The organism is Streptomyces glomeratus, assembly GCF_021462825.1.
Taxonomy (GTDB): Bacteria; Actinomycetota; Actinomycetes; order Streptomycetales; family Streptomycetaceae; genus Streptomyces; species Streptomyces glomeratus.
In genome coordinates this window covers 57,672-115,342 of record NZ_JAKEEB010000019.1, presented here as the reverse complement: position 1 = coordinate 115,342, position 57,671 = coordinate 57,672, and the positions used below count along the sequence as shown (strand labels likewise).

Annotated in this window: 43 protein-coding genes, 1 tRNA gene, 1 other RNA gene and 1 pseudogene (2 of these 46 cut by a window edge); 11 read left to right on the top strand and 35 right to left on the bottom strand. The window is 72.2% G+C overall.

Annotated features, from left to right (window positions below; genetic code table 11):
• Positions 1 to 639 carry the 5' portion of an o-succinylbenzoate synthase gene (menC, locus tag LZ604_RS22105; RefSeq protein WP_234517158.1) on the bottom strand. It extends 474 nt beyond the left edge of the window, so 639 of the gene's 1,113 nt are visible here — the first part of the coding sequence; the start codon lies at positions 637 to 639; the stop codon falls past the left edge of the window.
• A complete protein-coding gene (locus LZ604_RS22100) occupies positions 636 to 1,547 on the bottom strand; it encodes a chorismate synthase (protein ID WP_234517157.1) in 912 nt (303 codons plus the stop codon). Before LZ604_RS22100 ends, menC begins: the two co-directional genes overlap by 4 nt.
• A 278-nt stretch (positions 1,548 to 1,825) precedes the next feature.
• On the opposite strand from LZ604_RS22100, the gene LZ604_RS22095 reads away from it, so the two are divergent.
• Positions 1,826 to 3,238, top strand: a complete 1,413-nt coding sequence (locus LZ604_RS22095) for a PucR family transcriptional regulator (RefSeq protein WP_234517156.1) — start codon at positions 1,826 to 1,828, stop codon at positions 3,236 to 3,238.
• 28 nt (positions 3,239 to 3,266) lie between these two features.
• Here the strand turns inward: LZ604_RS22095 and dapE are convergent, their stop codons facing one another.
• The 5 genes from dapE to LZ604_RS22070 all read right to left on the bottom strand — a co-directional run bounded on the left by dapE (position 3,267) and on the right by LZ604_RS22070 (position 10,364).
• Positions 3,267 to 4,400, bottom strand: coding sequence for a succinyl-diaminopimelate desuccinylase (gene dapE, locus LZ604_RS22090; protein WP_234517155.1), 1,134 nt, complete (start codon positions 4,398 to 4,400; stop codon positions 3,267 to 3,269).
• The gene (locus LZ604_RS22085; protein WP_234517177.1) at positions 4,397 to 5,875 is read right to left on the bottom strand and encodes an amino acid permease; all 1,479 of its coding nucleotides are present in this window, start codon (positions 5,873 to 5,875) and stop codon (positions 4,397 to 4,399) included. Before LZ604_RS22085 ends, dapE begins: the two co-directional genes overlap by 4 nt.
• A gap of 144 nt (positions 5,876 to 6,019) precedes the next feature.
• Positions 6,020 to 6,661 carry an IclR family transcriptional regulator gene (locus LZ604_RS22080; protein WP_234517154.1) on the bottom strand — a complete coding sequence of 214 codons (642 nt, stop codon included), beginning with the start codon at positions 6,659 to 6,661 and terminating at the stop codon, positions 6,020 to 6,022.
• Positions 6,662 to 6,969: 308 nt separating this feature from the next.
• Positions 6,970 to 8,772 (bottom strand): DEAD/DEAH box helicase, encoded by a 1,803-nt coding sequence (locus tag LZ604_RS22075; RefSeq protein ID WP_234517153.1) that lies wholly within the window; start codon positions 8,770 to 8,772, stop codon positions 6,970 to 6,972.
• Between the two features lie 149 nt (positions 8,773 to 8,921).
• Positions 8,922 to 10,364 (bottom strand): MFS transporter, encoded by a 1,443-nt coding sequence (locus LZ604_RS22070; protein WP_234517152.1) that lies wholly within the window; start codon positions 10,362 to 10,364, stop codon positions 8,922 to 8,924.
• Positions 10,365 to 10,574: 210 nt separating this feature from the next.
• Between LZ604_RS22070 and LZ604_RS22065 the strand changes: the two genes are divergently transcribed.
• Positions 10,575 to 10,646 (top strand) — tRNA-Cys (locus LZ604_RS22065).
• Between the two features lie 119 nt (positions 10,647 to 10,765).
• Here the strand turns inward: LZ604_RS22065 and LZ604_RS22060 are convergent.
• From LZ604_RS22060 to LZ604_RS22030, 7 genes and pseudogenes are all read right to left on the bottom strand, one after another.
• Positions 10,766 to 11,386, bottom strand: a pseudogene (locus LZ604_RS22060) (SUKH-4 family immunity protein); the annotation flags it as partial.
• Between the two features lie 287 nt (positions 11,387 to 11,673).
• The gene (locus LZ604_RS22055; protein ID WP_234517151.1) at positions 11,674 to 13,980 is read right to left on the bottom strand and encodes a xanthine dehydrogenase family protein molybdopterin-binding subunit; all 2,307 of its coding nucleotides are present in this window, start codon (positions 13,978 to 13,980) and stop codon (positions 11,674 to 11,676) included.
• On the bottom strand, positions 13,977 to 15,434 hold the full coding sequence (locus tag LZ604_RS22050) for a 2Fe-2S iron-sulfur cluster-binding protein (protein WP_234517150.1): 1,458 nt from the start codon (positions 15,432 to 15,434) through the stop codon (positions 13,977 to 13,979). The genes LZ604_RS22055 and LZ604_RS22050 overlap by 4 nt, the downstream gene beginning before the upstream one ends.
• Entirely contained in the window at positions 15,431 to 16,324 is an 894-nt protein-coding gene (locus tag LZ604_RS22045) for an FAD binding domain-containing protein (RefSeq protein ID WP_234517149.1), read from the bottom strand. Before LZ604_RS22045 ends, LZ604_RS22050 begins: the two co-directional genes overlap by 4 nt.
• Positions 16,325 to 16,603: 279 nt before the next feature.
• Positions 16,604 to 18,265: a beta-N-acetylhexosaminidase gene (locus tag LZ604_RS22040; RefSeq protein WP_234517148.1), complete on the bottom strand. Its 1,662-nt coding sequence runs from the start codon at positions 18,263 to 18,265 to the stop codon at positions 16,604 to 16,606.
• A 237-nt stretch (positions 18,266 to 18,502) separates the two neighbouring features.
• Positions 18,503 to 18,784: a DUF3039 domain-containing protein gene (locus LZ604_RS22035; RefSeq protein WP_030651613.1), complete on the bottom strand. Its 282-nt coding sequence runs from the start codon at positions 18,782 to 18,784 to the stop codon at positions 18,503 to 18,505.
• A gap of 28 nt (positions 18,785 to 18,812) precedes the next feature.
• Positions 18,813 to 19,385 carry a YqgE/AlgH family protein gene (locus tag LZ604_RS22030; RefSeq protein ID WP_234517147.1) on the bottom strand — a complete coding sequence of 191 codons (573 nt, stop codon included), beginning with the start codon at positions 19,383 to 19,385 and terminating at the stop codon, positions 18,813 to 18,815.
• A 250-nt stretch (positions 19,386 to 19,635) separates the two neighbouring features.
• Between LZ604_RS22030 and murA the strand changes: the two genes are divergently transcribed.
• Complete coding sequence (murA, locus tag LZ604_RS22025) at positions 19,636 to 20,976, top strand: UDP-N-acetylglucosamine 1-carboxyvinyltransferase (protein ID WP_234517146.1); 1,341 nt, start codon at positions 19,636 to 19,638, stop codon at positions 20,974 to 20,976.
• Between the two features lie 312 nt (positions 20,977 to 21,288).
• Here the strand turns inward: murA and LZ604_RS22020 are convergent, their stop codons facing one another.
• The 10 genes from LZ604_RS22020 to LZ604_RS21975 form a co-directional block, all read right to left on the bottom strand.
• Positions 21,289 to 21,570, bottom strand: coding sequence for an HU family DNA-binding protein (locus LZ604_RS22020; protein ID WP_007498188.1), 282 nt, complete (start codon positions 21,568 to 21,570; stop codon positions 21,289 to 21,291).
• A 387-nt stretch (positions 21,571 to 21,957) separates the two neighbouring features.
• The gene (locus LZ604_RS22015; RefSeq protein ID WP_234517145.1) at positions 21,958 to 23,379 is read right to left on the bottom strand and encodes an NAD-dependent malic enzyme; all 1,422 of its coding nucleotides are present in this window, start codon (positions 23,377 to 23,379) and stop codon (positions 21,958 to 21,960) included.
• 895 nt (positions 23,380 to 24,274) lie between these two features.
• The gene (locus LZ604_RS22010) at positions 24,275 to 26,584 is read right to left on the bottom strand and encodes a HelD family protein (RefSeq protein WP_234517144.1); all 2,310 of its coding nucleotides are present in this window, start codon (positions 26,582 to 26,584) and stop codon (positions 24,275 to 24,277) included.
• Positions 26,585 to 26,735: 151 nt separating this feature from the next.
• A complete protein-coding gene (locus LZ604_RS22005) occupies positions 26,736 to 27,560 on the bottom strand; it encodes an anti-sigma factor family protein (protein WP_234517143.1) in 825 nt (274 codons plus the stop codon).
• On the bottom strand, positions 27,557 to 28,093 hold the full coding sequence (locus tag LZ604_RS22000; RefSeq protein WP_234517176.1) for a sigma-70 family RNA polymerase sigma factor: 537 nt from the start codon (positions 28,091 to 28,093) through the stop codon (positions 27,557 to 27,559). The genes LZ604_RS22005 and LZ604_RS22000 overlap by 4 nt, the downstream gene beginning before the upstream one ends.
• Positions 28,094 to 28,491: 398 nt before the next feature.
• Positions 28,492 to 29,079, bottom strand: a complete 588-nt coding sequence (locus tag LZ604_RS21995) for a CGNR zinc finger domain-containing protein (protein WP_234517142.1) — start codon at positions 29,077 to 29,079, stop codon at positions 28,492 to 28,494.
• A 219-nt stretch (positions 29,080 to 29,298) separates the two neighbouring features.
• A complete protein-coding gene (locus tag LZ604_RS21990; protein ID WP_234517141.1) occupies positions 29,299 to 29,943 on the bottom strand; it encodes a DUF4328 domain-containing protein in 645 nt (214 codons plus the stop codon).
• Between the two features lie 52 nt (positions 29,944 to 29,995).
• Complete coding sequence (locus LZ604_RS21985) at positions 29,996 to 31,147, bottom strand: uroporphyrinogen-III synthase (RefSeq protein WP_234517140.1); 1,152 nt, start codon at positions 31,145 to 31,147, stop codon at positions 29,996 to 29,998.
• Positions 31,148 to 31,264: 117 nt separating this feature from the next.
• Positions 31,265 to 32,647, bottom strand: coding sequence for a nitrate/nitrite transporter (locus LZ604_RS21980; protein ID WP_234517139.1), 1,383 nt, complete (start codon positions 32,645 to 32,647; stop codon positions 31,265 to 31,267).
• A 308-nt stretch (positions 32,648 to 32,955) separates the two neighbouring features.
• Positions 32,956 to 34,023: a LacI family DNA-binding transcriptional regulator gene (locus LZ604_RS21975; RefSeq protein ID WP_308283618.1), complete on the bottom strand. Its 1,068-nt coding sequence runs from the start codon at positions 34,021 to 34,023 to the stop codon at positions 32,956 to 32,958.
• A gap of 359 nt (positions 34,024 to 34,382) precedes the next feature.
• On the opposite strand from LZ604_RS21975, the gene LZ604_RS21970 reads away from it, so the two are divergent.
• From LZ604_RS21970 to LZ604_RS21955, 4 genes are read left to right on the top strand one after another with little or no spacing between them, the layout of a single operon-like run.
• Complete coding sequence (locus LZ604_RS21970) at positions 34,383 to 35,681, top strand: ABC transporter substrate-binding protein (protein ID WP_234517138.1); 1,299 nt, start codon at positions 34,383 to 34,385, stop codon at positions 35,679 to 35,681.
• A gap of 11 nt (positions 35,682 to 35,692) precedes the next feature.
• The gene (locus LZ604_RS21965) at positions 35,693 to 36,760 is read left to right on the top strand and encodes a carbohydrate ABC transporter permease (protein ID WP_308283617.1); all 1,068 of its coding nucleotides are present in this window, start codon (positions 35,693 to 35,695) and stop codon (positions 36,758 to 36,760) included.
• Complete coding sequence (locus LZ604_RS21960; RefSeq protein WP_234517137.1) at positions 36,757 to 37,590, top strand: carbohydrate ABC transporter permease; 834 nt, start codon at positions 36,757 to 36,759, stop codon at positions 37,588 to 37,590. Before LZ604_RS21965 ends, LZ604_RS21960 begins: the two co-directional genes overlap by 4 nt.
• A gap of 51 nt (positions 37,591 to 37,641) precedes the next feature.
• Positions 37,642 to 39,315, top strand: coding sequence for a glycoside hydrolase family 13 protein (locus LZ604_RS21955; RefSeq protein ID WP_234517136.1), 1,674 nt, complete (start codon positions 37,642 to 37,644; stop codon positions 39,313 to 39,315).
• Between the two features lie 87 nt (positions 39,316 to 39,402).
• Here LZ604_RS21955 and LZ604_RS21950 read toward each other — a convergent pair whose 3' ends face one another.
• The gene (locus LZ604_RS21950) at positions 39,403 to 40,368 is read right to left on the bottom strand and encodes a LysR family transcriptional regulator (RefSeq protein WP_234517135.1); all 966 of its coding nucleotides are present in this window, start codon (positions 40,366 to 40,368) and stop codon (positions 39,403 to 39,405) included.
• Between the two features lie 83 nt (positions 40,369 to 40,451).
• Between LZ604_RS21950 and LZ604_RS21945 the strand changes: the two genes are divergently transcribed.
• Positions 40,452 to 41,735, top strand: a complete 1,284-nt coding sequence (locus LZ604_RS21945) for an MFS transporter (protein ID WP_234517134.1) — start codon at positions 40,452 to 40,454, stop codon at positions 41,733 to 41,735.
• A 90-nt stretch (positions 41,736 to 41,825) separates the two neighbouring features.
• Here the strand turns inward: LZ604_RS21945 and LZ604_RS21940 are convergent, their stop codons facing one another.
• From LZ604_RS21940 to ftsE, 6 genes are all read right to left on the bottom strand, one after another.
• Positions 41,826 to 42,812 (bottom strand): extracellular catalytic domain type 1 short-chain-length polyhydroxyalkanoate depolymerase, encoded by a 987-nt coding sequence (locus tag LZ604_RS21940; RefSeq protein WP_234517133.1) that lies wholly within the window; start codon positions 42,810 to 42,812, stop codon positions 41,826 to 41,828.
• A 185-nt stretch (positions 42,813 to 42,997) separates the two neighbouring features.
• Positions 42,998 to 43,366: a transfer-messenger RNA gene (gene ssrA / locus LZ604_RS21935) on the bottom strand.
• A gap of 175 nt (positions 43,367 to 43,541) precedes the next feature.
• Positions 43,542 to 44,021 (bottom strand): SsrA-binding protein SmpB, encoded by a 480-nt coding sequence (smpB, locus tag LZ604_RS21930; protein ID WP_234517132.1) that lies wholly within the window; start codon positions 44,019 to 44,021, stop codon positions 43,542 to 43,544.
• 91 nt (positions 44,022 to 44,112) lie between these two features.
• Positions 44,113 to 45,276, bottom strand: a complete 1,164-nt coding sequence (locus tag LZ604_RS21925) for a S41 family peptidase (protein ID WP_234517131.1) — start codon at positions 45,274 to 45,276, stop codon at positions 44,113 to 44,115.
• Between the two features lie 67 nt (positions 45,277 to 45,343).
• Complete coding sequence (gene ftsX / locus LZ604_RS21920; RefSeq protein ID WP_234517130.1) at positions 45,344 to 46,264, bottom strand: permease-like cell division protein FtsX; 921 nt, start codon at positions 46,262 to 46,264, stop codon at positions 45,344 to 45,346.
• Between the two features lie 28 nt (positions 46,265 to 46,292).
• Positions 46,293 to 46,982 carry a cell division ATP-binding protein FtsE gene (ftsE, locus tag LZ604_RS21915; RefSeq protein WP_234517129.1) on the bottom strand — a complete coding sequence of 230 codons (690 nt, stop codon included), beginning with the start codon at positions 46,980 to 46,982 and terminating at the stop codon, positions 46,293 to 46,295.
• Positions 46,983 to 47,213: 231 nt separating this feature from the next.
• On the opposite strand from ftsE, the gene LZ604_RS21910 reads away from it, so the two are divergent.
• Positions 47,214 to 47,405 (top strand): hypothetical protein, encoded by a 192-nt coding sequence (locus LZ604_RS21910; RefSeq protein ID WP_234517128.1) that lies wholly within the window; start codon positions 47,214 to 47,216, stop codon positions 47,403 to 47,405.
• Between the two features lie 257 nt (positions 47,406 to 47,662).
• Here the strand turns inward: LZ604_RS21910 and LZ604_RS21905 are convergent, their stop codons facing one another.
• The 4 genes from LZ604_RS21905 to LZ604_RS21890 form a co-directional block, all read right to left on the bottom strand.
• Entirely contained in the window at positions 47,663 to 48,304 is a 642-nt protein-coding gene (locus LZ604_RS21905) for a hypothetical protein (RefSeq protein WP_234517127.1), read from the bottom strand.
• Positions 48,305 to 48,638: 334 nt separating this feature from the next.
• Complete coding sequence (gene prfB / locus LZ604_RS21900) at positions 48,639 to 49,745, bottom strand: peptide chain release factor 2 (protein WP_234517126.1); 1,107 nt, start codon at positions 49,743 to 49,745, stop codon at positions 48,639 to 48,641.
• Between the two features lie 315 nt (positions 49,746 to 50,060).
• Positions 50,061 to 51,293 (bottom strand): serine/threonine-protein kinase, encoded by a 1,233-nt coding sequence (locus tag LZ604_RS21895; RefSeq protein ID WP_234517125.1) that lies wholly within the window; start codon positions 51,291 to 51,293, stop codon positions 50,061 to 50,063.
• A 223-nt stretch (positions 51,294 to 51,516) separates the two neighbouring features.
• On the bottom strand, positions 51,517 to 53,193 hold the full coding sequence (locus LZ604_RS21890; protein ID WP_234517173.1) for a serine/threonine-protein kinase: 1,677 nt from the start codon (positions 53,191 to 53,193) through the stop codon (positions 51,517 to 51,519).
• Positions 53,194 to 53,630: 437 nt separating this feature from the next.
• Between LZ604_RS21890 and LZ604_RS21885 the strand changes: the two genes are divergently transcribed.
• Positions 53,631 to 57,251 (top strand): FHA domain-containing protein, encoded by a 3,621-nt coding sequence (locus LZ604_RS21885; protein WP_234517124.1) that lies wholly within the window; start codon positions 53,631 to 53,633, stop codon positions 57,249 to 57,251.
• 159 nt (positions 57,252 to 57,410) lie between these two features.
• Positions 57,411 to 57,671 carry the 5' end (the start) of an ABC transporter substrate-binding protein gene (locus LZ604_RS21880; protein WP_234517123.1) on the top strand. It continues 1,128 nt past the right edge of the window, so the window shows 261 of its 1,389 coding nt (coding positions 1-261); the start codon lies at positions 57,411 to 57,413; the stop codon falls past the right edge of the window.

Sequence of the window (57,671 nt, the reverse complement as noted above, 5' to 3'; positions counted from 1 at the left end):
GATGAGCAGCAGCCCGAACTCGTCCAGCTTCCCGAGGTGTTCGGCGTCGGCGAGTGTGTACGCCGTGTTCGCGTCGACCTGGAGCGGCAGCTCGTCCCCGAAGCGCTCGCGGACGGCCCGTACGGGCCTCACGTCCCAGCCGGGCTCGATCTTCAGCTTGATCCGGACATAGCCCTCGGCGAGATACCGCTCGACGTCGTCCAGCAGTTCGGGGAGCGAGTCCCTGATGCCGACGGACACCCCGGCCGGCACCCGGTCCCGTACGGCCCCCAGGTAGGCGGCCAGGGGCATGCCGTGCGCGCGCAGCTCCGCGTCCAGGACCGCCGTCTCCAGGGCCGCCTTGGCCAGCTCGTGCCCCTTGATCTTCGCCATGGCCGGGGCGAGCGCGGCCGTGGTGAGGTGCGGCAGCGCGGCGGCACGCGGCAGCAGGAAGTCGCGCAGGACGATCTCGGCGCCCGCCACGAACTCGGAGCAGTACAGGGGCTCGGGGTCGGCCGCGAACTCCGACCAGCCCTCGGCGGCGTCGGTGACGACGTGGAGCAGGAAGGTGTCCTTCGTGGTCATGGTCCCGAACGAGGTGCGGAACGGGGTGACCAGGGGGATCGCCACATGGACGATCTCGACGCGTTCGAGCTTCATGCCGGGGAGTCCTCCTCGCGGGTGAGCGTGTACCAGCCGTCCCGGGACATGCCCGTCGCCGTGCGCCCCTCGGCGAAGGCCGCCACGAACACCTCGCGAACGGCGTGCCGCCAGCTCAGGGCGAGGGCCGGGTCGGTGGCGCGCAGGGCGACGATGTCGTCGGGCACACGGCACCACACACGGCGTCCGTCGGGAGAGCGGAGGGCGAGCGGGCCGCCGTCCGGGGCCACGTGGGTCCCCCCTCCTCGTGGGGGTCCCCCCGCTCGAGCGAAGCCGGGAGTGGGGGACGGGTCGAGAGCTGCGGGGGCGGTGACGGGGGCGGCGGTACGGTCGGCGGTCTCGTCCGGCTCCCGGGGCGCCGCCAGGTCCCAGGTCACCGTCAGCCGGTCGCTCTCGTCGCCGTCGTTCACGCCGTCGGTCATCGGACCGTAGAAGTCGACGAGGTACTCGCTGCCGGTCGCGCCCAGCTTCACCAGGTTGAAACGGGCGTTGCGGCCGACCAGCGGGTCGAAGGTCCAGCGCAGGGTGCGGGCCCCGCGTTCCAGGAGCCAGGCGCGCTGGGCCTGCTTCACCGCATAGCCGAGGCCGCGGTCGGCGGCCGCCACGAGGGAGTAGGCGCACGCGTCGGCGGGCCGTCCGAACACGGCGACCGAGGCCCCGGCCAGCCGGTCGCCGGCGAACGCGGCGTGCACGGCCCCGCCCGCGTGCACGAGGCTGTGCAGCACCTCCGCCGGGTAGGGCGGGGTGCTCCGCGGCGTCCGCCACACATCGCTGAAGAAGTCGGCCACGGCCGCGAGGCCCGCCACATCGTCCACGGTCCGCAGTTGGACGCCGGCGCCGCGCGCCGCTGCGTCGGCGAGCCGCGCCGCCCGCTCACGGGCCGCCGACTGTTCCGGTGCTGCTGTCATGAGTCGAGTCTGGCCAGCCCGTGGCACACCCCACGTTGTGCAGGAGGCCAAACCCTGCCTAGGTTCCTGATGAGATTCTCCAATCGACCCGAACCGCAATCGATCCGAGCGAGGGGCCCACGGACGCCTGCACCCTCGGCGACCTGCTGGATGTCGTCGGCGAGCCCTCCGTCCGGCTGCTCGCCGCGCCGGCCGGCCTCGGCGCGCCCGTCACCGAGGCGCTGCTGTACGACGCCGGCGCTCTGCCGCCCCGGGCGCCGGGAGCGCTGCTGCTGGCGGTGGGCGTGCGGGCCCCGGCCGCCGGGCCGCTGACCAGGGCCGCCGCGGAGGCCGGGATGACGGGCGTCGTCGTACGCGGCCCGGACGGGCCGGTCGCCGAGGCGCAGTCGGCGGGGGTGGCGCTGCTGTCCGTGGACGAGGACGCGGCCTGGCATCAGGTGCATCTGCTGCTGGCGTCCGCGATCGGGGCGCGCCCGGCCGCCGCGGGCGGCGGGGACACGCGAGGGGAGCTGTTCGCGCTGGCCGACGCGGTGGCGGCGGCGGTCGGCGGGGCCACCGCGATCGAGGACCCCCGGCAGCGCATCCTCGCGTACTCGACCGTGCCGGGGCAGGCGACCGACGAGGACCGCCGCCAGGGGATCCTCGGACTGCGGGTGCCGGGCAGCCCGGAGAACACCGAGCAGTACCGGACGGTCTTCGCGGCCCCGGGCCCGGTGCGGCTGCCGGCGCTCGCGGACGCCCTGCCGCGGCTCGCCGTGGCCGTGCGGGCCGGCGGAGAGACGCTGGGCTCGCTCTGGGTCGTGGACGACGGACGGCTCGCGCCCGACGCCGAGGAGGCGCTGGCGCAGGGCGCATCCACGGCGGCGCTGCTTCTGCTGCGGGCGCGTGCGGCGCAGGAACTGGCCCGGCACCAGGACGGCGACCTGCTGCGCCGTCTGCTGGAGGGCACCGCCGACCCGGACGCCGCCGCGCTCCGGCTCGGCCTGGAGGCGGTGCGGGTGGCCGCGTTCGCCCTGGACTCGACGGTCCCCGCCCCGGACGGCGAGCAGACCGCGCTGCGGCTGCTGGACCTCGTACGGCTCCAGTGCGAGGCCCGCTACGGGCGGCACGCGTGTGTGCTCGTCGACGGGGTGGTCTACGCGCTGCTGCCCGCGCCCGGCCTGCCGGGGCCCGCGACGGCGGGCGCGCGGCGCACCCATGAGCAGCGCCATCTGCGGCTGGCCGAGGACATCGTGCGGCGGGCCGGTCAGGCACTGCGGGTGCCGGTCCGGGCGGGACTCGGCGAGGTCGTGCCCTCCCTCGCCGGGGTGCCGTCGTCCCGGGACGACGCGGACCTCGTCCTGCGGGTGCTCGGGCCGGAGCTTCCGGTGGCGTCGGCGGCCGGGGTACGGCCCCGGCTCACCCTGATGCGGCTGTCCGAAGTGCTCCGCGAGCGGCGGGAGCTGGCCATGGGTGCCTGGCAGGAGGTCCTCGCCCACGACGCCGAACACGGCACCGACTACGCGCGCACCCTGCTCGCCTGGTTCGAGTCCGGCTGCGACATGGCGGGCGCGGCGAAGCTGCTCGCGGTGCATCCGAACACCTGCCGCTACCGCCTCAGACAGGCCCAGCAGCACGTCGGGATCGCCCTGGACGATCCCGACGAACGGCTGGTGCTGTGGCTGCAGCTGAGGACACTGGCGCAGCTCTAGTGCCCGGCAAACATTGCCTGTCGGGGCACTACGTCCTGTCGTCGAAGACCGGGGCGGGCGTCGGCGCGGTGAGCCAGTCCCCGAGCCGGGTCTCGCACTCCCGCAGCTGCGCCACGGGCACGTACTCCCCCGCCGTGTGCGCCAACGCCGGGTCCCCTGGTCCGTAGTTGACCGCGGGCGTGCCGAGCCCGGCGAAGCGGGCGACGTCCGTCCAGCCGAGTTTGGGGCGGGGCGTGACGGCGAGGGCACGGACGAGCGAGGCGACCGCTTCCCGGCCGAGACCGGGCAGGGCGCCCGGGACGGCCTCGGTGACGTCGACGGCGTACTCCGGGAACAGGCTCCGGATGTACGCCTCCGCCTCCGCGGGCGAACGGCTGGGGGCGAACCGGTGATTGACCGTGACGACACACTCGTCGGGTACGACGTTGCCGGCGACCCCGGCCCGTACGGCGACGGCGCTCAGGCTCTCCCGGTACTCCAGCCCGTCGATGACGACGCGCTCCGCGGTGTGGTCGGCGAGCCGTTGCAGCACGCGGGCCGCCCGGTGGGCGGCGTTGACGCCCTTCCACGGCCGTGCCGTGTGCGCCCGCTCGCCGCGGACCGTGATGTCGGCGGTAAGGACCCCCTGGCACCCCGCCTCGATCCCGGCGTCCGAGGGCTCCATCAGAATCGCGAGGCCGGCCTCGAGCAGGTCGGGCCGCTCCGCGGCGATTCGGCGCAGACCGTTGCGGTCGCCCTCCACCTCCTCGCACTCGTAGAAGACGTAGGTGATGTCGCGCACCGGCGCCGTGACGGTGGCGGCGAGGCGCAGGGCCACGGCGACGCCGCCCTTCATATCGCAGGCACCGAGGCCGTGAACGCGGTCGCCGTCCGTCGTCGACGGCAGGTTCCCCGCGGCGGGCACGGTGTCCAGGTGGCCGGCGACGACGACCCGTTCGTGGCGGTCGGTGCGGGTCCCACCCGCCCGGGAGCCGGCGGGAGCCCGGGGGACGGTTCGTGCGACGACGGAGTTGCCGACGCGTTCGACGGCGAGGTGCGCACAGCCCTGGAGTGCCGCTTCGACGGCGTCCGCGATCCGTGCCTCGTCCCCGCTCTCGGAGGGGATGTCGACGAGGTCCCGGGTGAGGGTGGCGACGTCCGCGGTGAGGTCGAGGGAGATCATGCGCCCTCCTGGGGTCCGGCCCCGTGGTCGAGCTTGGAGTGGCGGATCCCGTACAGCCCGTAGACCGCCAGGCCGGCCGCCATCCAGGCGGCGAACGCGATCCAGGTGTCCGCACCGAGGCTGAACAGCATGTAGACGCAGAAGCCCATGCCGAGGACCGGGGTCACCGGGGAGAAGGGCACCCGGAAGGAGCGCGGTGCGTCCGGGTTGCGGTGGCGCAGCAGGACGACGGCCAGGTTCACCAGCATGAAGGCGAACAGCGTGCCGATGCTGGTGGCGTCGGCGAGGCTGCCCAGCGGAACGAGGGCGGCGAGCACGGCGATGAACGCCGAGACGATCACCGTGTTGGCGCGGGGGACTCCCGTGGTGGGGTGGACCTTGGAGAACAGCGGCGGCACCAGGCCGTCCCGGGACATGGCGAACAGGATGCGGATCTGTCCGTACTGCACGGTGAGCACCACGCTGGTGGTGGCGACGACCGCGCCGACCGACAGGAGCACCGGCCAGAGGTTGCCGCCGCCGACGGACCGCACGAGCACCTCGCTGAGCGTGGCCTCCGTCCCCGCGAACTGCCGCCACGGCATGGCACCGAGCGCGGCGACCGCGACGAGCACGTACAGCGCGGTGACCAGGACGAGGGAGAGGATGATCGCGCGGGGCAGGTCGCGCTGGGGGTTGCGCGCCTCCTCACCGGCGGTCGAGGCCGCGTCGAACCCGATGTAGGAGAAGAACAGCGAGGCCGCGCCCGCGCTCATCCCGGCGGTGCCCAGCGGGAAGAGCGGCTGGAAGTTGCCCGCGCGGAACGCGGTGAAGGCGACCGCGCAGAACATCACGAGAGCCGCGATCTTCACGGTGACCATGACGGTGTTGGCGACGGCGCTCTCCTTGGCCCCGCGCAGCAGCACGGCCATGGCGAGGACGACGATGAGGGCCGCCGGGACGTTGAGGGTGCCCCCGGCGCCGGGCGGGGCGCTGAGCGCATCGGGCAGGGTGACGCCCACGGTGAGCCGGAGCAGTTCGTTGACGTACTGGCCCCAGCCGACGGCCACCGCCGCGACGGACACCCCGTACTCCAGGATCAGACACCAGCCGCACACCCAGGCGATCAGCTCGCCCATCGTGGCGTAGGCGTAGCTGTAGGAGGAGCCGGAGCCGGGGATCATGCCGGCCAGTTCGGCGTACGACAGCGCGGAGAAGAGGGCGGTCACTCCGGCGAGCACGAAGGACACGACGATCGCGGGGCCGGCCTGGGGAACGGCCTGGCCCAGGACGACGAAGATGCCGGTGCCGAGGGTTGCGCCCACGCTGAGCAGCGTGAGCTGGCCGACGCCCATGGTCCGCCGCAGCGGGCTGCCGCCGGCCTCGGCGACGAGTGCTCCGACCGCCTGCCGCCTGGTCAACCGCCGTCCGGAACCGCCCTGCCGGCCGGCTCCCGGCCGTGTCCGTACTGTTTCCACCGCGCTTGCTCCCTCCATCACCTGGGCTGGTATGGCCCCTGATGATGCGGAGGCGAGAGCGCGCTGCGATGAGAGGATCGGCCAGAGGGGAGGGTGGGCGTTTGGCCGGTCGGCTAATGCCAGGGGACGGCCGGACGCACCGGGGTCCGGGCCACGCGGCGGTCAGCGCAGCGCTTCGGCGACCTCCCGGGCGGCCTCGAGGACCCGCGGCCCCACCCGCTCCGGCACCGAGTCCGACAGCATGACGACCCCCACGCTGCCCTCGACGCCGTTCACTCCCAGCAGCGGTGCGGCCGCCCCGCACGCACCCGTCTCCAGCTCTCCGTGGGTGAGGGTGTAGCCGGGCTCGGCGATCGGCTGCTGACGGGCGGCGAGTATGGCCCGGCCTGCGGCTCCCCGGTCGAGCGGATGGCGGAACCCGGCACGGTACGCCACGTGGTAGTCGGTCCACGAGGGCTCGACCACGGCGACGGCCAGCGCTTCCGCGCCGTCGACGAGCGTGAGGTGCGCGGTCGCTCCTATGTCCTCGGCGAGCGCCCGCAGTGCGGGCAGCGCGGCCTCCCGCACCAGCGGATGCACCTGACGGCCCAGACGCAGCACGCCGAGCCCGACCCGGGCGCGGCCGCCCAGATCGCGGCGGACGAGGGAGTGCTGTTCGAGCGTGGCCAGCAACCGGTACACCACGGTCCGGTTGACGCCCAGTTTGTTGGACAGCTCGGTGACCGTCAGCCCGTGGTCCGTGTCGGCGAGCAGTTTGAGGACCCTGAGGCCCCGGTCCAGCGTCTGAGAGGTCTCCGCGGTCACGACGCCCACTCCTTAGTGGTGAGGACAGCGGCCCCCTCACGGCGGATGCGGCACCGAGTCCCGTCGGCGACGCGCTTCAGAGGCCGCCGTTCGGCCGGCGGCCCGGGGCGGCTCCCGGGCACGGTCGCTTTCACGGCTGCGCTCCGCGGCGGCGCTGCCACGGGGCGTGTGCGTAGCGGGACAGTAGCGATCCGGTTCGCTGAGCGGAAGGCTCCGTCCAGAATCCGGTCAACGGCCGGTACACATCGGTCGCTTTTACGGCGATATGTGCGCGAGTCACGGCGACATGTGCGCGTCCCGCGCCGGCGTCACCGCATCCGCGTCGCCCACTCCTGGACCTTGGCGATCCGCTGCCGCAGCTGGCCCGCGGTGCACTCGGCGCTCGGCGGGCCGCCGCACACCCGGCGCAGCTCGGTGTGGATCACGCCGTGCGGCTTGCCGCTCTGGTGGGCGTACGCGCCGACCATCGTGTTCAGCTGCTTGCGCAGTTCCAGCAGTTCCTTGTGGGTGACCACGGGCCGCCGGTCGGCGGGCAGTTCGAGCAGATCGGCCTCGCTGTCCGGCTTCTTGCGGCTGTGCGCGATCTGCCGCGCCTGCCGCTTCTGCAGCAGCAACTGCACCTGCTCCGGCTCCAGAAGACCCGGGATGCCGAGGTAGTCCTGCTCCTCCTCGCTGCCCGGGTGGGCCTGCATGCCGAACTCGGCGCCGTTGTACATGACCCGGTCGAAGACGGCGTCGGACTCCAGCGCCTCGAAGGGCAGCATGTCCTGCTCGCCGGTGTCCTCGTCCTGCTCCCGGTTGGCCTCCTCCATCTCCTTCTCGGACTCGGCGTACGGGTCCTCCTCGCTGTCCTTCTTCGGCTTGTCGAGGACGTGGTCCCGTTCCCGCTCCATCTCGTTGGCGAAGGTGAGGAGGTCGGGGACCGTCGGCAGGAACACGGAGGCGGTCTCGCCGCGGCGCCGGGACCGTACGAAACGGCCGACGGCCTGGGCGAAGAAGAGCGGGGTGGAGATGGTGGTCGCATACACCCCGACGGCGAGCCGCGGCACGTCGACGCCCTCGGAGACCATACGGACCGCGACCATCCAGCGGTCGTCGTTGCCGCTGAACTCGTCGATGCGGTCGGAGGCGCCCGCGTCGTCGGACAGCACGAGGGTCGCCTTGTGCCCGGTGATGTCACGGATGAGTTTGGCGTAGGCGCGGGCCGCCTCCTGGTCGGAGGCGATGACGAGGGCCCCGGCGTCCGGGATGGCCTTGCGGACCTCGGTCAGCCGCTGGTCGGCGGCACGCAGCACACTCTGCATCCAGTCGCCGCGCGGATCGAGGGCGGTGCGCCAGGCCTGGCTGACGGCGTCCTTGGTCATGGGCTCGCCGAGCCGGGCGGCGATCTCGTCGCCCGCCTTGGTGCGCCAGCGCATATTGCCGCTGTAGGAGAGGAAGATGACCGGCCGCACGACCCCGTCGGCGAGCGCGGACCCGTATCCGTAGGTGTAGTCGGCGGCGGACCGCCGGATCCCGTCGTTCCCCTCCTCGTACGTCACGAACGGGATGGGGTTGGTGTCGGACCGGAACGGCGTACCGGTGAGGGCGAGTCGGCGTGTCGCGGGCTCGAACGCCTCCAGGCACGCCTCGCCCCAGGACTTGGAGTCGCCGGCGTGGTGGATCTCGTCCAGGATGACAAGGGTCTTGCGCTGCTCGACGCGGTTGCGGTGCAGCATGGGCCGTACGCCGACGCCCGCGTAGGTGACCGCGACCCCTTGGTACTCCCGGCCGAGCGGTCCGGCGCTGTACTCGGGGTCGAGCTTGATCCCGACCCGCGCGGCCGCCTCCGCCCACTGCTTCTTCAGATGCTCGGTCGGCGCGACCACGGTCACCTGCTGCACGACGTGGTGGTGCAGCAGCCAGGACGCGAGCGTCAGCGCGAAGGTCGTCTTGCCGGCGCCGGGCGTGGCGACGGCGAGGAAGTCACGCGGCTGCTCCCGGATGTACTTCTCCATCGCCCCCTGCTGCCAGGCACGCAGCTTGCTGGCGGTGCCCCAGGGAGCGCGGCCGGGGAAGGCGGGAGACAGGTGGTGCGAGTACGAGGAACTGCTGGCGGCGGTGGTAGTCACGGTCTCCGGTTCGCTGGGGCTCGGATGGCTCGGCCAGGTATGACAACCGGGCCACCCTACCGGTGAGCTCGCCCGCCACTCGGGTCAACACCGCCACATCCGGCCCGGGTGCGACACGGCTCACAGATCACCGGGCCGCGCCCCGCGCGTCACCGCTCGCGCAGCCGGGTGGTCACCCACGCCCCCGCCAGCGCCACCGCCGCCATCGGCAGGAACACCGCGGCGAAGGCGGCCGGATGGGAGCCTTCGGCGGTCGCGCCGAGGGCCGTGGGCGCGGCGACCGTGCCACCGCCGAGCGCGGCGAACGCGGCACCGCCCGCGGCGAGCAGGACGACGTTCGCCAGGCCGTCGGAGATCTGCAGGGCGGCCGAGTTGGCACCCGCCTCCTCGGGGGCCGACAGCTTCAGGAGCAGGACGCTGGTCGAGGAGATCACCAGGCCCATGCCGAAGCAGCCGAACCCCCAGGCGACGGCGAGGATCCACACGGGCACCGCGTGCACCAGCACACTGGGCGCGGTCGCTATCGCGGCGGCGACCACGATCATGCCGAGGGTCATCAGCCGGTTCCGGTACGGTTCGAGGCGCGGCCTGGACTGGAGATACGAGCCGAGCGCCCAGCTCCCGCCGCCCGCCGCGAGGGAGGAGCCGGCCAGCGTCGGCGACAGGCCCCGCTGGGTGACGAGCATGAGCGGGACGAAGCTCTCCGCCGAGACGAAGGCGCCCGCCGCCACTCCTCTCAGCAGCACCACGGACGGCAGCCCGCGCGCCGCCCGGTAGGTGCCGCGGGGCAGCAGCCGCAGCACCGCCGGGACCAGCAGCGCGGCACCCACGACGCCGGGCGCGAGGGAGGCCCAGCGCACGTCCTGGGCGGCGTACTGAAGAAGCCCGGCGCCGATCGAGATACCGAGGGCGAGGCGGATACGGCGGGTGTCGAAGGGTGCGGCGACGGCCTCCTCGGCGGGGCCGCCCGCCCGGCGCCGTATCTGCGGCAGGGCGAGGGCGAGCGGGAACACCACCAGCGCCGGGATGCCGATGAACACCCAGCGCCAGCCGAGGTGCTCGGTCACCACGCCCGCGGCCAGCGGGCCGACCACCGACGGGACCACCCAGCCCGCCGCGAACGCCGCCAGGATCGCCGGCCGCAGGCGTTCGGGGTAGGCACGGCTGACGACGACGTACAGGGCGACGATCACCAGGCCGCCGCCGAGCCCCTGCACGGCCCTGCCCAGAATGAACAGCCACATCGCCCCGGCCGTCCCGGACAGCAGCAACCCGGCGGCGAAAGCGGCGATGCCGCAGGTCAGCGAGGCGAGGGGGCCGCTGCGGTCCGACCACTGGCCCGCGAGAACCATGCCGAACAGGCTGGTGGTGAAGTACCCGGAGAACGCGAAGGCGTACAGGGACAGCCCGTCCAGTTCCCGTGCCGCGACCGGCATCGCGGTGCCGACGGCCGTCGCCTCGAAGGCGATGACCAGGACGACCGACACGACGCCGATACTGAGCGCCCGGTACGGCCGGCTCAGGACGCCGGTGGGGCCGTCCGACGGGACGGAGGGGACGACGTCGGTGTCACGGGGTTCCAGGACTGCCATGCGGCCAGAGTAAGGGGCTCGAGCCGGACTGACTCCTGTCCGAAGTCGTTGATCACGTGAGCCCTTGGTCCTAGGACTCCAGCCCGGTTCATGAACGGCGTATGGCAGTCCCGTTGCAGCACCCACGCGTCCCTTGAGCCCGCCGGACTCCGGACCCTACGGTCCCTGTGTCGGGTCACAACGCGCGCAGTCCGTGGCGCACTCGATTCCGGCCGTGTGCCCGAGTGGTTGAGGGACTCGCCTGCAAAGCGGGTTACGCGGGTTCGATTCCCGCCACGGCCTCACAAGCCTGATCAGGCAAAACGAAAGGGCGGCACCCTCGGTCGGGTGCCGCCCTTGTGGCTGTCCGTCTCAGTAAGGCGGTCCGGTTACTCCCGGGCGTCCCTCAGGTCGTACCGACCGTCGAGCGCCTGCTCCCGGTGCACCAGCCAGACCGTGAACGCCAGGGTGGAGACGTCCGCGTTCAGCGGGCGCAGGGCCGCGTCGGGCTCGCTCCAGCACAGCACCGCCCCGGTGGCACCGTCGACGACCAGGCTTGTGTCCTCCGGCAGACCGCCGAGGCGTATCAACCGGTCCGCCCCTTCGGGGAGCCCGCCCACGGGAAGGTCGCCCTCCTGCGCGTAGTACTCGGACAGGGTCGGCAGGGGAACGTCCGTGTCCAGTTCGTACCAGTAGCCGTGCTCCGGCAGACCCACCTCGCCGAGGAAGCGACGGGTCGGCTCGTGTGTGAGCGCTGCGGGGAAGTCGACGTCCTCGAAGCGCACGATCGCGGCGGAGCCGAACTCCTCGTCGAGCAGACGCGGCGGAAGCCCGAGCCGGAGCCCCGGGCCGGGGCGGGCGATCCGGGCCAGGGGGCGGATGAGGGCGGCCATGCGCCGGTACGGTGCCGCAACGTCCCCGGCGGCCTCGTCGAACACCGACGTCAGCCGCTCGTACATGTCCGCCGCCACCGCCTTCGGGCCGTACCCTCGCGGTGCGAATGGGCCGCGGAATTCGACGGGTTCGTGTGTGGCCGCCGCGAACGGCGGCAGGCCCAGGTCCGCCTCGGTCAGCGTGATCACGCCACCGGTGCCGGTCCTGCCCATGGTTTCCCCCGCGTGCCTCGTCCCAGGAGCGCCCGCGGGCAGGACACGTCCTCCCGCCGGGCCGCTCTGCCCCGATGCGAAGAACCCTACGCGGATCCACTGACAACGCCCGAAAGGCAGGAGGGCCCCGAAGCAGGAGACCCCGAAGCAGGCGGGCCCCGAAAGCAGAAGGCCCCTGGAGGCGGGAGGGCTTCGCGGACGTCAGGTCACGGATCCGGCGCCGTTCACTGGGTGGTCACCACCGCCGCCTGCGGCCGGATCGGCAGCCGGTTGACCGGGCGGCCCGTCGCCGCCCGCACCGCCGAGGCGATCGCCGCCGGGGACGTCACCACGGGCACCGCGCTGACCGACTTGGCGCCGAACGGCGCGACCACGTCGCGTTCCTCGACCAGCTTGACGATCCGGATGTCGGGGGCGTCCAGGGCCGTGGGAAGGGAGTAGCCCGTCAGGTCGGGGTGGCGGATCAGGCCGCGCGCCGTGCGCAGGTTCTCGGTCAGCGCGATGCCCACACCCTGGGTGACGCCGGCCTCCACGCGCGCGGCGAGCTGCGCCGGGTTCAGCACCCGGCCCACGTCCTGGGCGAGCGCCAGCTCCACCACCCGTACCGAGCCGATCTCGATGTCCACGTCCACCACCGCGCGGATCGCGCAGAACGCCAGCCCCACGAAGGCGTCGCCCTGGCCGGTCTCGCTCAGCGGTTCCGTCGGATGCGGGCGGCACTGCGCCGTGGCCCACAGCTCCTTGCCGTCCATGGCCTCGGTGACGGTGGTGGACAGCACACCGTCGTACGAGGTGATCTTGCCGTCGGTGATCTGGAGCAGTTCGGTGGACATGCCGAACTTGTGCGCCAGGGGTTGCAGCAGCTGGGTGCGGACCATCTTGGCGGCACGTTCCACCGCTCCGCCCGACACCCAGGTGTGGCGGCCCCGGCAGCCCGCGCCGGCCGGCGGCTGGTCCGTGTCGACCGGTGCCACATGGACCTCGTCGATGCCGAGGGTCTCCTGGACGATCTGCCGGGCCAGCGTGGCGAATCCCTGGCCGGTCTCGACGGCCGCGCACAGCACCGTCGCCACGCCGTCGTGGACCTTCACCGTCGCCGTGGACACCTCGTCGGCGCCCTCCGCGCCGAGCATGTGCACCATGCCGAGGCCGTAGCCGACGCCGCGGCGCACCGCACCGGGCTCGCCCGCGCCCTCGGGGCCGCCCGGCAGCAGCCACTCCTCCTCGGGGGTGTCCTTGGGGAGCGGCGGCAGCGGGTGGTCCCGTACCGCCTCGAGCAGTTCGGCCACCGGCGCCGGGCAGGTCACGGTCTGGCCCGTCGGCAGGACGTCGCCCGTCGCCAGGACGTTGCGCAGCCGCAGCTCCGCCGGGTCGAGGGCGAGTTTCCTGGCGAGTTTGTCCATCTGCGCCTCGTAGGCCGCGCACACCTGCATCGCGCCCTCGCCGCGGACATGGCCCGAGGGCGGGTTGTTGGTGCGGACGGCCCAGCCCTCGATGAAGGCGTTCGGGACGACGTAGGGGCCGCAGGCGAAGGACACGGCGGCGGCGAGCGCGTCCGAGGAGGTGTCCGCGTAGGCGCCCGCGTCCAGCAGGATCTGCGCCTCCACCTTCACCAGGTTGCCCTCGGCGTCCGCGTGGTGGCGGTAGCGCAGCAGGGTGGGGTGGCGGTGGGAGTGGCCCAGGAACGACTCCTCGCGTGTCGCGGTCAGCTTCACCGGGCAGCCGGTTCTCATCGCGAGCAGGCCGAGCGGGAGCTGGAAGCCCGGGTCCTCGCGGTCGGCGGTGGCGCCGGGCACCCCGGTGACGACGACCTTCACCCGCTCGGGCTCGAGGCCGTAGACCGCCGCGGCCCGGTCCCGGTCGGCGTGCGGGTCGGTGGAGGCGATGTACAGCTCGACCCCGCCGTCGGGCCGGGGCACCGCGAGACCGGCCTCCGCGCCGATCGGAGCGGGGTCCTGGCGGCCGATGCGGTACAGGCCCTCGACGACGACCTCACCGAGCGCGTCCGGGTCGCCGTGGCGCAGCGGGATGTGCCGGATCAGATTGCCGTCCGGGTGCAGCGGCTCCGCCTCGAAGGCCTGTTCGGGGTCGGTCACCGGGTCGAGCACCTCGTACTCGACGATGACCGCGGCCGCGGCCATGCGCGCGGTGTCGGGGTGGTCGGCGGCGACGGCCGCGATGGGCTCCCCGTGGTGGCGCACGACCTCGGAGGCGAACACGGGGCGGTCGGACGTGCCCCGGCCGTGGAACGCGCCGCCGGGCACGTCCTCGTGGGTGACGACGGCCCGCACGCCGGGCATCTCGCGCGCGTGGCTCACATCGATGGACACGATGCGTGCGTGCGGGTGCGGCGAGCGCAGCACGGCGGCCCACAGCAGGCCCTCGGCCCACAGGTCGGCCGCGTACGGGAAGGTGCCCTCGGTCTTGGCGCCGGCGTCGGCCGACGGCAGGGGGGCGCCCAGGCCGTGCGGCAGCGGCTCGGGGGTGGGTGCGGCCGCCGCGGTGGTCGCGGTGGCGGCTTCGTTGCTCACGCCTGGCCTCCGTCCTGGCCGTACGGGTGCTCGTGCGGGGCCGTGCCGTCGAACGCGGAGGCGTGCACGCCGCCCGCGCCGGGGCCCGCCTGGTGCGGGATACGGGGCTCGTTCGCCTCCGGCGCCGAGTCGGCGGCGTGCGCCCGGCGCTCGGCGGCGACCTCCTTGACGGCCTCCAGGACGCCCCGGTAGCCGGAGCAGCGGCACAGGTTGCCGCACAGCGCCTGGCGGGCCTCCAGTTCGGTCGGTGCGGGGTTGCCCTCCAGCAGGTCGTGCACGGTCATCGCCATGCCGGGGATGCAGAAGCCGCACTGCACGGCCCCGCACCGGGCGAGCGCCCGCTGCACGTCCGAGGGCTGTCCGTCGGCGGCGAGGCCCTCGACCGTACGGACCTCGCTGCCCGCGGCGGTGACGGCGGGCACCAGGCAGGAGGCGACGAGCCGCCCGTCGACCTGGACGTTGCAGGCGCCGCACTCGCCCTGTGAGCAGCCGTCCTTGGCACCGGCGAGACCGAGCCGCTCGCGCAGCACGTACAGCAGCGACTCCCCGATCCAGGCGTCGGTGACGGGCCGGTCGGAGCCGTTCACCCGCAGGACGTACGAGACGAGGGGGTGTTCGTCGTGCGCAGGCGGCGGGGGTCCGGCGTCCTGCTCCTCGGCATCGGTCTCCGGTGCCGGTTCGGGGCCGGCCGCGGCGGGATCCCCGGCGGGTACGGCGTCCGCGTCCGGGGCAGGCTCGTCGGCGGCGCCTGAGGGCTCCTGGGCGGCTTCGGGCACCTCGGGGGCACCGTCGGCCCTCGGGTCCTCGTACGGCCCGCCGGACGGCTCTCCAGGGGCTTCGCCGGGCGGCTGCGCGACCGGCTCGGCCGGCTCGTCGAGGGCCGGATGGGTCCCCTCCGACCAGGGCTGCCCGCTCGTGCCCGTCGCCCAGGGCGCGGTCGCGCCGCCCGGCAGGGTCGTGGGCGGGGTGCCGCCCCACTGCTCGACCAGGGCGGACGTGGAGAACTCGCCCGACTCGTCCGGCAGATCGCCGCCCGCCACCGGGATCGACCACTCACCGGTGACGTCGTGGCCGGGGGCGGGCTCCCGGGCGGCCGCGGCCTCCTCGAAGGTCCACTGGCCGGTGGCTCCGGGGCGGTACGTGAACCGGTCGCCCGTGTTCTCCGGGGGGGCCTGGTTCGGATCGGGCCAGCCCGGGCCCTGCGCGGGCGCCGCCCAGGCGCCCCGGGCCGCCGGGTCGTGGCCCTCGTCGGCGGCCGGGCCGAACGTCGGCGGCACATAGCCGTGGCCCGGCGCGGCCAGCGGGCTGTCGGAGGCGAGGAGGGCGTCGATGCCTCCCTCGGGGAGCTGGACGAAGGCGGTGGCGCCGTCGTCGTAGTCCCCCTGCGGCAGTCGCTCCCAGGAACCGTGGGTGCGCCGCTGCGGGCTTCCCTCCGGGTGCCGGTCGTCACTCACGACAGTGCCCTCCCCAGTGCTCGTCGGGCCAGCGCGGCGAGGGTGCGCCGCAGGTGCAGTACGGCGGGCGGTAGCTGCTGCACGGTGCCGTCCTCCGCCGGGGCCGGGTCGGGGATGCAGGCCGCGGCGACGTACTCCCCGAAGGCGGCGAGCGCCTCCGGGACGATCGCGCGGTTGTTGTCCCAGTCGATGAGCTGGGCGACCCACTGCTCGGCGTCCAGGGGGCGCAGCGGCACGGGCGCTATGGCGCCGACGGCGCAGCGCACGCCGCGCCGGGCCGGGTCGAGGACGAGCGCCACGGACGCGACGGCCCGCCCGGGGCCGGTGCGTCCGGTCGCCTTCAGGAAGACCTGGGGGGCGTGCAGCAGCGGTACGCGCACGTAGCCGATGAGCTCGCCGGCGCGCAGCATCTCCATGCCGGCGAGCAGATGCGAGACCGGGATCTCGCGGCGGGTACCGCCCGGGCCCGCGATGATCAGCGTGGCCTCCAGGGCGGCCAGCACCGGAAGCGCGTCCCCCGTGGGGGCGGCCGAGGCGATGTTGCCGCCCAGGGTGCCCGCGTTGCGGATGTGCGGAGGTCCGGCGGCGCGCGAGGCCGCCGCGAGGGCTGGGATGAGGGCCGCGAAGTCGGGGCGGCCCATGCGCGCGTGAGTGAGGCCGGCGCCGAGCAGCGCATGGCCGTCCTGGTACTGCCAGCCGCGGATCTCGCTGATGCGGCCGAGGCCGACCAGCGCGGCGGGCCGCAGCTGCCCGGAGTTCACCGCGGCCATCAGATCCGTGCCGCCCGCCACGGGGACGGCGGCCGGCATGGCGGCCAGAGCCGCCACGGCCTCGTCCAGCGAGGCAGGCAGCGTCACGGCCTGCGCCGCCTGCGGTGCGTGCGTGGTCAAACCGGCTGCCCCTTCCCGCTGCCCCACCTGGTCCCTCCTGTGTTGCCGTACGGTACGTGCTCACAGGCCGGACGTGGCAACTCTGGCACATCTTTCCCGGCCCCCGACGCGGGGGTCCGCTAGGAGGCATTCGCCCCCTCACCAGGGAGATGGTCCGTTTTGCCATGACGTTCCCCATGAGCGCTGATTGCCGCTCTCCGGCGGCCCTGGTGCGACTTCTCCCACGCGAGGTCACGTTTCCAGGGCGCGCGGCCCCTCGGCTGCTCCTCTGCGACGGCCTCACACGTTCGGGGGCGCACCCTCGATCGGGCGTCCGAGCACACCCGGTCGCCGCTGCCACGGCAGGGGCCCCGTGGGCGGCCGGTAGGCGACCCCCAGGGCGTCAAGTCGGCGGTAGTGGACGGCCATCCGCCGCTCGAAGTCCGCGAAGTCGCGCTCCGCGGGTGCGGGCAGGGCGCTCCAGGCGACCTCGGCGAAGGCCGCGAGCCTCGGGAACGTCTGGTAGTCGACCCGCGCCTGATCCTCCATCACCTCGGTCCAGACATTGGCCTGGGTGCCGAGCACATGACGCGCCTGCTCCGCGCTGAGCTGCGGCGGAACCGGCTCGAAGCGGTAGACGTCCTCCAGGGTGCGCACATAACCGATGGGCACCGGCTCGTTCTCGCCGCCGTCCTGACGGTGGTCCAGATACACCTGCTGCTCCGGGCACATCACGACGTCGTGTCCGGCCCGTGCGGCCGTGACTCCGCCGGCATATCCACGCCAGGAGGACACGGCGGCCCCCTCCGCAAGGCCCGGTGCCGTCGTCTCGCCGTCAGGCGCTCGGCTCCCGCCCTCGAGGATCTCGTCCCAGCCGATGAGCCGGCGGCCGCGGGCGTTGAGCCAGGTGCCGAAGTGCCGGACGAACCACGACTGGAGCCCGTCCTCGTCGCCGAGTCCCAGATCCCGGATGCGCGCCTGGGCGGCCGGGGAGCGCCGCCACTGGTCCTTGGGGCACTCGTCGCCACCGACATGGATGAACGTCGAGGGGAACAGTTCGAGAACCTCTTCGAACACCCCCTCGTAGAAGCGCAGGGTGGTGTCGGTGGGGGCGAGTACATTGGCCGAGATGCCCCAGTCGTCCCAGACCGAAAGGGATGCGGTGTCGATGACGTCGGCGTTGCCGAGTTCCGGATACGCGGCGATGGCCGCCTGGCTGTGCCCGGGTATGTCGATCTCGGGGACGACGGTGATATGCCGCGCGGCGGCGTACGCGACGATCTCGCGGATGTCGTCCTGAGTGTAGAAACCGCCGTGCGGCTTCTCCTCCCACAGCGGCGAGGCCCGGTGCCCGAACCGGGAGCGGGACCGCCAGGACCCCACCTCGGTCAGCCTCGGATGGCGCTTGATCTCCAGCCGCCAGCCCTGGTCGTCGGTGAGATGCAGATGCAGGACGTTCAGCTTGTGGGCGGCCATCAGGTCCAGACAGCGCAGAACGCCGTCCTTGGGCGTGAAGTGCCGGGCGACGTCGAGCAGCAGGCCGCGCCAGGGGAAGCGGGGCGCGTCCTCGACGACCACGCCCGGCACGTCCCACTCGCGGCGGGCCGGGTCGACCGGCGCCCGCCGGAAGGCGTGCGGCCCCAGCAACTGGCGGAAGGTCTGCGCTCCCCAGAAGACCCCGGCCGCGCTGCCGCCGTCGAGTCGGACGGCGTATCCGTCGACGACGATGCGGTACGCCTCGGGCTCCATCGCCGGGTCGATGCTCAGCACGATGCCGTTCTGCGCGCCGCCCTCCCGGAAGGGCAGCCCGGTGGCCGCGCCCAGGACGTCGCGCATCCAGTGGGCGACGCGCTCGGTGCCGGGCCCCGCGCACAGCACCGTCTCCTCGTCGAGCACGAACAGCCCCCGCGGGGGCACCCACCAGCCCTTGCGGGGTGCCGGGATCAGATCCTCGAAGCCCATCGCGTCCAGCCCTTCCGCTCCGTGCGGTCTTCACGAAAAGCCCGGGCGGCCGTACCGTCCGGGTGACGGGAAGCCTGATCGACACCGCGGCGCGACGGAAGCGGAATGCGGGAACCGAAGCGGTACGGCGGGAGTGGACCGGCGCAGAACGGCGTAGGCGGACGGACGGACGCGAAGAGCCCCGGGGCGCGCCTCACGCGTCCCGGGGACCCTGCCGTCGTCGGGCGGGAGGTCCGGCTACTTGTCGCCGCCCTTGCCTTCGTCGCCGCCGCTGCCCATGGACTCGTAGATCTCCTTGCACATGGGGCAGACCGGGTACTTCTTGGGGTCGCGGCCCGGTACCCACACCTTGCCGCACAGCGCCACGACGGGCGTGCCGTCGAGGGCGCTCGCCATGATCTTGTCCTTCTGGACGTAGTGGGCGAAGCGCTCGTGGTCACCGTCGCCGTGCGACACCTGCGGCGTCGGCTCTACGAGGGTCCCCGTACCGGTGCCGCGCTCGGGCTCGAGAGTGCTCATACGGCAAGGGTACTGAAGCTCGCACGCATCAGTTGAGCGTAGGGTCGTCCGGATAGGTGGCCACCATCGCCAGCTCGCTGCGCTGCCGCCGCAGCACCTCCCGCCACAGTCTCTCCGGCTCCGGGGACGACACATCGCCGGGCTCCGACTCGACCACGTACCACGCCCCTTCGACCAGCTCGTCCTCCAGCTGGCCCGGCCCCCAGCCCGCGTACCCGGCGAAGATCCGCAGCGAGCCGAGCGCCTTGGCGAGCAGTTCGGGCGGGGCCTCCAGGTCCACCAGGCCGATGGCGCCGTGCACCCGCCGCCAGCCCAGCGGGGCGCGCTCCCCGGAGGCGCCGCCGGGGATGACCGCGATGCCGAGTGCCGAGTCCAGCGACACCGGTCCGCCCTGGAAGACGACACCGGGCTCCCCCGCCAGGTCCGCCCAGCCCTCCAGGATGTCGCCCACGTCCACGGGGGTGGGGCGGTTGAGGACCACACCGAGCGAGCCCTCCTCGTCGTGGTCGAGGAGGAGCACCACAGCGCGGTCGAAGTTCGGGTCCGCCAGGGCGGGCGTGGCCACGAGCAGCCGCCCCGTGAGCGAGGACACCTCGGTCATGCCAGACATGATCCCGCATCTTGCCCCGGGATGGGGAGGCAATCCGGGTACGCGGGTGAATGCGGAACGGGGCTCAGGGATGCGGTGCGGGCGCACGCCGGACGGTCACCGCGTGCGTCCGGCCACGTACCCCTCGTGTTGTGGCAAACCTATGACCTTGCTGGGAGGTACTTGGACTTACAGAAGGGGGGTAGGCGGCCATTACTCTTACGTCTTCGGCCCCTGCCCCACCCCACGGAACGCGAGATACATGACCGTCAACGACGATGTCCTCCTTGTCCACGGCGGAACCCCGCTGGAGGGCGAGATCCGTGTCCGCGGTGCGAAGAACCTCGTACCGAAGGCCATGGTCGCCGCCCTGCTGGGCAGCGCGCCGAGCAGGCTGCGCAATGTTCCCGACATCCGCGACGTGCGTGTGGTGCGCGGGCTGCTCCAACTGCACGGCGTGACGGTCCGTCCCGGCGAGGAACCGGGCGAGCTGGTGCTCGACCCCACCCACGTCGAGAGCGCGAACGTCGCTGACATCGATGCCCACGCCGGCTCGTCGCGCATCCCGATCCTCTTCTGCGGCCCGCTGCTGCACCGCCTGGGGCACGCGTTCATCCCGGGCCTCGGCGGATGCGACATCGGCGGCCGCCCCATCGACTTCCACTTCGATGTGCTGCGGCAGTTCGGCGCGGTCATCGAGAAGCGCGCGGACGGCCAGTACCTGGAGGCGCCCAAGGGGCTGCGCGGCACCAAGATCCGGCTGCCGTACCCTTCCGTGGGCGCGACCGAGCAGGTGCTGCTGACGGCGGTCCTCGCCGAGGGCGTCACCGAGTTGTCCAACGCGGCCGTCGAGCCGGAGATCGAGGACCTCATCTGCGTGCTGCAGAAGATGGGCGCGATCATCGCCATGGACACCGACCGCACGATCCGCATCACCGGTGTCGACAGCCTCAGCGGCTACACCCACCGCGCCCTCCCGGACCGCCTGGAGGCCGCGTCCTGGGCGTCGGCGGCGCTGGCGACCGAGGGCAACATCTACGTCCGGGGCGCGCTGCAGCGGTCGATGATGACGTTCCTGAACACCTACCGGAAGGTGGGCGGCGCCTTCGAGATCGACGACGAGGGCATCCGCTTCTGGCACCCCGGCGGCCAGCTGAAGTCCATCGCGCTGGAGACGGACGTGCACCCGGGCTTCCAGACGGACTGGCAGCAGCCGCTGGTGGTCGCGCTGACGCAGGCGACGGGTCTGTCGATCATCCACGAGACGGTCTACGAGTCGCGCCTCGGCTTCACCTCCGCGCTCAACCAGATGGGCGCGCACATCCAGCTCTACCGCGAGTGCCTCGGCGGCTCCGACTGCCGCTTCGGGCAGCGCAACTTCCTGCACTCGGCGGTCGTTTCGGGCCCGACCAGGCTCCAGGGCGCGGACCTGGTCATCCCGGACCTGCGCGGCGGTTTCTCGTATCTGATCGCGGCCCTGGCGGCCCAGGGCACGTCCCGGGTCCACGGCATCGAGCTGATCAACCGCGGCTACGAGAACTTCATGGAGAAGCTCATCGAGCTGGGCGCGAAGGTCGAACTCCCGGGCAAGGCCCTGGCCTGACGGCTCTGCGTGCGGGCCTCCGGGACACCGGGGGCCCGCGTCCGCGTCGGGGCCGAGTACGCGCGCCTGTGCACACGGCACGCGCACCTGTGCACACGCATCCGCATCCACGCGAGGGGCGGTCACCCGGATCGGGTGACCGCCCCTTAGGCCTTGCTGGGCCCGTACGCCGTCCCGAGGGGCGTCACCGGGCCTCGTGTGCCGCTTCCGTGGCGGGTACGGCCTCGTACGCCGTTCCATGGCGGTACGGCTTCGTACACCGTTCCGTGGCGGTGCGGCTCGTACGCCGTTCCGCGGCGTACGACGGCAAGATCACTTGCCCTTCGCGGCTTCCTTGAGCTTGGAGCCCGCCGAGACCTTCACGCTGTAGCCGGCCGGGATCTGGATGGGGTCGCCGGTCTGCGGGTTGCGCGCGGTGCGAGCGGCACGGTGGGTGCGCTCGAAGGTCAGGAAGCCAGGGATGGTGACCTTCTCGTCGCCCTTGGCGACGACCTCGCCGACGGTCTCGGCGAACGCGGCCAGCACGGCGTCGGCGTCCTTGCGGGTCACCTCGGCGCGGTCGGCCAGCGCGGCCACCAGCTCACTGCGGTTCATGTTGTTACTCCCGTGTTCTTCTTGCCGTTGAGGCGTGCCACGCGGCGAAGCCGCATGATGGGCACAGCGAAGTCGATGCTGCCAGGGTCCTCGGTGAGTCCCCGGACCCGGGTCCTTCGTCAGACCCTCGCGCCCGAAGACGCATCCTGCCCCCACCTGCGGCGGTAAAGCCAATCCGGCACCCGTAGGAGTCGTGAGAACACCCTTGGGAGTCACACGAAAAGCGCCACCGCCTCGGCGTGGTGACGCTCTGTCCACTCCCGGAAACGCTTCGCAGGGCCTTGGGGGCCCTCAGCCTGGGCGCCACCCTAGAGGGCGGCCGGGAGCAGCGCCTTCAACGACGCGCCGTACCCGGCCACCGTGGCAATGGTCACAGCCGGCCGGTTCCTACGCGTCCGTCGCCGACTCCCCCGCCTTCACGGCCTCGCGCACCGCTCCGGCGACGGCGCCCGCGACCTTGTCGTTGAACACGCTCGGGATGATGTAGTTCGGGTTCAGCTCGTCCTCGGTCACCACGTCCGCGAGGGCGGTCGCGGCGGCCAGCATCATGTCCGTGCTGACCGTGCGGGATTGCGCGTCCAGCAGGCCCCGGAAGACGCCCGGGAACACCAGGACGTTGTTGATCTGGTTCGGGAAGTCGGAGCGGCCGGTGGCCACAACTGCCGCCGTCTGACGTGCGATTGCCGGCTCGACCTCGGGGTCGGGGTTCGCGAGCGCGAACACGATCGCACCCTCCGCCATGGCGGCCACGTCGTCGCCGTCGAGGACGTTCGGGGCGGAGACGCCGATGAAGACGTCGGCACCGCGCACGGCCTCCCTGAGGGTGCCGGTCAGGCCCTCGTGGTTGGTGTTGTCGGCGATCCAGCGCAGCGGGGAGTCCTCGGCGGCGTCCACCAGGTCCTCGCGGCCGGCGTGCACGACACCGTGGATGTCGGCGACGACGGCGCTCTTCACGCCCGCCGCGAGCAGCAGCTTGAGGATGGCCGTACCGGCCGCGCCGGCGCCCGACATCACGACGCGTACGTTCTCAATCGCCTTGCCCACCACGCGAAGTGCGTTGGTGAGCGCGGCGAGCACGACGATCGCGGTGCCGTGCTGGTCGTCGTGGAAGACGGGGATGTCGAGGGCCTCACGCAGCCGGGCCTCGATCTCGAAGCAGCGGGGCGCGGAGATGTCCTCCAGGTTGATGCCGGCGAAGCCGGGGGCGATCGCCTTGACGATCTCCACGATCGCGTCGGTGTCCTGGGTGTCGAGGCAGATCGGCCAGGCGTCGATGCTGGCGAAGCGCTTGAAGAGGGCGGCCTTGCCCTCCATCACGGGCAGCGCGGCCTTGGGGCCGATGTTGCCGAGGCCCAGTACGGCCGAGCCGTCCGTCACGACCGCAACGGAGTTGCGCTTGATGGTGAGCCGGCGGGCGTCCTCGGGGTTCTCCGCGATCGCCATGCACACCCGCGCCACACCCGGCGTGTAGATCATGGACAGGTCGTCACGGTTGCGGATGGGGTGCTTCGACGCCATCTCGATCTTGCCGCCGAGGTGCATGAGGAACGTACGGTCCGAGACCTTGCCCAGGGTCACGCCCTCGATGCCGCGCAGCTTCTGGACGATCTCCTCGGCGTGGGAGGTCGAGGTGGCGGCGATGGTGACGTCGATGCGGAGCTTCTCATGGCCGGACGCGGTGACGTCGAGGCCGGTGACCGAGCCTCCGGAGGACTCCACGGCGGTGGTGAGCTGCGAGACGGCGGTTCCGCTCGCGGGCACCTCCAACCGGATGGTCATCGAGTAGGAGACGCTGGGCGCCGTTGCCATGGCCGACTTCCTCTGCTTTCACCGTGTCGCTGAGCTGTGCCGTCCGATCGTCGCACCTACCCCTGAGTACGTGGTAGTCGCCATGGGTTGCGTACGTTTTGTTCCCACGGAGGCACGAATTCGGAAAGTCCGTTCCACGATACGAGAGGCCGGACGGCAACGAAAAGAGGCCCCCGTCACGTGGTGACGTGGGCCTGCCGAACGTTCAGTGACACCGACCCGCCATGCTCGCCTCGCGGCAAGTGGTCGCTCTCAGCGACAAAGGTTGGGCCCGGGGGCTTGGATCGGGCCGGTGCCACACCCCAGGCTAACAAACGGATCCGGTAAGGCCATTCCCACACCGGAGTTCATTTTCCGTACGAGTGGGCCGGGCTCCCGCACGGGGAAGCCACGCCTTCCACCGGGGCCGGCACGGGTCAGGCACACCCCCGCCCAGGCAGGCCCGGCCTCCGCAGGCCGGTGTCCGGATGGGTCGCGGGACCGGCACCCAAGCCGGTCACGGCCTTCGGCCCCGGTCAGGCGGGGCCTCCGCCCAGCGCAGACACGGTCCCCCGCGGGCCGGGCACGACCCCCGCCCGGCCAGTCGCAGCCCGCCGCCAGCCAGTCGCAGCCCCCCGCCCAGCACAGATGCGGGCCCCCGCCCCGGTCCGCCGCGCCCCTCCCAGGCGACGCGCGGGCCTTCGCCCCGGCCGGATGCGGGCAGACGCGGCCGCCGCCAAGATCACAGGTGGGCGCACGCCCCCGGCCGGATATGAGCCTCGGCCCAGGCGGTCGCAGTCCCCGCCTCGGTCAGGCGCGCCCCCTCCGGGGCGAGGTGCAGGCGTCCGCCGGGCCCGGCCGGACTGGCTCAATGGGCCCGGGCCGGGGCGTCACGGGGCGGCGGTTTCCGGCCGGGTCAGTCGCGCAGCAGGTCCGGTACCCCTGCCGCGTCCGGTTCGTCCCGGCCCGCCGAGAGGACCGTCAGCTGCTGGGTCGCCCGGGTCAGGGCCACGTACAGCACCCGCAGGCCCGCGGGGCTCTCGTCGGCGATCTCCGCGGGTGAGACGACGACCGTCGCGTCGTACTCCAGGCCCTTGGCCTCCAGGCTGCCGAGCGCGACGACCCGCTCGCCCAGCCCCTCCAGCCAGCGGGCCGCCTCCTCGCGCCGGTTCATCGCGACGACCACGCCGACCGTGCCGTCGACGAGGCCGAGCAGGCGCGCCGCCTCCGCGCGGACGGTCTGTGCCAGGGAGTCGCGGACGACGGCGAAGCGCGGCTCGACGCCCGTGGAGCGGACTGCCGACGGGGCCTTCGAGCCCGGCATGGCCAGCGCGAGCACCTTCGAGGCCAGCTCGGCGATCTCCGCCGGGTTGCGGTAGTTGACCGTGAGCTCGAAGCGACGGCGGGGCCGGGTGCCCAGGGCCTCGTCCCGGGCCTCGGCCGCCTCGTCCGGGTCGGACCAGGACGACTGGGCCGGGTCGCCGACCACGGTCCAGGTGGCGTGCCGGCCGCGCCGCCCCACCATCCGCCACTGCATCGGCGTGAGGTCCTGCGCCTCGTCGACGATCACATGCGCGTACTCGGTCCGCTCCGCCGCGAGCCGCTCGGCGCGCTCGCGCTGCGACTCCTCGCGTACGGGCATCAGCTCCTCGAGCCCGGTCAGCTGGTCCAGCGGGTCGAACTCGCGCTTCTTCTTCGGGCGCGCCGGCAGCCCGAGGACGGCTCCCAGCTCGTCCAGCATCGCCACGTCGTGCACGGACAGCCCGTCCCGCTTCAGGGAGCGCGCGACCCTGCGCACCTCGCCGGGGTTGAGGATGCGCCGGGCCCACCGGCCCAGCCGCCGCTCGTCGGCCATCGCCTCCAGTACGGCAACCGGGGTCAGCTCGGGCCACCAGGCGTCCAGGAACGTGAGGAAGGAGTCCTCGGAGGAGACGTCCTCGTCGAAGGAGGAGCGAAGCTCGGCGGCCAGCTCGGGGTCGGCGTGCCGGGTCGCGGCGCCGGACTGTGCCCACAGGGCGTCCAGCAGCAGCTTGCGGGCGCGCGGCCGCAGCAGGTTCACCGGGGCGGTGCCGCCGAGCGCGGTGCGCCGGATGCGCTCCAGCTCCTCGGCCTCCAGTTCGAGGCGGCGGCCGAGGGCGACGACCCGCAGCCGGCTGGGCGCGCCGTTCAGTTCCAGGGCCCCGCGGGCGGCCTTCCGGAGCACCTTGAGCATGCGGTACGAGCCCTTGGCGCGGGCCACGGACGGGGAGTCGTACAGCGTGGCCTCGGCGCCGTCGACGAGCGAGCCGATGGCGCGGATGGCGACCTGGCCCTCCTCGCCGAGGGCGGGCAGCACCCCCTCGGTGTAGGCGACCAGCAGCGGGGTGGGCGAGACGATCAGGATGCCGCCCGCGTACCGGCGCCGGTCCTGGTAGAGCAGGTACGCGGCCCGGTGCAGCGCGACGGCCGTCTTGCCGGTGCCGGGGCCGCCCTCGACGTAGGTCACGGAGGCGGCGGGGGCGCGGATGACCAGGTCCTGCTCGGCCTGGATGGACGCCACGATGTCCCGCATGGTGTGGGTGCGGGCCTGGCCGAGGGCCGCCATCAGGGCGCCGTCGCCGATCACCGGCAGCTCACGGCCGTCGAGGCGCGCCTTCAGCTCGGGACGCATCAGGTCGTCCTCGACGCCGAGCACCCGGCGGCCCTTGGAGCGGATGACCCGGCGGCGGACGACCCGCCCGGGGTCGACCGGGGTGGAGCGGTAGAACGGGGCCGCGGCGGGCGCCCGCCAGTCGATGACCAGAGGCGCGTAGTCCTCGTCGAGCACGCCGATGCGGCCGATGTGCAGGGTCTCGGCGATGTCGGCGGTGTTGTCGGGGCGCACCGCACCCTCGGCGGGCTCGACGGCCGTGTACGCGCCGTCCGGTCCCTTCTTGCCGTCCTTGCCGAGCAGCAGGTCGATCCGGCCGAAGAGGAAGTCCTCGAACTCGTTGTTGAGCCGGTTGAGGTGGATGCCCGCCCGGAAGACCAGCGCGTCCCGCTCGGCCAGCGCCCCGGGCGTGCCGACCTGGCCGCGCTTGGCGGCGTCGTTCATCAGGAACTCCGCCTCGTGGATCTTCTCCTCGAGGCGCCGGTACACCCGGTCCAGGTGTTCCTGTTCGACGCTGATCTCCCGGTCGCGGAGCGAGTCGTGCGCGGACTTGCCGACCGGGCCGAGCGCCGTTTCCTGTTGAACCTGAGCGGCCACCGGGCCCCCTTCTGACGTGCTGGGCAGCCGTCCACCGTACGCGAAGGGGGCCCGAAGAGGCTACGGACCTGCTACGGACCCCTTGCGCACGTCGGCCCGCGGCGTCGTTCCCCGTACGCCGCGGGTGGTGCTCAGGCGGATGCGCGAACGCCTAGGCGTTCACCTCCACCAGCCGCTTTCCGTCGAAGGTCATGACCTCGAAGTGGTCGATCTGGTTCGGCGTGAAGGCGGCGCCACCGTGCACGTACAGCGGTTTCTTCGCCTCCTCGGTCTTGGCGTTCGTGATGCCGTAGCCCCACTCGGGGACGGACCAGGAGGTGACCGTCTCGCGCTCGCCGTTCTTGCCGACGGCGATCAGGGAGCACTTGAGCGGGCCCTTGACGTTCTTCAGCTGGAGAACGGCGTGGGTGCCCCAGTCCCTGGGCTCGACCGCGACCACGGCGTCGACCTTGGTTTTCGGGTCGGTCGCGGAGTGCTTGTCCTTCATGATCTGGAAGGCCTGCTGGGCGGGTCCCATGGCCATCGGGTCCTGAGCGGTGCCGCTGCCGCCGCCGCCGTTCACCGCCATCACGGTCAGCGGGCCGCCGATGATCAGCGCGGCCGCGGCCGCCACGAGGTAGAAGCCGCGGCGGCGCTTCAGGGCGCGCCGCTCGGACACCTCGTCGACCAGCCGCTCCACCAGCCGTGGACTGGGCTTCGCGGACAGGGACTCGCCGATGGCCGGGCTGCCCTGGCTGCCGGGCAGGTCCGCGAGCGCGGCCAGCATCGGCTCCATGCCCGCGAGGTCGTCCAGCTGCTGGGCGCACCATTCGCAGGTGGCGAGATGGGCCTCGAAGGCCGTCGCCTCGGCGTCGTCCAGTATGCCGAGGGCGTAGGCACCGACCGTTTCGTGGATGTCGCCCTGCCCCTGTGGGCCCTGGGGACCTCTTGCGGCCCCGGGGCCGCCAGTGCCGAACCCCCCGTACAGATTGCTCATGCCGTCACCCCCCGCTCCTCCAGTGCCAGCTTCATGGACCGCAGGGCGTAGAACACCCTGGAGCGCACCGTTCCGCTGGGGATGCCGAGCGTTTCGGCCGCCTCATTGACCGTACGCCCTTTGAAGTACGTTTCGACCAGGACCTCCCTGTGTGCCGGGGTCAGGTCGTCCAGCGCGTCCGACAGTGTCATCAGCCACAACGCCTTGTCGATCTCGTCCTCCGCGGGGATGACCTCCAGCGGCGACGGGTCGACCTCCTGCGGCCGGGCCTGCCGGCTGCGGTGGCCGTCGATGACGATGCGCCGGGCGACCGTCACCAGCCAGGGGCGTACCGAACCGGTCGCTCGATTGAGCTGGCCGGCGTTCTTCCAGGCACGGATGAGCGTCTCCTGCACGACGTCCTCGGCGCGCTGCCGGTCACCCGCGACCAGGCGCAGCACGTAGGCGAGCAGGGGTCCCGCGTGTTCCCGGTACAGGGCACGCATCAACTCCTCGTCCGGCTCGGTCGAAGAAGACGCCGAGGACGAGGTCATGCGATGTCGGGCCCTGGGCCTTCGTTCATCAGCCACGGCGGAATCCTTGCGCACGCCTACCTCCGGTGTCCGGGGGTTCCCCCAGTCGGTCGCTCACATCCGGGTACGCAGACAACGGCCGTTGTGTTCAATGCGACAGCGCAAATTTCTTGGACGAGGTGTGGCAACCCCCGCCCCTGGGCACTCATTTCTGCCTCAACGGGACATACGACCGCCACGCCGGAGAGACGCAGGTCACAGCGGGTCGGAGCTTCACTCCCCGGACGGCGCTTGATCGCCATGTGAAAATTTGGCCTGACTCTGATGGAGAAATCGTCGAGGTTCGCGGTTTCAACCATCACTTTCGGCCAACGTTGCGATGACTCGCCCGTTTTCCGCGACTTCTGCGGATCCCCCGCCTACGCCTGTGCGAGAGCGGCCCGGCGACGGTGACGGGCCACTCGCTCCCGGTTCCCGCAGATCTCACTGGAGCACCAGCGGCGGCGCCGGCCGCGGGAGGTGTCCAGGTAGACGATGGGGCAGTTGTCGCCCGCACACTGCCGCAGGCTCGCCCGGGCCCCGGGATCCGTCAGCAGCTCGATCGCCTCGCGGGCCACCGCCGCCAGCAGTTCCTCACATCGCGGCAGCGCGCGCAGCCTCCTTACCAGCACGCCGTCCTCCGCACGCACCGCGCACGGCACGGGCGGCGCCTGCCGCGCCACCGCGTTCACCTGTGCCAGCGCCCCGTCCGCGGGTCTCCCGTCCAGTTCCCCGCACACCAACGTCCCAAGGTGCAGGCGCAGTTCCCGGAAGGCCCGCAGCCATCCCGCGTCCACCTCCGCGAGGGGTGTGCCCGCGGGCACCAGCCCGGCACCGGCGATCCAGGCCCGCAACCGCTCCACCGAGTCGAGCCGTTCCTCGGGATGCGTCGTGGCCAGCAGGTCCAGGCAGATCCGACCGGAGTCGAACCGCAGCTCGTACGGGGCTGTGGCCGTGCCGGATGCCATGTGGCTTTCACCGCCTTGGAGTTGCCGCCGCGAGCGACGGCCGGTGAGGTCCGCCGAGGGCGTGTCCACACCGGGCGCCCGGGCTCCGTACCCGCTTCGTACCCTCGTTCGTACCCCCTACAGTGCCCTCCCGCACCCGCCCCGGGAAGGCCCCGTACGGCTCCGCAGGCGCGCGGCACGGGCAAGGCGCGGATCCGGCACCGGGTGCGCCGGTTCGGCTCAGGTACGGCCGAGCGGTTCGGCAGCTGACGCCGACGGCAGGCCGGCGCTCTGCAGCGCGGTGATGCGCTGGATCACGCAGATCGCGAGAACCGCCGCGGCCACGGACAGACCTTCCGCGACCACCGGAAGGACCAGGGAGTCGATGCGGCCGGTCCGGGACACCGCCGCGATCACACCGTGGGCGGCCCACGCCACCCACCAGGCGTTCACCAGGCGGTCGTCGGCGCTCTTCCCCTGCGCGGCGCCGCTCGCGCGCTGCAGCCCGAGGAGCAGCCCTCGCGGTACCCACAGGTTGACCACCGGAACGAGCCAGACCAGCGCCGCCCAGACGTCGGATCCGGCGGCGGCACCCGGGGTGATCAGGCGCGCATTCCGCCGGCAGCGACCGAACCACACCAGGAACAGCACGGCCGCCGCCGTCATCACGTACACCAGCACCATCGAGGCGAGTGCCGACGTGTGCGTCGAGGCCTCCGTGGGGTGCAGGCGGCGGGCCCTGAGGGCCACGGCCCGGTATGCGGAAGCGCCGGCCGCCGCCGCTATCGCGACCTGCGCGCATCGGGCGAGAAGCCAGGGTGCCCGGCCGGTGGGTCTGCCCTGGCCCGACGGATCGGTCATGGTCATGGTCATGGTCATGGTCATGGCGGGAGCCTACGGCCCGTGGGCGTGGGGGCGGAGATGGATCGGCGGGTGCTCACGCCTCGGCGTACTTGGAGTCCGCCGCGGGGTCGAGCGCGAGGCGGTAACCCCGCTTGACCACCGTCTGGATCAGCTTGGGTGACCCCAGGGCCGTGCGCAGCCGGGCCATCGCCGTCTCCACCGCGTGCTCGTCGCTGCCCGCGCCCGGCAAAGCCCTCAGCAGCTCGGCACGGGCGACCACCCAGCCGGGGCGCCTGGACAGCGCGCGCAGCAGGGACATCCCGGCGGGCGGTACGGGCCGCATCGCCCCGTCCACCATCACCGCGTGCCCGCGGATCTCCACTTGGTGGCCCGCCACGGGCAACGTACGCGCCCGGGCGGGCAGTTCCTGGCACAGCAGCTGCACGAGCGGGCCGAGCCGGAAGCGTTCGGGCTGGACCGTGTCGATGCCGCGGGCCTGGAACGGCAGCGCGGTGACGGGTCCGACGCAGGCGGGCAGTACGTCGTGGTGGAGTGCGGCGAGCAGTCCGGGCAGCATCCCCCGCTCCTCGGCGCGGGAGAGCACGGACGCGGCGGCGGGCGCGCTGGTGAAGGCGAGCGCCTCCAGGCCGCGCGTGACGGTCGCGTCCAGCAGCCGGTCGAGGGGCGTGAGGTCCTCCGGCGGCATCCACCGGTACACCGGCACCCCCATGACCTCGGCGCCCGCGGCGCGCAGCGCCTCCACGAAGCCGGGCAGCGGTTCGCCGTGCAGCTGGACGACGACCCGGCGGCCCTCGACGCCCTCCTCCAGGAGCCGGTCGAGCACCTCGGCCAGGGACTCGGAGGTGGGCGACCACTCCTCGGTCAGCCCGGCGGCCCGGACCGCCCCCTTCACCTTGGGCCCGCGCGCGAGCAGACGCACCCCGCGCAGCCGGCTGACCAGGTCCTCGCCGATCCCCCAGCCGTCCGCGGCCTCGATCCAGCCGCGGAAGCCGATCGCGGTGGTGGCGACCACCACGTCCGGCGCCTCCTCGATCAACTTCTTGGTGGCGGTGAGCAGTTCACCGTCGTCGGCGAGCGGCACGATGCGCAGGGCGGGCGCGTACAGCACAGTCGCGCCGCGGCGCTGGAGCAGGGTGCCCAGTTCCTCGGCCCGCCGCGCGGCCGTCACACCCACGGTGAACCCCGCCAGTGGGCCGTGTTCTGGTCGCTGCTGTTCGTCGTACATCGCTCTCGTCCCGCACTAGGGTCGGCATATCGGTCGTGCGCGCCATATCTGCGTGTCGGTCGAGCCTGCCAACGGCGCGTGACAGGCCCGGTTCCGCTTCATGTCGCCGGTGTTACGTCACACCTCCGCATAGCCGAGCCGGGGCTCCGCCTCCGAGGGAGCGGCCGTGGCCCGGGGCTGGCCGGCCGGCCGGCGAAGGTATACGGCCCAGGTGACCACGAGGGCCACACCGTAGAAGGCGAGGAAGGCGACGAAGGCGCCCGTGCCGGAGCCGTAGGCGAGGAACGACTGCCGGAAGGCGAGGTTGATACCGACGCCGCCGAGCGCGCCCACGGCGCCGATGAGCCCCATGGAGGCGCCGGACAGCCGCCGCCCGTACGCCGCGGCCTCCTCGCCCCCGAGGCCCCGGGCGACGGCCTTGGCCTGGAAGATCCCCGGGATCATCTTGTAGGTCGACCCGTTGCCGAGGCCGCTGAGCACGAACAGCACCACGAAGACGCTGACGAACAGCGGCAGCGACTTCCGCATGTCGGCCACGATCAGGACCGCGGCCGCGGCGGCCATGGCGACGAAGTTCCAGAGGGTGATCCGCGCGCCGCCGTACCGGTCGGCGAGCCGGCCGCCGACGGGACGGATGAGGGAGCCGAGGAGCGGGCCGATGAAGGTGAGATAGGCCGCCTGGAGCGGGGTCCGCCCGAACTCGTTCTGCAGCACCTGCCCGAAGGCGAAGCTGTAGCCGATGAAGGAGCCGAAGGTGCCGATGTAGAGCAGGGCCATGATCCAGGTGTGGGCTTCCCTGGCGGCGTCCTTCGCGGCGCCGGTGTCGTTCCGCACGGAGGAGATGTTGTCCATGAAGAGGGCGGCGAGGACGGCGGCGACGACGATGAGCGGGATGTAGATGCCGAGCAGCACGCGCGGTCCGCCGTTCGCCCCGATGATGGCGAGGGCCGCGAGCTGGATGACGGGTACGCCGATGTTGCCGCCGCCGGCGTTGAGCCCGAGGGCCCACCCCTTCTTCCGCAGCGGGAAGAAGGCGTTGATGTTGGTCATGGAGGAGGCGAAGTTGCCACCGCCGACACCGGCGAGCAGTCCGACCCACAGGAAGGTGGAGAAGGACGTGCCGGGCTTCATGACGGCGAAGGCGGCGACCGTCGGTACGAGCAGGAGGCAGGCGGCGATGATCGTCCAGTTCCGCCCGCCGAAGAGGGCGACGGCGAAGGTGTAGGGAACACGGACGGCCGCCCCGACGAGCGTCACCACGGATGTGAGCAGGAACTTGTCGGCGGGGCTGAGCCCGTACTCGGGGCCCATGAACAGGACCAGCACGGACCACAGGGTCCAGACCGAGAACCCGATGTGCTCGGACAGGACGGAGAAGACGAGGTTGCGCCGGGCGACCCGCTGCCCGGTCGTGCGCCAGAAGGTCTCGTCCTCCGGATCCCAGTGTTCGATCCAGCGGCCCCGCCTGCTCGGTGCCGGGGTTGTGCTCGGGGCTGTCATGGCGCCTCCACGGTTCTCCGGTGCCCAGGTGTCGTGAGTCCCGAAGGTAGGAAGGACGCGTTTCCGCGCTGTGCCCGCGGGTGACCTCGAGGGAACGTTGCTCTCACGCGGCGCCGGGGGACGCGGTGAGGGAGGACCGGGAGATGTCCGGTGAGGAGGGACGGAAGATCTCCGGTGAGGGAGGACGGGAGATGTCCGGTGAGCGAGGAGGGGAGATGTCCGGTGAGGGAGGACGGGAGATGTCCGGTGAAGGAGGACGGAAGATGTCCCCCAGGAGGCCGGGCGGTTCGGGCCGCGTCCGGTGAACGTCAGGAGTCTGCCGGGGGGTTGACGTCCTCGCGGGGCTCCTGACCGCCGGGCACCGGGGCGGTGGTGGACCGCGGGATGAGGTGTGTGGGCAGGACGACGTGCCGCTCACGGTCCGCGTCGGAGTCGTTCATGAGCTCCAGGGCCAGTTCACCCGCCGCACGGCCGATGTCCGAGGGCGACTGGGCCACCGTGGACAGATCGAACCACTCGGCCATCCGGTGGTCGTCGAAGCCCAGGACGGAGACCCGCCCGGGCACCTCCACCTGGGCCCTGCGCAGGGTCGTGATGAGGGCGATGGCCAGCTCGTCCTGCTCGGCGAAGACCGCCGTGGGCGGCTCCCGCAGACTCAGCAGCGCCCCGACCGCCTCCGCGACGCTGCGCTTGTCACCGAACTGCGCGGCGACCACGAGACCGTCGTCCGCGGGCAGACCCGCTTCCGTGAGCGCCTTCCGGTAGCCCAGGAGACGCTCGTGCGAGCTGAAGGAGAAGCCGCTGGTCGGCTCCGTCTTCACAAAGGCGATCCGGCGGTGTCCGAGGTTCAGCAGATGCCGGGTGCCGTGCAGGGACCCGGCGACGTCGTCGACGTAGACACTGGGGCGCCCCTCGACATGCTGGCTGACATAGATGACCGGCATCCCGAGGTCGTCCAGCCGCGCGGTCTCCTCTTCGGTGAGGTCGAAGGAGAACACCAGCAGGGCGTCGGCGTTCCGCCGGGCCGGAAGGTGCTCGAAGAAAGACGCCCGCTCGGACAGGTCGGGGGTCACATAGACCGTCAGCTCCAGGCCCGCCGCCCGCAGCAGCGGGCCCAGGCTGGACAGCGCCGAGCCCATGAACCACGAATTGAGCGTGGGCACCAGCACCGCCACCACTCCGGTCCTGCCGGTGACCAGGCTCGACGCCTGCCGCGAGACCGCGAAGTTCAGCTCGCGTGCGGCCTGTTCCACCCGGGCGCGGACCTCCGGCGAGACGGTGGTCAGGCCACGCAGGGTGCGGGAGACGGTGGAGGTGGACACCCCGGCCCGCTCGGCGACGTCAGCCATCGTGGAGTGTCGCTGGGCTGGTGGCATGAAGGGAAGGTAGCACGGATGACAGCGCTTGCACGAGGCGGCTGCTGACAACGCTGTCAGAACGGATTTCCCCCGACCGCCCGCGAAAGAAGCCAGTCCCGGCAAGGAGAGCCGCAGGTATTACCGGGAAGTAACGCATTGACTTCCCACAGGTGCACTCCTAGCGTGCAAGCGTTGTCCCGACCCGGTCGAAGCTGCTCTTACGAAGAGAACCTTCCCGGCTTTGACCTGCGGATTTCATCAGAATCACGCTGTGATAACGCAGTCTCACAACCCGAGTCCTTCCAGAGTCATCTCGTAGCGGCTCCCCCTACCGGGTGATCAGCCACGACCTCGGTTCCGCACGCCCAGGAGAGACAGTGAAGACCAGAACCACCAGAGCGCTCCGGTGCTCCGCAGTGCTCCTCGCCGCCCAAGTGGCCCTTGCCGCCTGCGGCTCGTCGGACGGCTCCGGCTCCGCCGGGCAGGCGGGGAGCCCGTCGTTCACGGGCCGTGGCCCCATCACGTACGTGGCCGGCAAGGACAGCACCGGCAGCGTCCAGGCGGCGATCGACCGCTGGAACGAGCGGCACCCGAAGGAGAAGGTCACCTTCGTGCAGCTGCCGACGGACGCCGACTCCCAGCGCCAGCAGATGATCCAGAACGCGGAGACGAAGTCCGACGCCTACACGGTGCTGTCCCTCGACGTCGTGTGGACGTCGGAGTTCGCCGCCCACCAGTGGGTCGACCGGCTGCCCGACAAGCAGTTCCCCCTGCGCAAGATGCTGACACCGGTGGTGGAGACGGCCAGGTACCGCGGCGGCCTGTACGCCGCCCCGTCCAGCTCGGACGGCGGACTGCTCTACTACCGCAGCGACCTGCTGAAGAAGGCCGGCATCGGCGGGCCCCCGGCCACCTGGTCGGAGATGAAGGCCGACTGCGCCAAGGTGAAGAAGCTGCCGGAGGCCAAGGACATGTCCTGCTACGCCGGGCAGTTCCAGAAGTACGAGGGCCTGACCGTGAACTTCTCCGAGGCCGTGAACTCCGCGGACGGCGTGGTCACCGACGCACGCGGCAACCCCGACGTCGACACGCCGGAAGCGAGGAAGGGACTCGACTTCCTCGTCGACTCCTTCAAGGACGGCACGATCCCCAAGGAGGCCATCACCTATCAGGAGGAGGACGGCCGCCAGGCGTTCCAGGCCGGCAAGCTGGTCTTCCTGCGCAACTGGCCGTACATGTACTCGCTGGCCCAGAAGAGCAAGGTGGCGGGCAAGTTCGCCGTCGCACCCCTGCCCGGCCTGACCGGACCCGGCTCCTCCAGCCTGGGCGGTCACAATCTGGCCCTGTCGTCCTTCGCCAAGAACAAGGCCACCGCCCTCGACTTCATCAAGTTCTTCACCGACGAGGACAGCGCGGCAAGGAACCTCAAGGACGCCTCCCTCGCCCCGCCGTACGCGAACCTGTACGACGACACCGCACTGACCAGGCAGTATCCGTATCTGCCCGTTCTCAAGCAGTCGATCCTTCGTGCCGTTCCCCGCCCCAGGGTGGTGCAGTACGGCGATGTGTCCTCGGTGATCGAGCGGCAGGCCTACGCGGCCCTGACCGGCGCCAAGAGCAGCGCCCAGGCGCTGAAGGACCTGCAAGGCGACCTGCAGAAGACCGCGACGCAGTGAGGAGCGGGAGCATGGTAGACACCGAGACCCCGCCGGGAACCGCCGCGGACGAGCCCCGCGGCGCCTTCGGCGGCCGGTCCCGTCGGCCCGCGGCGGCGGCGGTGCGCCGCCGCCGCGGGCCGGGCCGGCCGAGTGCGGGCTCGGGACGCATGGCGGCACTGCTGGTGTCCCCGACGCTTCTGGTGCTGACGGTGGTCGTGCTGTATCCGACGATCATGGCGCTGAGGGAGTCGCTGTACGGGGCCAAGGGACTGGACCCGAAGACCGGATTCATCCGCACCACCGAGCCGTTCGTCGGCCTGAGGAATTACGCCGACATCTTCGGCGAGGCCTCGGAGCGGTTCTGGAACGCCTTCTGGAACACCACGTTCTTCACCGTCGTCACGGTGGGCCTGGAGACCGTGATCGGCGTGGCCATGGCGCTGGTCATGCACAGGGCGTTCCGGGGCCGGGCCCTGGTGCGGGCGAGCATCCTCGTGCCGTGGGCGGTTCCCACGGCCATCTCCGCCCTGCTGTGGCGGTGGATCTTCCACAGCGACGGCATCGCCAACGCCCTGATCGGACACCAGGTCCTGTGGACGACCGAGGGCTTCCACGCCAAGGTGGCGGTGATCATCGCCGAGGTCTGGAAGACCGCGCCGTTCATCGGGCTGCTGGTCCTGGCCGGCCTCCAAGTGATCCCGAAGGAGGTGTACGAGGCGGCCCGGATCGACGGGGCCGGCCCACTGGGCCAGTTCTGGCGCATCACCCTGCCCCTGGTGAAGCCCGCGCTGCTGGTCGCGGTGCTGTTCCGCTGCCTCGACGCGCTGCGGATGTTCGATCTGCCCTACATCCTCGTCGGCGCGCAGAAGACCTCGGTGGAGACGCTGTCCATGCTCGCCCAGGACCAGGCGTCCAACGTGCGTTTCGGACCGGCCGCGGCCTACGCGGTGATCCTCTTCCTCTACGTCTTCCTCATCGCGCTCGGCTTCGTCCGGTTGCTGGGCGCCGATGTCACCGGCGACGGCGGCGCGGCGCGCGGCAACCGGAGCGGGCGCCGGCGCCGTGCGGTCGGGTACGGGGCGGAGGTGACGGCATGACCGCCTCGGCGAAATGGCGCGCCCGGCTGCTGTACGCGGGGGTCGCGGCGGTGGTGGCCTACTGCCTGGCCCCGTTCTACTGGATGGTGGTCTCCAGCCTGCGCCGCAGCTCCGACGTCTTCGACACCTCGCTGCTTCCCTCTGCGGTGTCGTTCGAGAACTACCGGGCGGTGTTCGAGCCCTCCCAGGGCTTCACCCGCGCGCTCGGCAACAGTCTGATCGTCGCCGGCGTCACCACCGCGCTCGCCCTGCTACTGGCCACGTTCACCGCCTACGCCATGGCCCGGCTGGAGTTCCGCTTCAAGCGGCTGGTGCTCACCCTGATCATCGCCACCTCGATGTTCCCGGTGGTGTCGATCGTGGTCCCGCTGCTCAAACTGTTCACGGACATCGGCTGGATCAACACCTACCAGGCCATGATCGTGCCCAGCATGTCCTTCGCGCTGCCGCTGGCGGTGTGGAACCTGACCACGTTCTTCCGGCAGATGCCCGACGAGCTGGAGCAGGCGGCCATGATCGACGGCTGCACCAGAGGACAGGCCTTCCGCAAGATCATCGTGCCGCTCGCGGCGCCGGGCATCTTCACCACGGCGATCATCACCTTCATCGCCGCCTGGAACGAGTTCCTCATCGCCCTGTCGATGACGAACAAGCAGGCGATGCAGACCGCCCCCGTCGCCATCTCCAAGTTCTCCGGCGCAACGCAGTTCGAGACCCCGTTCGGCAGCCAGATGGCGGCAGGGGTGCTCGTCACCGTCCCGCTGGTGGTGATGGTGCTCGTCTTCCAGCGCCGCATCGTCGCCGGGCTCACCGCAGGCGCCGCCAAGTAGACCCCGGGCGCCACACCGCCCCTTCATCCGTCCGAGGAGTGACGCAGCAGTATGTCCGGTACCGCCCCTTGGTGGCGCAGCGCCGTCATCTACCAGGTCTACATCCGCAGTTTCGCCGACGGGAACGGTGACGGCGTCGGTGACATCGCCGGCCTCCGGTCGCGTCTGCCCTATCTCAGGTCGCTCGGCGTCGACGCCCTCTGGATCAACCCGTGGTACAAGTCCCCGATGGCGGACCACGGTTACGACGTGGCCGACTTCCGCGAGATCGACCCGCTGTTCGGCACGGTGGCCGAGGCGGAGGAACTCATCGAGGAGGCCCATCGGTACGGGCTCCGGGTCATTCCCGACATCGTGCCCAACCACACCTCCGACCAGCATGCGTGGTTCCGTGCCGCGCTGGCCGCCGGGCCCGGAAGCCCCGAGCGGGAACGCTACGTCTTCCGCCCCGGCCGCGGACCCGACGGCGCCGAGCCGCCCAACGACTGGGTCTCCTGCTTCGGCGGCCCGGCCTGGACGCGGCTGCCCGACGGGGAGTGGTACCTGCATCTGTTCGCCCCCCAGCAGCCGGATCTCAACTGGGAACACCCGGACGTACGGGCCGAGTTCGAGTCGATCCTGCGCTTCTGGTTCAGCCGGGGAGTGGACGGGTTCCGCATCGACGTCGCCCACGGACTCGTCAAGGACCCCGAACTGCCCGACCTGCCGCCCCGCCGGGAACCGGCGGTGCTGGGACCGCTCGTCGCCCGGGACCACCCGGAGGAGCGGCCGCGGCGGCACGTCGAGCACCCCCACTGGGACCGCGACGAGGTGCACGAGATCTACCGCGCCTGGCGCAGGGTCGCCGACGAGTTCCCCGGCGACCGGTCGTTCGTCGCCGAGGCATGGGCGGACGCCCCCGAGCGGCTCGCGGCCTACGTCCGCCCCAACGGTCTGCACACCGCGTTCAACTTCGACTTCCTGATGTCGAGCTGGAACGCGAAGGACCTGCGTGCGGTCATCGACGACTCGCTCGCCATGCTCGGCGCGGTCGGCGCACCTGCCACCTGGGTGCTGTCCAACCACGACGTCATGCGCCACCCGAGCCGCTACGGCCGCAGGACGGTCAAACGGTGGACCGCGAACGAGCCCTATCGGCCCGAAGGCGATGCGGACCTCGAACTGGGCACCGTGCGCGCCCGTGCGGCCGCCCTGCTGATGCTCGCCCTGCCCGGCGGAGCGTACATCTACCAGGGTGAGGAGCTGGGCCTGCCGGAGGTCGAGGACCTGCCCGAGGACGTACTCCAGGATCCCGTCTGGGAGCGGTCCGGACACACCGACCGGGGCCGCGACGGCTGCCGTGTGCCCATCCCCTGGTCCGGAAGCGCCGCACCCTACGGCTTCAGCCCCGACGAGGCCTCAGCCGCACCGTGGCTGCCGCAGCCGTCCGCGTGGGCCGAGCTGAGCGTGGAGGCGCAGACCGGGGACGAGACGTCGATGCTGGAGCTGTACCGCACCGCCCTGCGACTGCGCCGGGAACACCCGGCGCTCGGTGACGGCACCCTCACCTGGCTGGACGCACCCGAGGGAGTCCTGGTCTTCCGCCGCGATCCCGGTTTCGTCTGCGTGGTCAACCTCTCGGACCAGGCGCACGCCCTGCCGGACCACACCTCGGTCCTGCTGGCCAGCGGCCCGGTCGAAGGCGGCGTGCTGCCCGCGGACCACGCGGCCTGGCTCGCGGTGTAGCGGGCCACGAAGTCGCCAGGGCCCGTTCCATGCCGACCCCGCTGACAACGGGCCCTGGTCCCGCCGGCACCCTCACCGCCGGCACCCTCACCGCCGGCCCATCACGTGCGCGTCCGCGTCCGGCATCCAGGCCTCTTCCGGCGGGCTCAGCCACCCCTGCTCCGCTCCGAGTTCGACGGCCGCCCGCCGAAGCGCGTGGATGCCGGGGTGCGCCAGGCCCTTCCGCCACACCAGCGACACCGGCGACAGCGGGACCGGGTCCACCAGCGGGCGTACGACCGTGTGTGGCAGGGCCGGGAAGTCCATCACGGCGAGGATCGGGTTGCCCGCCCTGGCCATGATCCGCTGGAACTCCTCCTCCCCCACGGCCAGCGGAACGGGCGGCGCGACCCGGATGTCACGGCCCTCGAACAGGCGGTGGGCGAGGTCCGTCCACTCCGGTGTGCGCGGGTTCCCGGCGCCGGCGTACACCGTCTCCCCCGCGAGCGCCTTCACCGGCACCGTCTCCAGCGGGGCAAGCGGGTGGTCCTCGGGCAGGACGACCGCCATCGGCTCGTAGCGGACGGGCTGCTGGTCCAGGCCGGTGCGCAGCGCCGGGGCTAGGCCCGCGAAGCGTCCGAACGACACGTCCAGCCGGCCCGCGAGCAGTTCGACGGCGGCATGCGTGAGGCCGCTCTCGAAGCGCGCCATCAGCTCCTGGTCCGGCGCGAGTTCCCGGGCCCTGTGCAGCACCCGGCGCCCCGTGACCAGGCCCGGGGAGTTCAGGTCCACCAGCAGCGGCCGGGCCTGCCCGAACGCTGTGAGCAACTCGTCCTGTGCCTGAAGCACCCGGCGCGCGTACGGCAGCAGCCGCTCGCCGTCGGGGGTCAACGTCACCTGCCGGGTCGTCCGGACGAACAGCTCGGCGCCGAGCTCCCGCTCCAGCCGGCGGATGTCACGGCTGAGCGCCTGCTGGGCCACGTACAGCCGGGTCGCGGCGCGGGTGAAGTGCAGTTCCTCGGCGACGGCGAGGAAGGCGCGGAGCAGGCGGGGGTCGACGGAGGCTGCGGGCATCCGCCGAACTTACAACCCAGGTGCGTCAATCACCACCGAGTAAGTGTTGGACCGCAGGTCAGAGCGCGGGCGACGGTTGCTCCATGCCGCAATCGACCTCCGGCACCGCCGTGTCCCGCAACCCCTACCGCCGCCTGTTCACCCGGCCCGGCACCCGCGCCTTCACGATCGGTAACCTCATCGCCCGCCTGCCCATGGGCATGTTCAGCGTGAGCGCGGTCATCATGATCGCCGGTTCCCGGGGTTCGTACGCCCTCGCCGGCGCCGTCACCGCCACCGGCCTCGTGACGACGGCCGTGGCCGCCCCCTGGATCGCCCGGCTCGTCGACCGCCACGGCCAGGCGCGGATCGCCGTGCCCGCCACGGTGTTCGCCCTGCTCGGCGGTCTGGCCCTGCTGCTGTGCGTGCGCTACGACGCCCCCGACTGGACCCTGTTCGCCGCCTACGCCACCACTGCCACGACACCCAACATCGGCGGACTGTCCCGCGCCCGCTGGGCCCACCTCTTCCGGGACGACCCGGACGCCCTGCACACCGCGAACTCCTTCGAGCAGGCCGCGGACGAACTGTGCTTCATGCTCGGCCCGGTGGTCGCCGCCCTTCTCTGCACCCGGCTCTTCCCGGAGGCCGGAACCCTGATCGGCGGGGTCTTTCTGCTCACGGGCATGCTGGTGTTCACGGCACAGCGCGCCACGGAACCGCCCCCGAGCCGGGGCGTCCCGGGCCGGGCCCCTTTCCGCAGCCCCGGCATGCCCCCGCTGATGCTCGGCCTGCTCGCCACGGGGGCGGTGTTCGGCTCGATGGAGGTGGTGACCATCGCGTTCGCGGACGCGCACGGCCACAAGGCGGTCGCCGGTCCGGTCCTCGCGCTCCAGGCCGCCGGGTCGTGCGCGGCCGGTCTGCTCTACGGCACCCTGCGCCCCGCGGGCCCTCCCGAGCGCCGTTACCTGTGGTGCCTGACGGTCATGGCCGCTCTCATGTCCCTGCCCCTGCTCGCGGCCCGCACCACCGGCTCCCTCGCCGCCCTCGCGCCCGCCCTGCTCCTCGCGGGCATGGCCACCGCGCCCACGATGGTCACCGCGATGACGCTGGTCCAGCGACACACGCCGAAGGGCCGCCTCAACGAGGGCATGACCCTCGCCGTGACGGCCCTGCTGGGCGGTGTGGCCTGCGGGTCCGCCACCGGCGGCTGGGCGGTGGAGCACCTGTCGCCGACGGCCGGTTTCACCGCACCCGCCGCCGCGGCGGGACTCGCGCTGCTGATCGCTGCGGGCGGGCGGTGGGCGGCGGGCATGACGCGCCCGCAGCAGAGGGAACGGCCCCGAGGGCGGGTGGAGCCGGGAACTCAGGCGCCGGGGGAGGCGTAGGCGGGGAACGCGGTCCAGGGGCCGCGCGAGGAGAAGGGGCCCGGAACAAGGGAGGCGGCGAGGAGTGCGTGTTCCCACCGGCCGACCGGCCTACCCGAGCCCCCAGGACCGCCCGAGCCGATACGCGGCGCACAGGTTCATGTCGAGGAAGTAGGCACCGGCCGCCCCGCACTGCCCGGTCCCGCTGCCGGGGTCGACGGGTTGTCCGTGCCCCATCCCGGTGAGGGAGTACGTCTCCACGACCGGGTCGCCCGCCGGATCCCGGAAGACCTGGTGCGGATACCCGGCGACGGTGTCGCTCGCATCCGCCGTCTGATCGGCGCCGTGCACGTCGGTCCACTGCCTCATCAGGTCGGTCATGTTGACGGGCTTGACGGTGTAGTCGGCCGTGCCCTGGAAGACGGTGAGCGTGGGCCATGGGCCGGTGTACCCGGGCCGGGCCGCCCGCACGCGGTCGCCCCACTGCTTCGGGGTCTGGTCGGCGCCGACGTACATGCAGACGTACGGCGATCCGGCCGCCTGCGCGCATCCGTAGGGCAGCCCGGCGACGACGCCGCCCCCGGCGAACTTCTCGGGGTACGCCGCCATCATGACGGCGGTCATGCCGCCGCCGGCCGACAGTCCGGTGACGTACACGCGCGCCTGGTCGCCCGAGACATCGGTGAGCTGGCGGTCGACCATCTGCGCAATGCTGGCGGCCTCGCCCTGGCCGCGCTCGATGTCACCGCTCTGGAACCAGTCGAAGCAATTGGAGATGTTGTTGGCGGACTGCTGCTGCGGCAGCACGACGGAGAAGCCCCAGCGGTCGGCTAGCTGGTTCCATCCGCTGCCGGTGCCGTACCCGGCGGCGTCCTGGGTGCACCCGTGCAGCGCGACGACTACGGGCCGCCCGGCGGGGAGCCCGGACGGGACGTACCGGAACATGCGCAGGGCCCCGGGGTTGGTGCCGAAACCGGTCACCTCCTGAGGGGAGGCGGCAGCGGCCCGGCCGGGAGTGAGGAAGGCGGCGAAAAGGGCGACGAGGAGTGTCGCGAGGACGGTGAGGCGGCTTCGGCCTGCGGCTCTGGTGTGTGTCATGCGGAGGCACGGTAGGAGTGGCCTCGTACCTCCGATATGGGCCGCCGCCCCACAATGAGCCCGGCGACCATGGGGCGGGATACGGCCTCTCCCGTCGACCGGCCCCGGCCTCCCCCGCGCATGGCACGCGGGGAACGACAAAGGCCCCGCCACCCGAAAGCAGCGAGGCCTTGCCCACATGGGGTAAGTGGAGATGGCGGGAATCGAACCCGCGTCCAACGGTGCGGAACCAGGGCTTCTCCGTGTGCAGTCCGCTTCGCTTTTCTCGGCCCCGGAGATCACGCGGACAAGTCTCCGACGGGCTCAGTCACTGTTTGGTTTCCCTCTTCACCCCGTGACCGGGATCAAGGTTTAGTTCCCTAGCTGATGCCAGGATCCGGGTCGGGAACGGCCCCGGGCTGACACTTCGCGAGTCGCTACTTAGGCAGCGAGGGCGAAGGAATCGCGCTTGGTGTTGGCGATTATTTTTTTCGGCCTGTGGTTTACGAGATCATGGCCGCTTCCTCGACACGCTTCCCCTGCTTCGACAGCCGCTGTCGAAACCGATCATCCCCATGTTGATTTTTCAATGCTCACACCGGCACGCGGTGCAGGCGACATCGTACGTGACCAACGCACCTCGATGCCAGCGCATTCCCGGCGGTCACCCCGCCGTGGTACCTCGTTCAACAGTGCCGTGCGCCGGATCATTCCCCCGTCCGGGCCGCTCGGACCCGCCGTCCGGACCGCTCAGGCCCGCTGCCGGCGCCGTGCCGCCGCCACCGCCCGGTCCGCCTCGCGGCGGTCCTGCTTCTCGCGGAGCGTCTGCCGCTTGTCGTACTCCTTCTTACCCCTCGCCAGCGCGATCTCGACCTTGGCGCGGCCGTCCTTGAAGTACAGGGCAAGGGGCACGATCGTGTGACCCGTCTCCTGGGACTTGGACTCCAGCTTGTCGATCTCGGTGCGATGCAGCAGCAGCTTCCGCTTGCGGCGTGCGCTGTGGTTCGTCCAGGTGCCCTGGCTGTACTCCGGCACGTGCACGTTGTGCAGCCACGCCTCGTGCGCGTCCAGCTGCACAAAGCCGTCGACCAGCGAGGCCCGCCCCTGGCGCAGCGACTTGACCTCGGTCCCGGTGAGCACGAGACCGGCCTCGTACGTATCCAGGATGTGGTAGTCGTGCCGCGCCTTCTTGTTCTGCGCGATCAGCTTGCGCCCTTTTTCCTTTGCCATAGTGCCGACCATTTTCGCACTACAGGGGGGTGCCGGGGGAAGCCGATTACGCGGAGTCCCGCGCGTCGATGACGAAGAGTGGCGGACACCGCTACGGAGCGTCGCCCAGGCCGCTGAGCACTGTCTCGGCCCGCTCGAGCACCTCGTCCCCGGCCTCCAGGTCGGGGGTGATGCCACGGCCGTCGACCTTGTGCCCCGAGGGGGTGCGGTAGTGCCCGACGGTCAGCTCCGCCACGGAGCCGTCGGGCAGCCGGCTCGGCATCTGGATGGAGCCCTTGCCGAAGGTGCGGGTGCCGACGACGACCGCACGGCCGCGGTCCTGGAGGGCACCGGTGAGCAGCTCGGCCGCGCTCATCGTGCCGCCGTCGACGAGCGCGACCAGGGGTCTGGTGGTGTCGCCGCCCGGTTCCGCGTGCAGGGCGCGCTGGTCGCCGTTGACGTCGTACGTCGCCACGAGCCCGCCGTCGAGGAAGGCGGAGGCGGCGGTGACGGCCTCGGTGACCAGGCCGCCGGAGTTGCCTCGCAGGTCGAGCACGATCCCGGCGCCTTCGGGGGCGTGGTCGACGGCGTTCCGTACGAGGTCGCCGGAGCCCTTGGTGAATGCGGCGATCTTGATCAGGGTGGCGCCGCCGGCCAGCCGGCGCACGGTCACCGAGTCCGTGGAGAGCCGGGCCCTGCGCAGTACCTCGCTCCAGGTGTGCGTCCCGCGCTCCAGGCCGAGCCTGACCCGGGTGCCGGCGGACGCGCCGTCGGTGTCGCCGCGGAGTAAGGAGACGACCTCCGTGACGGGCCTGCCGTCGACGTCCTCGCCGTCGACGCTGCGCAGCCGGTCGCCGCCGCGGATCCCGGCGACGGCCGCGGGCGAGCCGGGCTGCACATGGGTCACCTCGATCCGGCCGTCGCGCTCGCGCCGGGCCGACAGACCGACGCCGGTGTACTGGCCGTCGAGGGCCTCCTGGAACTCCTGGTACTCGCCCTGCGAGTAGACGGCGCTCCAGCGGTCGCCGCTGCGGCTGACGGCGCGCTCGGCGGCTTCCATGGGTGACTTGCCGTCGGCCATCGCCCGCGCGGCCGCCTCGGTGACGGCGTCGCCGTGCCCCGCCGGGGCCGCGGGCTCGGCGGAGGGGGTCCTGGCGGCGGTCTCGCCGAAGGAGCCCGTCGCGGCGCCGGCGACGAGGACACTCGCGAAGACCAACGTCAGAGCCGCCCCGTGGCGAACGCGGCGGGGCTGACAGAACAGGTCACGGCCGGACATGCGGGTGAGTCTAGGACAACGCAAAGGGCCGTACGGACGGTTGCTCGTACGGCCCCGTTGGCATGTGTCACACCTTCAGGTACTTGCGCAACGCGAAGAACGCCGCCAGCGCCGGCATCAGCAGGCTTGTGGCGAGTATCAGCGGGAGCTTGGTGAGGACGGCGTCCCAGCCGATGAAGTTGATGAGGTTCAGCTTGTGGGACAGGTCCAGACCGTGGTCGATGATGAAGTAACGCGCGATCAGAAGGAACGCACAGGCGACCGTGCCGCCGATGAGCCCGGCGACCGCGGCCTCCATGATGAACGGCGCCTGGATGTAGAACCCGGAGGCGCCGACCAGACGCATGATGCCGGTCTCACGACGACGGCTGAACGCGGAGACACGCACCGTGTTGACGATCAGCATCAGCGCGACGATCAGCATCATCGCCATCACCGCGCGGGCGGCCCAGTTCATGCCGTTCAGCAGGCCGAAGAGGTTGTCGAGGATGCCCTTCTGGTCCTGCACCGACTGCACGCCGTCCCGGCCGTTGAAGGCGCTCGCGATGACCTGGTACTGCTCCGGGTTCTTCAGCTTGATGCGGTACGACTCCTGCATCTGGTCCGGGGTCAGCGAACTGGCCAGCGGGGAGTCGCCGAACTGCTCCTTGTAGTGCTTGTAGGCCTCGTCCTGGGACTCGTAGGTCACCTTCTGGACGACGGACGTCATCTTGCCCAGATCACCGAGGATCTGCTTCTTCTGCTCCTCGGTGACCGCACCCTTGGAGCAGTTGGGGTCGGACTCCGCGTCGCTCTTGTTGCACAGGAAGATCGAGACGTTGACCTTGTCGTACCAGTAGCCCTTCATCTGGCTGACCTGGTCGCTCATCAGCAGCGATCCGCCGAACAGGGCGAGGGAGAGGGCGACCGACACGATCACCGCGAAGGTCATCGTCAGGTTGCGGCGGAGACCGACACCGATCTCCGACAGAACGAACTGCGCGCGCATGGCGTCTGCTCAAGCCTTTCCGTGGAACTCAGTGCTGGTAGCCGTAGACGCCGCGCGCCTGGTCGCGGACGAGGCGACCCTGCTCCAGCTCGATGACGCGCTTGCGCATCTGGTCCACGATGTTCTGGTCGTGGGTCGCCATCACCACGGTCGTACCCGTCCGGTTGATCCGGTCGAGCAGCTTCATGATGCCGACGGAGGTCTGCGGGTCGAGGTTGCCGGTGGGCTCGTCGGCGATCAGCAGCTTGGGCCGGTTGACGAAGGCCCGGGCGATGGCGACGCGCTGCTGCTCACCGCCGGACAGCTCGCCGGGCATGCGGTCTTCCTTGCCGCCGAGGCCGACGAGGTCCAGCACCTGGGGCACGGACTTGCGGATCTCGCCGCGCGACTTGCCGATGACCTCCTGCGCGAAGGCCACGTTCTCGGCGACCGTCTTGTTCGGAAGCAGGCGGAAGTCCTGGAACACCGTCCCCAGCTGGCGGCGCATCTGCGGCACCTTCCAGTTGGAGAGGCGGGCGAGGTCCTTGCCCAGGACGTGCACCTGCCCGGTGCTGCACCGCTCCTCGCGGAGGATCAGCCGCAGGAAGGTGGACTTTCCGGAGCCGGAGGACCCCACGAGAAAGACGAACTCGCCCTTCTCGACCTCCAGGGAGACATCCCTGAGGGCAGGGCGGTTCTGCTTGGGGTAGACCTTGGAGACGTTGTCGAATCGGATCACGGATGCACCACGGGCCGTTGGAGTAGGTGAGCGTGACCATACGCGAACCGGGTGTACAAGCGCAGTCGCCGGGAGGGGTTGCGTGAGAGTTGCGTGTTTTGTCCCTGCTGTTGAGGGCGTGACCGGCCGAGCCCGCGCAGCGGCTCGCGGAACCTGGCACAGTGGAGTGGGGAACGGTTGCGTTCCGGGAAACGTTGTGTACGTGGAAGCGGCACAAGGAGGGCGAGGCGCATGACGTACGACCGATTGGTGTGCGCGAACTGCGCGGCCCCCGTGAGTGAGGGCCGCTGCCCCGTGTGCCGTGCGAGCCGTGAGCGGCTCCAGCAGGAAAGCCCCTGGTCAGGGATGAATCCGGCGGCGCTGATCGCACTCCTGGCCGTACTGATCGCCGCCGTGGCGCTGCTGGCTCACCAGACGGCGTAGCGCACGGCCGGCGGTCCGGTACACCGGTCGCACGTCGGGCAGTCGTACGGCGGGCGGATGGGCGGGGCCGGGCGGGCACGCATACCGGTCGAGGGGGCCGGCGGACGAGGGCCGGCGCACGGCCGACGGCGGCGACGGGCGTACGAACGCACGACGAAGGGCCCGGGGCGGATGACGCCCCGGGCCCTTCTCATGCGTTTCTCGCCCTTCTCACCCTCACCTACGGTGTCACGGTGCGAAGGGCGCCACGGCATGTGTCAGGCCGCAGCCTGGCCACGGCCCTCCATGAGGCGCGGCAGCGCACGGAAGCCGATGCCTCCGGCAATCATCGTCGCGGCGCCGATCACCAGGAACGCGGTCTGCCCCGCACCCGTCTCGGCCAGCTGCTTGCCGCCGCCCTGGGCGGAGGTGTTCGAGGTGTCCGCGCCGGTGTCGGTCAGGACCGAGGAACCCTTGCCCTGCTGGACCGGGTTGTTGCCGCCGTCCGGGTTGGTGTCGTTGCCGCCGCCGTTGCCGTGGCCGCCGCCGTTGCCGTGGCCGCCACCGTTGCCGTGGCCGCCCGTGCCTCCGGTCGGGTCGTCCGTCGGCTCGGTCGGGTTGTCGGTGGGCTGGGTCGGGTCGTCCGTCGGCGTGCCCGGGTCGGTCGGGATTCCCGGGTCGGTCGGCGTGCCCGGGTCGGTCGGGATCCCCGGGTCGGTCGGGATCCCCGGGTCGGTCGGCGTACCCGGGTCGGTCGGGATCGTGGTCGCCGGAGGAGAGGTCGGGTCGTCGGGCTCGCCGGCGACGCTGATGTTCACCTCGAGCGCCGAGGCCGCGCCCGCAGCGGTCAGCGACGCACCCGCGGCGATCACGGCGCCTGCGGCTATCCGCGCCAGGCGGATCCGCGTCTTCTTCGTCATATGGCTGCTACCCCCAGTAGCTCATCGTCAATGGAGCAGCGCACGGGGCCACGGCGTCGGGAACGACTGTGCTCAAAACTCAAGTCCCCCGGTTCACATGCGCCCCTTGGATACGCATGCCGCCCTTTACCTTTCCGATTTTTCAAAGCAACGTCAAGGTCGTTGCGCACGCGATGTCCTGGAAGGTGTCTTTTGCGGGAGAGGTCGAGCTGTAAGTGTGATGCAAAACCCAGGCATCGAGCGACGGAAAAGGCAACTGCCCCTCGGACGGGGGCAGTTGCCTTGTCGACAAAGCGCTGTTTTCCGGCGGAGGTGTCGCCCTTGGTCGCCGGTGTTACTTCTCCTGCTGCTTGCGCCAGCGAATGCCGGCTTCGATGAACCCGTCGATCTCACCGTTGAACACGGCCTCGGGGTTGCCGACTTCGTGCTCGGTGCGCAGGTCCTTGACCATCTGGTACGGGTGCAGGACGTACGAACGCATCTGGTTGCCCCAGGAGTTGCCGCCGTCGCTCTTGAGGGCGTCCATCCTGGCCTGCTCCTCCTGACGGCGCCGCTCGAGGAGCTTTGCCTGGAGGACGTTCATCGCGGTGGCCCGGTTCTGGATCTGCGACCGCTCGTTCTGGCAGGTGACGACGATGCCGGTGGGCAGGTGCGTGATGCGCACCGCCGAGTCGGTCGTGTTGACACCCTGGCCACCGGGACCGGAGGAGCGGAACACGTCCACCCGGATCTCGGAGTCGTCGATCTCGACGTGGTCGGACTGCTCGACGACCGGAAGGACCTCGACACCGGCGAACGAGGTCTGCCGGCGCCCCTGGTTGTCGAAGGGGGAGATACGGACCAGCCGGTGGGTGCCCTGCTCGACGGAGAGGGTGCCGTAGGCGTACGGCGCCTGGACGGCGAGGGTGGTGGACTTGATGCCCGCCTCTTCCGCGTACGACGTCTCGTAGATCTCCGTCTTGTAGCCGTGCCGCTCGGCCCAGCGCAGGTACATGCGCTGGAGCCGCTCGGCGAAGTCGGCGGCGTCGACGCCGCCGGCCTCGGCGCGGATGTTGACGAGCGCCTCACGGGCGTCGTACTCGCCGCTGAGGAGCGTCCGGACCTCCATCTCGTCCAGCGCCTTCCTCACCTCGGTGAGCTCGGCCTCGGCCTCCGCCCGGGCGTCCAGGTCGTCCTCGGCCTCGGCGAGCTCGAAGAGCACACCGAGGTCGTCGATCCGGCCGCGCAGGTTCTCGGCCTTCCTCACCTCGGCCTGGAGGTGGGAGAGCTTGCTGGTGATCTTCTGCGCCTCATCCGGGTTGTCCCAGAGGGACGGCGCGGCCGCCTGCTCCTCGAGCACGGCGATGTCTGCCCTCATCTTGTCGAGGTCCAGAACGGCCTCGATCGACTCCATGGTCGAGGAGAGGGACTTGAGCTCTTCGGATACATCGACGACTGCCACGCATCCAGCGTAACGGCTCCGCCGGAAAGCCAGTGCCGAGTGACCGCCGGTTATCGGAGGTACCGGGGGCGGGGCGGGCACCGGGGGCGCCCGGCGGCGGAGCGAGGGCCCGGTCCCTCGGGCCCTCGGTCCCGGCGCGGCGTGGGCCGCCTCACCCTCACGGCCGAATGAGCCCGGCATTCCGGATCTACCCGCATTCCGGATGTATCCGGCACACTGCCCGAACCGGACCGGGCCGGCGGCTCGCCGCCCCGGCCGCGGACCGACGCGGGGGCGGTGCGCCCCCACCCGGGTGTCGCGGGGGCCGGACCCGGGTCAGGGGGACGCCGGAGCCGAGTTCTTGGTGTTCGCCGGGTCCGTGCCGTCGTCTCCGGAGGTGGCCAGCCACGCGCCGGCTCCCACCGCCGCCAGCAGCGCCGCCGTGGCCACGCCCAGCACGATCCGGCGGCGGCGGGCCTGCGCGCGGTGGCGGGCCGAGCCCGGGCGGGGGGCTCCCGTGGCCCGGGGCGCGCGGGCCGTGCCGCGGGCGCCGCCCGCCAGCTCGTCCGGGCCCGGCACCCGCATCGACGTGTGGGTGTCACGGTTGGAGTCCGGTTTCGCCCCCGGCACCAGCGGCACCGCCCCGCGCCGCACCCGGGCCACCGCGGGCTCTCCGGGCGCGGCCGCCTCGAGCGGCTCCTCCGTCGGCTCCGTGCCGGGCTCGTCGACGTCCAGCGGCGGCATCCCTGCCAGCAGCGGCAGCTGCTCCCGCAGCCGCGACGCCAGCTCCGAGGCGCGCAGCCGGGACGCGGGGGCCTTGGCCAGGCACTGCACGATCAGCTGCCACAGCTCTTCGGGGATGCCGGGGAGCGGGACCACGGTCTCGGTGACATGGCGGCGCAGCACCGCGCCGGGGTGCCCTCCGCCGAACGGCGTGAAACCCGCCAGCAGCTCGTACAGGACCGTCGCCAGCGCGTAGATGTCCACCGCCGCCCGCGGTGGCAGCCCTTCCACGATCTCCGGTGCCAGGTAGTCCGGAGTTCCGATGATCTTGGTCGCCTTGGTCCGGCGGGGCGAGTCGATCAGCTTGGCCACGCCGAAGTCGGTCAGCAGCGCCGGGTGCGAGCCGCCCGGGCCCAGCGGCCCCTGCATGTCCAGCAGCACGTTCTCCGGCTTCACGTCCCGGTGCACGATCCCTGCCGCGTGCGCCGCCGCCAGCCCGTCCGCCACGTCCGCCGCGATCGCCACCGCGGCCTCGGGCGCGAGGCGGCGCTCCCGCTCCAGACGGGTGCGCAGATCGGTGCCCCGGACCAGGTCCATGACCAGCGCCAGGTCGTTGCCGTCGACCACCAGGTCCCGCACGGACACCACGTTCGGATGGTCCAGCCCCAGCAGCGCCGTGCGCTCCTGGACGAAGCGGCCCACGAGCTCCTGGTCGGACGCGAGGTCCTCTCGCAGGAGCTTGATGGCGACGGGCCCGTCCGGCCCCTCGCCCAGCCACACCGTGCCGGCGCTCCCCCGTCCCAGGATCTGGTTCGCGGTGTACCGGCTGCCGATCTTCCGTGCCAAGACTGCTCCTACTGGGGACGCCTGTTGCCGACGCTGCGCCATCGCGGGGCGGCGGCACGAGCGGCTGACGCCGCGCTCTGCCGGCCCCGGTCGACAAAACTACGCGCCCGGAGGGGCAACCTTCACCGCCGAGACGGAAATCACCCCTCAGATGTCGACAAATCCCCAACCCCACGATGAGCGGGGAAGGTTGGACCCGTTGCGTGGGGCCCGGCCCTGCCCGCTAGTTGGAGCCCAGCTTGCCGAGCCACCCGGTCACCTTGCCGAACCAGTCGCTCAGCTGCGCCCAGTACGACTTCGTGGAGCCGATCCAGTGCTGCAGCGGGCTGAACTCCCAGACCAGCCACCCGGCGACGACAAGGATGAGGATCATGAAGAGGCAGCCCTTCAGGCAGCCGAGCCCCGGGATCTTCATCGGGTTGGCGCTGCGCTGACGCGGAGGCCGTGGCTCGCGCGCCGGACGCGGCGCCGGCTGCTGGGGCTGCTGCGGCGCGTACCGCTGCGGCTGCTGCTGCGGAGCGGGGGCGTACTGCTGCCGCTGGGGCGCGTACTGCTGGGGCTGCGGGGCGTACTGCTGGGGCTGCTGCTGCGGATAGCCGTACCCCGGCGCCGGCTGCTGCCGCTGGGGGCGCTGCTGCGGGCGCGCCACCTGGCGCTGCGGACGGCGGCGCAGCGGGTCCTCGCCGGGGTCGAGATATGCCTGGACCTGCGTCTGCTCGTTGCGGTCGCGGGCCGCGCGCAGCTGGTTCTGCCAAGGGTGCGGCTCCTCGGGCCGCTGCTGCCCGCCGGGCTCGTGCTGCGGCACCGGCGGCATCACGGCCGTCGGATCGGCGGCTCCGCTGTGGGGCAGGACGGCCGTGGGGTCCGCGGCGCCCGCGGGGCCCGAGGTGTGCGGCAGGACGCTGGTCGCCGCGTTCGGGTCGTACGAGCCGGCCGGGCCCTGCGGCAGCACCTGCGTGGGGTCGGCGGAACCGGGCACGGGCGCCGGAGCCGGGTCCGGCGCGAGCAGCGCGGACACGCCCTCCGCGGCGGCGATCTGCGCGGCGTTCGCATGCACGCCGACGCCCTCGGCGACCACCCGCAGGGCCCGGGCGAGGTTCTCGGCGCTCGGCCGTCCCTCCGGGTTCTTGCGCAGGCAGCGCTCTATCACCGTCCACAGCGGGCCGGGCACGGTCGAGGGCCGGCGCGGTTCGGCGCTCAGATGCTGGTGGAGGACCTCGAGGGCGCTCCCGCCTGCGAACGGCGGACGCCCGGTGACCAGCTCGTACAGCAGGATGCCGGCACCGTAGATGTCGACGGCGGAGGTCTGCGGGCGGCCCTCGGCCGACTCCGGGGCCACGTACGCGGGCGTGCCCACGAACTCGTGTGTGCGCGTGAGGCCCGGCGAGTCGGCCAGCCGGGCGATGCCGAAGTCGGTCAGCATCGGATGCATCTGGCCGTCGTGCTGCTTCAGCAGCACGTTCGCGGGCTTCAGGTCGCGGTGCACGACACCGTCGGCGTGGCTCACGGCCAGCGCGTCGGCGATCTGCGCGGTGAGCAGGGCCGCGGCGACCGGCGTGAAGGGGCCGTTCTCGCGGAGGTAACGGTGCAGGTCGGGGCCGTCGACGAGGTCCATGACCAGCGCCAGCAGATCGCCCTCGACGACCAGGTCGCGCACCCGGACGATGTTCGGGTGGGTGAGCCGAAGCAGAACGGAGCGCTCCCGCAGGAATCGCATCACGATGTCCGGGTCGCTTGCGAGCTCCTCCTTGAGGACCTTGATCGCGACCGTCTCGCCGGGCTGGCCGGGCACGGCCGCCTCGGCGCCCGCGGTCTCCCTCTGGCGGGCTCGCCAGACGGTGCCCGTGGCGCCGCGTCCGAGCGGCTCCTCGAGCAGGTACTTGCTGCCTACCGGCCGCACGTCATGGGCTCCCTGCTGCTTGCTTGCCTGGTCCATACGCCGGTTCCGGTCACTGCTCCCGGCGTGCCGAGCGTGTTCCGATCCACTGTAGTGCCGTGGTGGGCGGCACTCCCTGTCGTCCTGTCCGTCTTACGTTCCGCTTCCCGTGCATGTTCGAAGAAAAGACGCTCGCCTCGGTCCGTTGGTTGCCGCGGCCGGACGTGACCGATCTCAAGCGGACACCGGCCGGGCACTGGTCAGGCACTTTTGCGGGCAGAGCCGACCAATCAAGATCACTTGACGTTGGGCGGCGGGCGCGTTGTCGGCGGCAGGTGCGAGGATGCATTCCGTACTGGCCGCTGTGCTCGTGCGCGGTGGGGGGAGTTCGCGGTGGGGGGACCGCGGCGCGGCTCCGTCCTCGTGCGCGGGCGCCCGCGCAGAAGGGACCGCTGACGGCGATGCAGATCCGGCTGACCGTCGTAGACCCGCCGGGCCCGCCCCCGGAGTCACGGGCGCGCGCCGCGAGCTGCGACGTGCTGGTCACCGCTCCCGCCGGTACGGCACTGGCCGCGGTGGCCTCCGGCCTGGCCTCGGCGGTCGGCGCGGCCCAGGGCGCCTCGCCGCCCGAGCGCGGCCGGGAGCCCGGGGCGAGCTCCCTGGTGCTGTACGCGGGCTCCGAGCGGCTGGACCCGCAGCGCTGCACGCTGGGCGAGCCGCCGCTGCTGGACGGGGCGGTGCTGACCCTCGGCGCGCCCGCGGAGCCGGGCCCCGAGCCCGACGAGGACACGGCCCAGCTCCATGTGGTGGCGGGCCCGGACGCGGGCGGCGTCCATCTGCTGCACGGCGGTGCGGTTCGCATCGGCCGCTCCGCCGACGCGGACGTCCCGCTGGACGACCCCGACGTCTCCCGGCTGCACTGCGCGGTCACGGTCGCCGCCGACGGCCGCGTCTCGGTCGCCGACCTGGGGTCGACGAACGGCACCACGCTCGACGGCAGGCAGGTGGGCGACCGCCCGGTGCGGCTGACCCCCGGGGCGCTGCTGCGGCTCGGGGAGTCGGCCCTGCGGCTGGCCCCGCCCGGCTCGGCGCGGCCCGTACGGACGGCACCGGACGGAGAAGGGCAGGTGCGGATCCTGGGTGAGGCGGCTCCGGCCGGCCCGGCGGGTTCCACGGGCCCGGCGACCGTGCCGCACCCGGGCACGGGCAACACCTCGGGCGGGGACTCCGGCGCGACGGAACTTCCGGGCGCCCACGGCACGGCGGAGGACACGGAGGCCCAGGGGACCGCGGCGGCGGACGGCACGGGCCATGAGGGCCCCTCCGGCGGCGGGCGGCCGTCCGCAGGCGGCGCCTCCACCGGCGGGCACGGGACCGCCACGGGGCCCCGGGACGGACACGGACCCGTCACCGGCCCACGCGACGGACACCACGCCGGCACCGCTCCCCGCGACGGACTCCCCGTAACGGACGGCCCCACCGGTGCGGGGTACCCCGCCACGGACGGCATCGCCTCCGGGGACACCCATCACGGCTTCGGCGTCAGCGCCTGGGGCGCCTCCGACGGGATCGCCCCCGGAGCACAGGAACACGGCCCGGTGGAGGCGCCCATCCCCACGCCCGCCGTACCCGGGCCCCCGGCGTCCGGGCCCGGCGCCGGGGGCACCCGCAAGGGCACCCCGCCGCGGGGCACGGCCGTGCCTTTGGGAGTGCGCAGGCGCGGCGGGCTCACCGCCTGGGCACGGCGTCTGACCGGAAGCCGCGGGGAACAGGCCGGCACCGCACGACAGGGCGCCGACGGGGACCGGGTCGCATCGCCGCCCCCGTCCTTCGCCTCCCCGGCCCCCGAGAAGTGGCCCGACCTCGCGGCGCTGCTGCTCGGCGCGCTCGGCCCCGGGCCGCGGCTGTGGGAGCGCGGCCCCGGCCACCCGGAGACACTCACCGTGCGGCTGGGCACGGCCGACCGTGCGGCGCCGGACGGCGGGGGCCTGCTGCCCGCGGTGCCGGTGACGGCCGGACTGCGTGAGGTGGGTGCGCTCGGCCTGGCCGGGCCCCGCGCGCGGCTGACCGGGCTGGCGCGCGCGGTGGTGGCACAGCTCGCCGCGCTGCACTCCCCCGACACGCTGGAGCTGGTCCTGATCAGCGCCGACCGCTCACGTCCCCTGGAGGAACGCACCGCGGACTGGGCCTGGCTCGGCTGGCTGCCGCACCTGCGCCCGGCGCACGGCCAGGACTGCCGGCTTCTGCTGGCGTACGACCGGGAGCAGGCCACGGCCCGCACCGACGAGCTGCTGCGCCGCCTCGAGGACCACCTCTTGGACCCCACACCCTCCGGGGGCCACCCCCCGGCCACCCCCGGCTCCGCACAAACCGCTCCCGGCTCCGATAGGTCTGCTCCCGGCTCCGGGAATTCCGCCGCCCCCTCCCCCGGACCCGGCCCGCACACCGGTCCCGGGGTGCGGGGTGCCCTCCGTCGCCCCTCCTGGGCGCGTGACGAGGACGAGGCGGGCGACACCTTCCCCGGGCCGTACACGGTGGTGGTCGTGGACGGCGACCCGGGAGGCGCCGGTGTGCGCGAGGCCGTGGCACGGCTGGCGCAGGAGGGAGCGCGGGCCGGTATCCATGTCCTGTGCCTGGCCGACGCCCCGTCCGCCTCCCCGGCCTCCCCGGTCACGGAGACGTACGAGGCGGCGTGCGCGGCGTCGCCCGCGTTCCGGGAGTGCGGTGCCGTCGCGCTGCTGTGCGGTGACGTGGCGACGGCACTGCGGCTCCTACGGGTCGCGCCGGGCGGGGGCGCGGATTCCGCACGCGGGCGGCGAGCCCCCGTGGGAAACGGCACGGTCGCCACCGTGGACGCGGTGTCCCCGGCATGGGCGGAGCGGTTCGCGCGGGCGCTCGCCCCGCTGCGCACGGACGGCGGCGGGGACCGGCACCCGCGGGTGTCGGCACCGCTGCCGCAGGCTGCCCGGCTGCTGGACGAGTTGGGCCTGGCACGGGCCACTCCGGCTTCCCTGATGGCGCGTTGGGCCGACGCGGCGGACGACACGAGGTCGCCGGGCGGCCGCGCCTGGGCGGTGCTCGGCGCGGGGCCGCGCGGTCCGGTGACCGCGGACCTCGCCGCCGACGGACCGCACCTGCTGGTGGAGGGACCGCCCGGCAGCGGGCGTACGGAGCTGCTGCGTTCGATCGCCGCGTCGCTCGCGGCGGCCGAGCGTCCGGACCGGCTGGGAATCGTGCTCGTCGAGGGTGGGGGCTGCGGTCCGAACGGCGCCACCGACGGCGAGGGACTGCGGGTCTGCACGGATCTGCCGCACGTCACCACACTGCTGGCGGCCAACGACCCGGTGCGGATGCGGGAGTTCGCGCAGTCGCTCAGCGCCGAGCTGAAGCGGCGTGCCGAGCTGCTGGGGCGGCTCGGCTTCGCCGAGTGGCACACCCGGCGGCAGGTGTCGGAGCGGATCGGCCCGCAGCGCACGGGCGGTTCCGCCTCGGGCGACCTCGAATCCCCGCCGAGCACGACCCTGCGACTGCGTCCCGCGGCGGCGCGGCAGCAGGCTCGGACCGGCCCGCCGATGGCCCGTCTCGTGGTGCTGGTGGACGACCTGGACGCACTGCTGTCCCCCGCGCTCGGCGCCCCGGGCCGCCCGGCGGCAGGGTCGGTCGTACGGGCCCTGGAAGCGGTGGCCCGTGACGGAGAGCGGCTCGGGGTGCATCTCGTCGCCGCGGCGGGACCGGGCGGACGGACGGCCGGGTGGGAGCCGGCCCGCACGGCCTGTCTCCGGATCGCCCTGGACACGCCGGCACCGGGACCGGACGAACCGGCGCCCGGGCGTGGCCGGTTGACGGGTGCGGACGGCCGGGTGACGCCGTTCCAGGGTGGCCGGATCACCGGGCGCATTCCTCGTACGGCGACCCTGCGCCCCACGGTCGTTCCTCTGGAGTGGCACCGCATGGGCGACCCGCCCGCGCGGCGACCGGTTCGCGAACTGGGCAACGGGCCCACGGACTTGGCGCTCCTCGCCAGCGCGCTGGAGCGGGCGGCCCGCTCGGTGGCGGCCACGGAGGTGCCCTCGCTGTTGTAGGTTCCGCGACCGGAGGAGCGCGCTCACCGTACGTCACGAGGCGGTCACGATCGCCCGGTTGACGGCGCAGGCGCTCTTGCCGCCCCGATCGACCCCGCGTAGACCAGAGCGCACGGGACAGCGCGCGACGTTCGACGAGGAACGAAGAACGGGGCAGTGATGCGCAGTACGAGCAGCACCATCCGGACACACCGGGCCGCCAGGACCGCAGCCGCCGTCGTCGCGGGAGCTTTGGCGCTCTCGCTCAGCGGGTGCGGCGGAAGCGACGACGACAACAAGAGCAGTGGCAGGAGCAGCGGAGGCACGGAAACCGCCGCAACCGTCACCCTGCCGAAGCTGAACGGCCAGACCCTAGAGGTCGCCGCCGTCTGGACCGGCGGCGAGCAGGCCAACTTCAAGAAGGTGCTCGCCGAGTTCGAG

Excerpts from the sequence above, each read along its gene's own strand:
- smpB (WP_234517132.1), bottom strand. The coding sequence starts at position 44,021 with ATGGCAAAGGAAAAAGGGCGCAAGCTGATCGCGCAGAACAAGAAGGCG.
- LZ604_RS22030 (WP_234517147.1), bottom strand. The coding sequence starts at position 19,385 with ATGACCGAGGTGTCCTCGCTCACGGGGCGGCTGCTCGTGGCCACGCCC.
- dapE (WP_234517155.1), bottom strand. The coding sequence starts at position 4,400 with ATGATCTCCCTCGACCTCACCGCGGACGTCGCCACCCTCACCCGGGAC.
- LZ604_RS22085 (WP_234517177.1), bottom strand. The coding sequence starts at position 5,875 with ATGGAGGGAGCAAGCGCGGTGGAAACAGTACGGACACGGCCGGGAGCC.
- LZ604_RS22100 (WP_234517157.1), bottom strand. The coding sequence starts at position 1,547 with ATGACAGCAGCACCGGAACAGTCGGCGGCCCGTGAGCGGGCGGCGCGG.
- LZ604_RS22040 (WP_234517148.1), bottom strand. The coding sequence starts at position 18,265 with ATGGGCTTCGAGGATCTGATCCCGGCACCCCGCAAGGGCTGGTGGGTG.
- LZ604_RS22070 (WP_234517152.1), bottom strand. The coding sequence starts at position 10,364 with ATGGCAGTCCTGGAACCCCGTGACACCGACGTCGTCCCCTCCGTCCCG.
- LZ604_RS22020 (WP_007498188.1), bottom strand. The coding sequence starts at position 21,570 with ATGAACCGCAGTGAGCTGGTGGCCGCGCTGGCCGACCGCGCCGAGGTG.
- LZ604_RS21995 (WP_234517142.1), bottom strand. The coding sequence starts at position 29,079 with ATGGCATCCGGCACGGCCACAGCCCCGTACGAGCTGCGGTTCGACTCC.
- ftsX (WP_234517130.1), bottom strand. The coding sequence starts at position 46,264 with ATGCGCGCGCAGTTCGTTCTGTCGGAGATCGGTGTCGGTCTCCGCCGC.
- LZ604_RS21980 (WP_234517139.1), bottom strand. The coding sequence starts at position 32,647 with ATGACAGCCCCGAGCACAACCCCGGCACCGAGCAGGCGGGGCCGCTGG.
- LZ604_RS21925 (WP_234517131.1), bottom strand. The coding sequence starts at position 45,276 with ATGTCCGGCCGTGACCTGTTCTGTCAGCCCCGCCGCGTTCGCCACGGG.
- LZ604_RS22015 (WP_234517145.1), bottom strand. The coding sequence starts at position 23,379 with ATGGCAACGGCGCCCAGCGTCTCCTACTCGATGACCATCCGGTTGGAG.
- LZ604_RS21960 (WP_234517137.1), top strand. The coding sequence starts at position 36,757 with ATGACCGCCTCGGCGAAATGGCGCGCCCGGCTGCTGTACGCGGGGGTC.
- LZ604_RS21985 (WP_234517140.1), bottom strand. The coding sequence starts at position 31,147 with ATGTACGACGAACAGCAGCGACCAGAACACGGCCCACTGGCGGGGTTC.
- LZ604_RS22000 (WP_234517176.1), bottom strand. The coding sequence starts at position 28,093 with ATGACCTCGTCCTCGGCGTCTTCTTCGACCGAGCCGGACGAGGAGTTG.
- LZ604_RS21950 (WP_234517135.1), bottom strand. The coding sequence starts at position 40,368 with ATGCCCGCAGCCTCCGTCGACCCCCGCCTGCTCCGCGCCTTCCTCGCC.
- LZ604_RS21905 (WP_234517127.1), bottom strand. The coding sequence starts at position 48,304 with ATGACGAAGAAGACGCGGATCCGCCTGGCGCGGATAGCCGCAGGCGCC.
- murA (WP_234517146.1), top strand. The coding sequence starts at position 19,636 with ATGACCGTCAACGACGATGTCCTCCTTGTCCACGGCGGAACCCCGCTG.
- LZ604_RS21955 (WP_234517136.1), top strand. The coding sequence starts at position 37,642 with ATGTCCGGTACCGCCCCTTGGTGGCGCAGCGCCGTCATCTACCAGGTC.
- LZ604_RS21975 (WP_308283618.1), bottom strand. The coding sequence starts at position 34,023 with ATGCCACCAGCCCAGCGACACTCCACGATGGCTGACGTCGCCGAGCGG.
- LZ604_RS22035 (WP_030651613.1), bottom strand. The coding sequence starts at position 18,784 with ATGAGCACTCTCGAGCCCGAGCGCGGCACCGGTACGGGGACCCTCGTA.
- LZ604_RS21885 (WP_234517124.1), top strand. The coding sequence starts at position 53,631 with ATGCAGATCCGGCTGACCGTCGTAGACCCGCCGGGCCCGCCCCCGGAG.
- LZ604_RS21965 (WP_308283617.1), top strand. The coding sequence starts at position 35,693 with ATGGTAGACACCGAGACCCCGCCGGGAACCGCCGCGGACGAGCCCCGC.
- LZ604_RS21990 (WP_234517141.1), bottom strand. The coding sequence starts at position 29,943 with ATGACCATGACCATGACCATGACCATGACCGATCCGTCGGGCCAGGGC.
- LZ604_RS22005 (WP_234517143.1), bottom strand. The coding sequence starts at position 27,560 with ATGAGCAATCTGTACGGGGGGTTCGGCACTGGCGGCCCCGGGGCCGCA.
- LZ604_RS21940 (WP_234517133.1), bottom strand. The coding sequence starts at position 42,812 with ATGACACACACCAGAGCCGCAGGCCGAAGCCGCCTCACCGTCCTCGCG.
- LZ604_RS21945 (WP_234517134.1), top strand. The coding sequence starts at position 40,452 with ATGCCGCAATCGACCTCCGGCACCGCCGTGTCCCGCAACCCCTACCGC.
- LZ604_RS21910 (WP_234517128.1), top strand. The coding sequence starts at position 47,214 with ATGACGTACGACCGATTGGTGTGCGCGAACTGCGCGGCCCCCGTGAGT.